The organism is Acinetobacter lactucae (genome assembly GCF_001605885.1).
In the GTDB taxonomy this organism is placed as follows: domain Bacteria; phylum Pseudomonadota; class Gammaproteobacteria; order Pseudomonadales; family Moraxellaceae; genus Acinetobacter; species Acinetobacter lactucae.
Genome location: NZ_LRPE01000037.1, coordinates 1 through 57,671, shown reverse-complemented (window position 1 = coordinate 57,671; position 57,671 = coordinate 1). Strand labels below are relative to the sequence as shown.

Here is a 57,671-nt window from a genome sequence, read left to right as displayed (position 1 = left end):
TGGTGTAGGGGCATTTGTATGGTGAATGACACCCCCGCCTAAGCAAACTTCATCTGAATAAAATACAACGCTTTGACCCGGCGTAACAGCACGCTGAGGTTCATCAAACTCAACGCGAACACCGTGTTCAGTGTTTTCATCAATAAAAATTGTACAGGCCTGATCAGGTTGGCGATAGCGTGTTTTCGCTGTACATCGCAATCCTTCAACGGGAATATTTTGCTCACCAGCTACCCAGTCAATTGACTCACTCCAAAGTTGAGTACTTTGCATGAGTGGGTGCTCATGTCCCTGACCAACAACGAGGCGATTATTGGCAAGATCTTTATGTAGTACGAACCATGCACCTTCAGCTGCACCTTTCAAACCACCTAGACCAATTCCGCCGCGTTGACCGAGCGTATAGTACATCAGACCGTGATGTTCACCAACTTCTTTACCTGTATCAAGTACAATTTTCCCCGGTTGAGCGGGCAAATATTGTTTAAGGAAGTCATTAAAACGACGTTCACCAATAAAACAGATTCCTGTTGAGTCTTTTTTCTTGGCTGTAGCAAGATCAAGTTCTTCAGCAATTCGGCGAACTTCAGGTTTTTCGATTTCGCCTACAGGGAATAAAGTTTTATTAATTTCTCTACCATGAACTGCATGTAAGAAATAAGTTTGGTCTTTATTGTTATCTACACCACGTAATAATGGTGCGTATGCTTCGCCTTTAGAATTATAGGCAGTTTCACCCCGACGTGCGTAATGACCAGTCGCGATAAAGTCTGCACCTAAAGTCATTGCATGATCTAAAAATGCACGGAATTTAATTTCTTTATTACATAAAATATCTGGGTTTGGTGTGCGACCAGCAGCATATTCAGCTAGGAAAAGCTCAAATACTCGATCCCAATATTCCATAGCAAAGTTTGCTGTATGCAGCTTAATTCCAATTTTATCAGCTACTGCTTGAGCATCGGCTAGGTCTTCCATTGCTGTACAGTATTCCGTGCCGTCGTCTTCCTCCCAGTTCTTCATGAAAAGACCTTCAACTTGATAACCCTGTTGAAGTAAAAGCGCTGCAGAAACAGAAGAGTCTACACCACCAGACATACCGACGATGACACGTTGTTGCATAGGACTAGGCATCCAAATGAGAAGTTAATGAGGGAGAGAAGGGGTGCTCATAAATAAGCGATAGAGGATAATGGTGGCCTTTCATAGCATCTTCAACTGCTTTTAGCACAAGAGGACTACGGGCACGGGCAGATTCTTTGAGTTCATCTGGTGTCATCCACACAGCAGCGACAATATCTGTATCAAGTTGAGCATTACTTTCAACTTGAGTGACATGTGCTAGAAAACAGAAGCGGTAGTATGTGCGATCGGGAAACATTGGCGGGGTATAAGTATAAATACCAAGCAAGGCATCAATTTCAACATGATGACCTGTTTCTTCAAGTGTTTCTCGAATGGCAGCTTCAGTTAATGACTCACCACACTCCACATGACCTGCAGGTTGGTTAAATACCGTGTGTACAAAACCTTCGCTATGCTCTTCTACAAAAAGATAGCGTCCGTCTTTTTCTACGACTGTAGCAACGGTGACATGAGGAGTCCATGCGGCCATAAAAAAGCACCATGATTTAAAAGACGTATAATACGAAATTTAGGGGTTTTTGGCTACGGTGATCTGCTAAACGATATGAGCAATACGACAAAACCATATCGTTTAAAAAGCAGAATTTTTATTACTCACAAACAAGGTAGATGATTAATCCTGATTTGCTTGTGCAGCTTTATGATTATTTTGCACTTTTACATAATGTCTTGCTGAATAAGGAAGAAATGCGAGTTCCTTTTCGGTGAGTGGTCGTACTTGTTGTACAGGACTTCCTACATAGAGATAACCACTTTTTAAGATTTTGCGTGGCGGAACTAAACTTCCCGCACCAATCATCACATCATCTTCAATCACCACATCATCTAAAATAACGGTATTGATTCCGACTAAAACACGGTTACCGATGGTGCAGCCATGTAAGGTCACATGGTGGCCAACTGTTACATCTTCACCAATAATCAGAGGTGAACCATTCGGTTTAGTGTCATTTTTATGGCTAACGTGCAACATACAATGGTCTTGTACGTTACTATTTTTGCCAACTTGAATACTATTTACGTCACCACGGATGACTGCAAAAGGCCAGACAGAAACATTTTCAGCTAAGCTAACGTCACCAACCACAACCGCCATATCATCGATATAACAGGTTGAATCTACTTGAGGGTGGTGTTCAAGATAAGGACGAACGTTCTTTGCCATGAGTAGTATCGAAATAAAATTTAGTCGAATTATAAAATAAAAAAGCACTCAGGCTAAATAGCATGAGTGCTTAATTCACCTATTCAAAAATTAGAATAAGTTGCTGAAGAATTGTTTGATATGGTCGATTAAACGAGCAAAGAAGCCTGCTTCTTCAACTGGCTTTAATGCAACTAATGGCTTTTCAGCAATTACTTTGCCATCTAGGCTAGCAACAAGTTTACCCACAACCTGACCTTTTTGAAGGGGTGCATTTAAGTTAGGTTGAACTACCAGTTGAGTTTTAATACCGTTGGCTTTGCCTTTAGGCATAGTCACACTAAAGTTTTCAGCTAAACCAACTTGAACTTCATCTTCTTTACCAAACCAAACTTTTGCTTTTGCAAGAACTTGATTTGCTGGTTGAACATTTGCAGTTTCAAAGTTAGCGAAACCCCAAGCCAGTAATGCACGAGTTTGGTCAGCACGTTCAGACATGCTTGGAGTACCAAAAATCACTGAAACTAAACGCATTGGACCGCGTTTACTTGAAGTGGTTAAGCAGTAACCCGCTTCATCTGTATGACCTGTTTTTAAACCATCTACACTTGGGTCTGTGTAAAGCAAGGCATTACGGTTACCTTGTTTAATACCATTAAAAGTAAATTCTTTTTCAGAATAAATTGGGTAGTATTTTGAACTGTCTTTAATAATATGTTGGGCTAAAACAGCCATATCTTTTGCAGTTGAATAGTGTCCTTCAGCAGGCATACCGGTTGAGTTAATAAACTGAGTGTTTACCATGCCGATACGTTTTGCTTCCTGATTCATCATATGAGCAAACGTGCCTTCATTTCCGGCAATATGTTCAGCCATTGCTTTTGATGCATCATTACCTGACTGGATAATAATACCGCGAAGCATTTCTAGAACAGTTGCTGTGCCATTTAAAGGAACGTACATACACGATTCAGAGCTACTTCCTTTACACCACGCAGACTCGTTCATACGAACCTGTTCATTTTCAGTCAGTTCACCTTTTAATAATTTTTGTTCAATGATGTAACTGGTCATCATTTTTGTCATAGACGCAGGTGCAAGCTTTTCGTTTTCATTTTTAGAAGCGAGAATTTGTCCTGTCTCATAATCCATTAATACATAAGACTTATTATTTAATTCTGGCGGAGCTGATAAGACAGTTGCTGCATAAGAAAAACTTGGTAAGAGGAGTAGTGCAGCAATAGCGCTTTTTCGAGTCATTCTAGGTAATTCCAATATCTTGTATGAAGCAGAAGAGCCTAGCATTTTAGGATAAAGCAAAGCCGACTTCTATGGGGGAAGTCGGCTTTTTCAAACAGTATTGTAACTCAAGAGTTTTTTGCTAATTTAGTTTTGCGATTGATATGCTTTCACGTCTTGGCAAACTAAAGTGTTTTGCTCATCACCCGCAGCTTTTGCATCTTTACGAGCTTCTTTTAAGTATTTTTTGAACCCTTTGTCTTTACTACGTTTTTCTAATGCAGAAACGGCATCAGACTCATTTGGTAGGTAGTCTTTAACTAAACGTTCATAACCTTGAGCAAAATCAGTGTCTTTTTTACCAATAAGATCTGGGCAAATTTCAGAAAGTACTTGGATTGCTGCTAATTCTTCGGGAGTTGTGCCTTGTTGTGGAGTCACTTCAACAACATTTTCATTTTCGGTTTTCTTTTCAGTTGTTTTCTTCTTATCAGCAGCAAAACCAACTGTTGCCATGCTCATAAGTAAAACCAAAGAGAGCGATTGAACTAAGCTTTTCTTCATAAACATTGATAACCCAAAATAAAATTTTCAAATATCCGCTTAGCTTAACCAATTTAGATTTTAAAAAAATGGAAAAAATGTATTGTTATGTTGGTTTTCTGCTTAATACCAAGCAGAAAACCAAAAATGGCTAAGTCTCTATATCACAAAAGAGTAAGATCTATTCCTTATAATTAACAATCTCTTCGCAGAGCTCATGTTGTTCATGATGGTCCATTTGTTTTGCCGCAAGACGTGCTTCATTTAATAGAGTTTTAAATTCAGCATCGTTTTGTAGAGTATTTAAGGTCATTGATTTATTTGAATAACCACTTAGATACATTGCAATAATTTTTTGAGCATTTGACTCAAGTTTTTTATTTGTTCCGACGAAAGCCGGGCAGATTTCCTGCAAAACTTGTGTTGCGGCAATGTCATCTTTAATTAAGCTATCAGCCTCTTGTGTTGAAATATCCTCATCTGCAAAAACCGCTTGCGTACACAATGTGATACTGATCCCCAATACCTGAAAAAAAGGAGCGAAAGTTTTCATTTTTTCACAATTTTATAATGCTATGGAGGCATAAATATATATAATTCAACAAATAATTCAATTGTGAAAACCTTTAGGTTTATTTGTAGAGAAAGATTTTAGTGAATATTCTGATAGCGAATGATGACGGTGTTTTTGCGCCAGGTATACAGGCTTTAGCTGAAGCATTAAGTCCACTTGGACGTGTGGTTGTGGTTGCACCAGAAAGTGAAAGAAGTGGTTTCTCAAGTGCGTTAACATTGGATCGACCATTACGCCCAATTCAAATTGCCGAAGATGTCTGGGCAGTGAATGGTACGCCAGCAGATTGTGTTTATTTGTCCATGAATGGATTGTTTGATTTTGAGTTCGATTTAGTCGTGAGCGGAATCAACAGTGGTGCAAACTTGGGTGATGATGTTTTATATTCTGGAACAGTAGGGGCTGCATTTGAAGGTCGTTTAATGAAACAACCGGCAATTGCCGTGTCTTTAGCGGGTCCTGATGTACGTGCCTATAACGATAAAGAAGATTATGCTCAGGCAGCTCAGTGGGTACATGATTTTATCGCAAGCGGGCTACCGGCATTGCCACCACGACACATCTTTAATATCAATATTCCTGATGTGCCGAAGTTAAAAGGAGCACAGATTACCTATCAAGGACGCCGTGCTCAATCTAAGCCTATTACGAGTCATGTCGATCCACGAGGTCGTCAAGTATACTGGATTGGTTTAGCAGGTGAGGCAGTTACAGATCCGCAACGTGTTTCGAGTCAGATTCAATCTGATTTCTTTGCGGTTGCCAACGGCTATGTAAGTGTTACTCCTATTCAAATGGATGCAACAAATTACGCCGTTTTAGAAGATTTACAGCTCAGTTTGAGTCAATAATCTGCTTCGAATGTTATAACTTTGTGAATAAAGAAAAAGAGGAACGTGTTTCCTCTTACTTTTTTGGTACTCTTAGCCGAAATGATTTGTAGCATTTAGTGAGGGAGATCAATGCATTTAATTGGGCAACAAAGCAGAGTGCATATCCAAAAAGACAAAATAATGAAAATTATGATGCTGTCTGTAGCAGTAGGCTTTACTGCGGTTATGGCTGGATGTGCTTCTAAACCACAAATTAATAATAGTTCTCGCTATGCAATGGCCCCTAACTATTACACAGTTCGTTCAGGTGACACTTTAAGTGGTATCGCAATGCGTTACGGCCTTGACTATATCAGTATTGCCGAAATGAATGATATTGCTCCACCATATCGCATTTATGTTAATCAGTCTTTGCGCTTGAAGAAGGGTTCTTCACCAAGAACAGTATCTACGCAAGTGATGACACAGCCTGAGCAAATCAAGCGTCAAACCATTGCTTTACCAACCACACAGCCTGTTACACCGGTAACTCCGCCTACAACTACTGCACCATCAACGAATACGACAGTGACTTCGGTTGCACCAAATTCTAGCTTACGCTGGATAAAACCGAATAATGGGCCAGTGATTCAAGGCTTTAATTTGGCAAATAATGTCAAAGGAATCCGTTATGGTGGAAATCAGGGTGACCCTATTTATGCCGCAGCAGATGGTCAAGTTGTCTACGCAGCTGATGGCTTAAAAGAATACGGCAATCTGGTTTTAATTAAGCATATTGACGGCTATATCAGTGCCTATGCCCACAATAGCAAGATGTTGGTGAAAAGCGGTGACAATGTAACTGCTGGACAAAAAATTGCCGAGATGGGCTCTACTGGGGCTTCTCAGGTCATGCTTGAGTTCCAGATCCGTTTGGATGGAAAACCAATTAATCCTATAAATCTTTTACCAAAATAGCTAATGCATAAAACTTAGGTTTCCTCGTATAATATAATTGGTTGCTTTCATTACAACAATAAGCATTTTTTTATAAATTTAGAATTAGATTTGAGGAAACCTATGTTAGATCAGCTTCGTGCGATGGGTGTTTTTGCTTGTGTGGTTGAAAAAAGTTCATTTAGTGGTGCGGCACGTGAATTAGGAATTACAACAAGTGCGGTGAGCCAGCAGATTCGCTCCCTTGAGCATGAAATGGATGTAATTCTATTACATCGCTCTACGCGTAAACTCAGTTTGACAGAAGCCGGACAGGCTTTTTTTTCAAGCTGTCAAGAAATGTTGGCGGCTGCTGAAAGAGGGAAAATCAGAATTAATGAGTTGAGGGATGACTTAATTGGGGATTTGCGTATCGCAACTACTCCTGATTTAGCAGTTCAGCACCTCATTCCTGCGTTATCTCACTGGATGTCAGCTCATCGCGGTTTATCTGTGCATTTTGAAGTTGGGCATCGTTATATCGACTTAATTGAAGAGCGAATTGATATTGCAGTGCGTATGAGTTCTACGCCGGTAGAAGAAAGCAGCTCTGTTATTCCGATGGCTTTTGTCGATCAGATTTTAGTAGCTTCTCCAAGTTATTTAAATCAATCTAGTCCAATTGTGCATCCTAATGATTTAAGAGATCACGAGTTATTATCAATTAATGTCATGAATGACGCGCACCATTTCCATTTTCAACATGTAAAAACGGGTGAAACGCTGAATGTTGAAATGCAAAGCCGTTTGCAGAGCAATAATTTACAAGTTGCGAAAGCGTTATGTCAGCAAGGACATGGGATTGCAAGAATTTTATATTTAGATGCTCAGAAAGAATTAAAAAATGGTTCTTTGATTGAACTCATGCCAGATTGGAAATTACCAACTTTTACTTTGTATGCAGAAGTTGCCAAGCATGACCAACAGCCAATGAAAATTCAGCGCTGTGTTGAAGCACTTAAACAATACTTTAGTCAGTTAGCAGGAGGACGAGCGATCCAAATCGTTCGCTAATTTTGCCCCTCTAAAAGTAAAAAGGGCCTGTATTTGACAGGCCCTTTTTTATTACTTCTGTTTTAAGGTTGCGACTTCTTCTACACTTTCTTGTGGTAGATCTTCCGCAGTAAGTTCTTCATGCTTCTTAATTTTTTTCTTATTTTTCTTTTTCTTCTTTGGTTCTTCTTCAATTTCTGCGCCATCTTCAATGGCTTGCCAATATTCAAGTTGCTCCATTACAGCAGCATAAATAGAGTGTTTACTGTACTTACCTTTTTTATCGAGTGTACCGACAGGGCGGGCCATTAAAATCTCAAGCGCCTGATCAATCGTATCAATCGCATGGATATGGAATTGACCACTTTGTACCGCATCAATCACATCTTGGCGTAACATCAAATGCTGCATGTTTTGACGTGGAATGATGACACCTTGTTTGCCAGTTAAGCCTTGTAATTTACAAGCATCATAGAAGCCTTCAATTTTTGCATTTACACCACCAATTGGTTGAACTTGGCCTAACTGGTTCATAGAACCCGTAATTGCCCATGACTGATCAATTGGTATTTGGCTAATTGCAGAAATTAATGCAGAAAGTTCAGCTACAGTTGCACTGTCGCCGTCTACTTGACCATAACTTTGTTCAAATGCAAGCGCAGCAGAGAAATGTAAAATCTGTTCACGACCAAAGTGAGCTTTCAAGAAGCTAGACATGAGCAACACGCCTTTGGCATGCAGTGAACCACCAAGTTCTACACTACGTTCAATATCAAGAATATCGCCGCCACCTTGATAGACTGATGCAGTCAAACGTGAAGGTAAACCAAACTCAACATCTGCATAGTGAATGACAGAGAGGGCATTGATTTGACCTAAACGATGACCTGAAGTTTCGATTAACTGAGTTCCACGTGACAGATCTTGCCAGTAAAGTTCTCTTAAATAGCCTAAGCGATATTGTCTGTGTTGTAGTGCCAAGTTAATGTGCTGGTCGCTTACAATCTTCTCATTGGCTTTAAAAGCATGGTGATGTGCTTCGCGAATGAGATCGCCCAAAGTAGAAGCATGTAACGACAGTGAGCTTTGGTCTTCTGCCTGACGACTTGAATCGGTAAGTAAAGCTGCTAAAGCACTACGGTCAAACGGAAGTAATTTATCCGCTTGTACATAATCAGCAATTAGCTGCATGTAGGCTTGTTCATTTTCGTCATTACGTTGCAGAGTATCGGTAAAATCTGCACGAATTTTAAATACACTGCCAAGCTCTGGTTCTACTTCTAAAATTTCATAATAAATTTCAGGTTCTGCCATAAGAACCACTTTAATATCAAGCGGAACCGCAGCAGGTTCTATCGAGATAGATCCTGTTAACGTCAGCATATGTTCAAGAGAAGAAAGCTTGAGCTGGCCTGATTTTAAGGCACGTTTTAAACCCTGCCATGCATAAGGCTGTTCAAGTAATTGCTCAGCTTCAAGCATCAAAAAGCCACCATTCGCTTGATGTAGAGCACCTGGACGAATGAGAGTGAAATCTGTGGTAATTGTGCCGTTGTGAGTAAGTTGTTCAACATGACCGAGTAAGTTGTAGTGCGTTGGGAAATCTTCAAAAATAACCGGTGCGCCACTGTTTGGTTTGTTTGAGACAATCACATTGGCTTGATAACGTGCAGGCACGCGATTGAACATTGCTGGAGCAAAGTCATCTTCTTCTTGCTCTAAAATGAGTTCAACATTATCAATTACATCTTGAGCATATTGTTTTAAATAATCTTCAAGGCCTTTAACTTGACCATATTTATTTAAAATCAAATCCATGCGTGGCCTAACCACTTGGGTCGCGATGTCTCGATTTAACACAGAGACTTTGTCACGTGCGTCATCTTCTAAATCACCTAAATGCAAACCAAGACGCTCAAGCTTCTTATCCATGTAGCGAACATTCGCCGCAATTTCAGCACGTTGCTTAGTGTTTAAAGCATCAATTTCTGTTTGAGTCAGTTCTTGTACCTGATCATCTTTTACTTGCACAGGTACAAAGCCATGCTTTTCATTGCGGGAGATGAGTTTTAAGTCGAGTTCTTCACCTTCTTTGGTTAACTCGACAAGCGCTTGTTGCTGTTCATCTCCAGTTTCCTCACGGATACGTTCAATACGGTTATGATAGGTCTCGGCACTAAAACGGCGTTCAAGCTGTTTTAAAATAATTTGCCAAGTTTGATGAAGGGTATGTTGAAACTTGGTTCCTTGTCCAGCAGGGAAGCGTAGGGCAATCGGTTGACGGGCTTGTTTGAAATTATAGACATATACCCAGTCATCAGGTGTTGGCATCGTTTTCGCATGTTGTTGGAGTAAACGCTTAATCATGGTGCGTTTACCCAAGCCTGCTGTTCCTACTGCAAAAATGTTATAGCCAGAGTAAGGTAAAGAAATACCTGCTTCTACCGATGCTTTGGCACGGTCTTGCCCTAAAAAGTTATTAAGCGGTTTTATACGTTTTGTAGAAGCTGGAATATTTTCAAAATCTGGAATATGCGTAAGTTGTTCGGGTTTTAAGGCTGTTTTATCCAAAGTCATTTTTATATCAGGTTGCTCAAAAGCTGAAGGAAATGCATTTATTGTGACGTTTGTGGTGTTTGTTTTAGCGAGTGATAAAGTTGAGATGGTCACTTGATCAAGTTTTTGTGTCACTGTTGATATCCAGCAAAAGAAAACGAAGGTTGAAGCTTAAAGGTATACAGGTTTAGCATAAAATATCAAGCAAACTTGCCGTTTTTATCGCCAAAACAAAATTGATTGCATAAAGAATCTTGAAAGCAATTGTAAGAAGGGTTTGAATAGGCACATTTATAATTTATGGAAAATAAAAAACGAATGAGTGCTGAATCAAAAGGGTGGAGAAGTTCTTTTATGGCCTTCTTGGATCGCCGAGCAATTATTATGTTGTTTTTAGGCTTTTCCTCAGGAATTCCCATATTTCTAATTTTTTCAACCTTATCATTTTGGTTGACTGAAGCTGGAATTAATAGAAGTACTATTACAATGTTCTCTTGGGCAGCTTTGGCTTATTCGTTCAAGTTTATTTGGGCCCCCTTGATAGATAAATTACCACTTCCTTATTTAACAAGGAAAATGGGATTAAGACGTAGTTGGCTACTAGTTGCACAAATTTTGGTTATCTGTGCAATTTGTTTAATGGCATTTACAAATCCCTTACCGAACACTTCTGATTTTGGCTCATTTTCAAATCTGACCATTATGGCAGCAGCTGCTATTTTCCTTGGCTTCTCTTCAGCTACACAAGATATCATTGTGGATGCTTATCGTATTGAATTAACTGAAGATCCTAATGTACAAACTGTCTTAGCTTCAACGTATAATGCTGGATATCGTACTGCTACAATTATTACACAATTAGGTGCGTTATTATTTGCAGCTTCACTGGGTACAGCTGTTGGTAATTATATATATGAAGCTTGGCGAACTACATATTTATTAATGGCAGGCCTCATGGGTATAGGAATAATTACAACATTATTTATTCATGAGCCTGACGTTAAACGTATTCAACATCACTATCAAGCTAAAGACTATTTTCAGTTATTTGCGGTTTTTGTTATTTCAACTATAGTTTTTGGAATTAGCTTTTACCAAATCGGTTTAATTTTTGATTCATTTTCTATCGAAGATGCTTTTTTAAACTTTCTACTTTTAGTCATTAAATTTTTAATTAGTATATCAATTGCGGTTATTGTAATTTTTGGGTTAATTAAATTTGGTCTAATCAATAAAAAAATTGTTGTAGAAACATGGTTGTCACCTTTACTAGATTTTTTTAAGCGATATGGATTAAAAGTTGCTTTAGCAATTTTATTACTAATAGGCTTTTATCGTATTTCAGATGTCGTTGCTGGGGTAATGGCTAATTTATTCTATTTAGATTTGAATTTTGATAAAGAGGAAATTGCTTGGTTTAATAAGTTTTTTGCAATCTTCTTTGTCATATTGGGTGGTTTTCTCGGAGGAATGTTAGCGCAACGCTATAATGTGATGAAAATGATGTTGTTAGGAGCAATTTTAGCAAGCACTACCAACTTGATTTTTGTTGGATTAGTTAAATCTGGCGCAACTATGCAAAATGTTCAGGTTAATATTGGGGATCAAACTTATACTGCAAGCCCTGATGAAGTGGGAAATTGGTCATTAAAATTTCCGAGTAATACATTGACAACAGCTCAGAATAAAGTCTCAATTAATTCTCAGCCTGTAGGATACGCTGAACCTTTAAATATAAACCTTCCATTAAAATTATTTAACTCAGAATCACAACCAGATATTTATGTCCAAGCAATTGGTGGAGATAATCTTCTATATAAAGATGAGCTGAAAAAAGATGTAATTCTTCATGGTAGTTTATTGAATCTACCTAAAAATGGTGAGCTAAAATCAGTTAGTATTTTATTGAATTCACAAAATAAAATAGAAGGTAAGATTAAAGGTAGTGATTGGAATGTTATTATTCCCGGAAATGATCTTGCTAAACTTAATTCAATACAAGTAGAAGCAAATTATGAAGCCAATAAGCAATTACATACTTTAACTTTAAACCATTCTTATCAAAAACAACTCGAAGAAAATCAACCTCGTTATCGTATGAGTTTATCCGACATTCCAGCGATTCCGATTGACAAAAATATTGATATCGAATTGAAAGGAAAAGTAGTTGTTCCTTACAGTAAAGTTTGGTTAGTAATGGGCATCATATTTGATAACTTAGCCTCTGGATTAGCTGGGGCAGTATTTATCGCATTTCTTTCTAGTTTAACTAGTGTGTCATTTACTGCCATGCAATATGCTATTTTTAGCTCGCTAATGCTGTTATTACCAAAAACGATTGGTGGTTACTCAGGTACAATAGTGAATCATATCGGTTATTCAGGCTTTTTTACGGCTACATTTTTGATGGGATTACCAATTTTATTACTCGTGATTTGGGTAGGTAAGTTGTTGGCTAATCAATCATCAAAATGAAAGTTTCCTAGGAGATAAATATATGCGAATGCTTCATACAATGTTGCGAGTAGGCAATTTAGAACAATCTTTAAAGTTCTATACCGAAGTATTAGGGATGAAGTTACTTCGTAAGCGTGATTATGAAGAAGGGCGCTTTACACTGGCATTTGTTGGCTATGGTGATGAAGAAACCAATACCGTGCTTGAGCTTACCCATAACTGGGATACATCAAGTTATGATTTAGGCAATGCCTATGGTCACATTGCCATTGGTGTTGATGATGCTTACAAAGCGTGTGAAGAAATAAAAGCACGTGGTGGCAAAGTTGTGCGTGAAGCGGGGCCAATGAAAGGTGGTATTACCGTGATCGCATTTGTTGAAGATCCAGACGGTTATAAAGTCGAATTGATTCAACAAGATGCTAATGCGACAAATAACTAAAAATTGACTGTGACGCTTTAAGATTTAGTTCTTAAAAGCCTAGCTTTATTTTTTTAGCCCAGTATGATGAAGGCTTGACCAAATGGTCAATTTATCAACTGGGTTTTTTATTTATCTAAAATAATCATAGGATATGGCTATGCTGAAGTTATTGGCGCTTGATCGATTTACAATTTTGTTGGTTGGAATGGTACTACTCGCAACATTCTTTCCAGTCAGTGGTCAAGCAGCGCAATATTTCAATACACTGACCACAGTCGCGATTGCAATTCTATTCTTTTTACATGGTGCAAAGCTATCAAGAGAGGCAGTGATTGAAGGTATTTTGCATTGGAAAATGCATGTACTTGTCTTCGCTTTTACTTTCTTTATTTTCCCCGTAATTGGTTTATTGGCTAAGCCAATTCTGTTACCTCTGTTAGGTCAACAGTTGTACTGGGGGTTTTTATTTATGTGCTTTTTACCCTCTACAGTTCAATCTTCTATTGCATTTACATCAGTAGCAAAAGGGAACGTGGCGGGAGCGGTGTGTAGTGCATCTTTTTCGAACTTGATTGGTATGTTTATTACACCAGTATTGGTGAGCTTTTTTATTTTAGGCCAAAGCCAACATGGATTTGACCCGACGACCTCAATTATACAAATTACATTATTACTGTTAGTGCCATTTATTTTAGGTCAATTATTACGCCCTTATATTTTCCCTTATATGGCAAAAGTTCCAAGTATTGTTAGAGCTTTCGATCAGGGCTCAATTTTGATGGTGGTATATGGCGCATTTAGTGGGGCAGTGGTCGCAGGGCTTTGGCATCAAGTAAGTTGGAAAACTTTACTGATTCTCACAATTGCGTGTTCAGTACTTTTAACGATCATTATGCTATTAGCACTTTATCTACCGCGTGCTTTAGGTTTTAACCGAGCAGATCAGGTCACGGTTTTCTTTTGTAGTTCAAAAAAGACCTTAGCAAGTGGTGTTCCGATGGCACAAATCTTATTTATTGGCCAGCCTTTAGGTATGATTGTGTTACCTATTATGATCTTTCACCAAATCCAATTAATGGTGTGTGGCGTGATTGCAAATTACTGGGCTAAATCGAAAGATTAATTCGCAAAAGAAAATTATTTGACGTATAATGTTGCCCACTTGTTGTGCTTAGCTCTAACCCTAGAGGTTTCGGTGGGCCAAAAGAATGGTCTGTTGTGGTGTTGATCTGCTCATTTTGAGCCTGTCCTCAACTTAGTTGAGAGTGATCAATTGCGATGACAGCTTAAGCCTTTCTTCCAATTAGGAGTAATCGACGATGCGCGCCGATATTCACCCAAAATATGAAAAATTAGTTGCAACTTGTTCTTGCGGTAACGTAATCGAAACTCGTTCTGCTTTAGGTAAAGAAACTATCTACCTTGACGTATGTTCAGCTTGCCACCCATTCTATACTGGTAAGCAAAAGAATGTAGACACTGGTGGTCGTATCGACAAATTCAAACAACGTTTTGCTGGTATGTCTCGCTCTATCAAGCGTTAATACTGCAACACGAAACAAAAAACGGGCTTTATGCCCGTTTTTTGTTTTTCAATACAAGACCATTATTGGTCTTGTACGTCTGTTAAACGATCAAGTTTTTTCTGGAAATAGCGACCTTGTAAGAAACGCGTTTCCACATTCCAAGCGTTAGCAAATAAGTTCATGTCATCTAGATCACTCAGTAAAATCCCCACAGGTTTTACAGTCAAATAGTTCAAAACCTTTTCTTGTAAGCGTGTTAGACCATCATCTGAGTTTAATAGCTCTGTTTTCTTCGATTGCAGTTTTAAATATTGAACGTCTAGTTGTTGCAATATTGATTCACTATACATAGAAGAAGAGAAATCCCGAATCGAAATTTCTGCGCCGTGTTGACGTAAGCGAGCGATGTGTTGCTGGACAATTACAAGATGAGGCTGAATCGCTTGTTCTGAAAATTGTAAAACCAGTGGGCTTTCAAGCTTACTACCAATAATGGTGAGTAGTTTTGAAATTAGCTCAGGGAAGGATTTATCTTTAAGCAAGATATCGATATTTAGGTTAATAATCAGTTTAGCTTTAGGGTACTGAGTAATAAAATTATGTAGTTGCTTACATGCCTCAACCAAAATCCAGCGATCTAATTGGATAGAAAGTTCACTGTCTTCTCTTAATTCAGCCAAATCATTTATGTCATACCATTGTTCATCGCTAATAAAACCGCTAGTTACCTCATAGTTATGGGTTTCTTGATCGTGTTTATCGTAGATCTGCTGATATTTTAAATGAATTTCACTTCGAGCTAGTTGCTGCTTTAATTGCTGCAATAACGAAGATTGCAAAGGAGCATCAACTTGCTCAAGGCTTAGATCAAGCGATATAGGCGAGTTGGTAGGCTCAGGAGAGATAATATCAATGGTTGGGGCCAACTCAATTTCTGCCTGCGCCTTAGGTAGCTCTTGCTGACTTGTTTGCTCAAGTAGCTTTGCAAAACTATCTTCATTTAAAGGTTCAGTAATTGGAGCATAGCTCAGCTTAAACTGGATTGAGTAGTTAAGCTCATTGATCTTTAATAAATGCTCTTTTTGCAAACTTTGCAGACCAGCCAGTTGAGAGTTAAGGACTGTGCTGTTTTCAGCTTGTAAAACGCCAACATAGGCACCAAGTTCAATATTAAAAATCGGCATTTGTGCGTGTTCTTTTAAGAAACTTTGCAGCTGATTGAAATATTGTGCAGGAGTTTGCCAATCTTGTTGAAATACTCGTTCTGGGCACTGAGTTAAGCGAAATAAAATTAACGCGTTGGCTTGAGCAGGGTGTGTCGTTAGCTGACGATTAATCTGTTGCCATGGTGTAATGACATTGTAATTTTTTTCTGAAAAAAGTGTATTTGCAGGTGTTGCTAAATCTAGTTGGTAATCAATGGTCAACTGTACAGCATCTTCTTCCTGACTCGGAATAAACTCCAGTTTTAGAGCATTGTTACCTGCAATTGCTGCATGTTGACTTTGAATTTCAAAACGTGCCTGATCGAATTGGCCTAATGAAATTTTCTTAAATCTTTGTTTAAAAACATTTAAATCATCAGGTTGTAAAACATCTAAGATGGGCAGACCAATAATCTCGTCTTCTTGCTTAAAACCAAAAAGGTTGAGATATTCTGTGTTTGCCTTGACATGCATGCCTTCTTGAAAAAGGGCAACTGCTTTATGGCTGTTATTGACCAATGTTTGTGTATGAGAGTGAATCGTTTCTAACTCATTGGTCAGGCGTTGTTCGGTTTGTAATAACTGGCTATATGACAACGTCCGAATAAGAGTGATATAAAAATAATCTAATGGTTCTAATGGAACTACATCATAAATGCCTTTTTGAATATACGCCTGATATTGCTGAGGTTGATAATCTTCAGGTTGTAATAATAAAACAGGTAAATTTGGCTGTTCAGATGCTTGAATAAGGGAGAGAGTTTGTTCAATTTTTAGGTCATAAGCACGACCAAAAATAATAGCATCCCATGGCGTATTTAACTGTTTTTCAAAACTTTTTAAATCATCAAGTAATAATGCCTGAACTTGATAATCATTCCCCAATAATAAATTTAAAATCTGGTTATAACGTAGCTGGTTGTCATCAATAATGAGTAAACGTGTTTCAGTACGTTTTAACTTTTTAGATAATAAAGAGTTTCTCACTTTAGTGCTTCCCATAAATCTTGAGTGCTAGAGTTATTACCCTTTTTCATCATGAACTGATCAAGCAGACCTTGTTGCTGCTCATTCAAAAGCTCGAAATGAAATTGAATAAAACTTTGCGTAATGAGTTGTGCTTTGAGTAGATACACTTTGATTTCTTCTGTCCCCAATCGTAAATGAATTGTTTGTTGCTCTCTAAAAATTTGAGAGCCCGGTAAAATAAGTGTGTTTTGTATTTCTTCTAGATTTTGTGTTTGTAGTAATAGTGCGGGATGATAATTGCGAGTATGGCGCTCAGCTTGAATATGCACTGAACAAGGGAACATGGCTTGCGACAAAATTTCTAAACCTAACTCTAGGGATTTTTCTGTCGATTGCTTAATCCAGCGAATCACCCCGCCTCGCCATTGTCCGTGCAAAGTCTCTTTAACTAAAATGTATTCACCGGTTCTTAAGTTTTTCGGTGCTTCGCCAGACCATTTAATACGGTATCCATTGACACTAATATCAAGAACCGTAGTTTGATAGATGGTTTTGCTCTCACGACTCAAGCGCTGATAAGAGCTGGTTGATTGCTCTTTTTTCTCTAAGTTGGATAAAACTTTAGATTCACTTTGTAAGTTATAGTTATGGTTAAGCTGTAGCGTTTCTTCAAAGTTTTTTGCTTTCGACAGATAGAAGTGAGCAGTGCTTAATCCAAAACAAATTTGAAGCTCTGCATTGTACTCATAACGTTCATGACGACGTTGAGCCGTGGTTCCTAAAATCGTTTGAACATGAAACTTTAAAGCTGGGCTTAAATAAAACTTTTCATTCTTAGAAATATATTGAGCATTTTTATGCATGGTTGCAGTGACATGCTCAAGCAAAGCTTGCGTACCAATAAAGATGCTCGGGTTAAAGTTAGAGCTACGCTTTGTATTATAAACAGGGGGGTGGTCTTTATTTGGATCGACCACATATTTCGTTAACGCGGTATCTTTCGGCAAAATATGAATCATTCTTGCCCAGTCAAAACTACATTGAAATAGTGCCTGAATCTCTGACTGGCGAATCTGGTTGGTATTTAAAATATCCAGCAAAATCAGTTGAGCATAGGCCTGAGTGATATTCGCTAGAGGATGTTGAATACCCTGAATATGGTTAATATTGATGAGATGGTATTTATGTTGAACTGCGGTTTCATAAAGCTGATGCGCAATTAACCATTGACCTTTAAGCGGCTCGCTATAGAGCATATGCTGTTGATATAGAAGACTCGTTAACTGCTTTAGAGCATGAAAAGTCGATAAGGTGCGTGCCGTTTGCAAATTCTTTTTTTGTTTATAAGCAAAGAGTGAAAACTTTTGATGCTGGAGTTGCTCATGACTGTTTTGCGCAATATTTAAATAAATACTGGCAAAATAGCAGCGGAGCAACATTGCTAATTCAATAATGTGCTCATTACGGTCTGTACTAATCACGCCTTGGTTAAAGAAGTTTTTCTCTAGGCTGGCGAGTACATTATTAATGGTCGGATGAAGCGTTTGTATGAGATCGAAACGTAGCGTCTCACTACATTTTAACTCGTTGAGCTCTAAAATGGCTGTGAATAATGCTTTTGACGTATCGCCAAGTTGCATAATAGAAAGGGTAGTGACCCATTCATTAAGATCTTTAATATTGGCTTCACAAAAGCTTAACCGTTCACGAGTGAGTTCGGTTTGATTGTGAAAAATGTCCGACAGCGCATTATTCATCATCACTTATTATATAACTCAAAAAGTTGTAGCCCCAAAAAGCGGTGTTTTATTCTTTTCGCCCGCAATTTCCCTGACGAGTTTAGGAACCAAATACCCCGGTAGGTTCGCTAACACGTCACGATAGATCTCATCTATCTTGGATGATTCTAAATCAAAATGTTGTGCACCTTTTACTTTATCTAAAACATGTAAGTAATAAGGCATAACGCGAGCTTCAAATAAACGATAACTTAAATCAACTAAGGTCTGTGCAGAATCATTCACACCTTTCAGCAATACTGCCTGATTCAGTACAGTAATGTGATGGTCAGATAACTGCAACAATTTTGAACAAGTAAAGTCATCGAGTTCAGAAGCGTGATTTGAGTGTACCACCAGAACTATACGCAGCCTACTGTTTTTTAATAAAGAAATTAGCTCTTCGTCGATTCGGTTAGGAATAACAATGGGGACTCGTGAATGAATTCTCAGAATCTGGATTTGTTTGAGAGATGATAGGCGTTCTAACCAAAGTGCCAATTTACGGTTAGAAAGCGTAAGCGGGTCACCACCACTTAAAATGATCTCATTAATGTTTGGGTTTGCTTCAATATAATTTTTAATATTTAGCCAGTCTTCATTTTTTGGCAAATTTTCTTGATAGGGGAAATGGCGACGGAAGCAATAACGGCAATGTACGGCGCAAGCACCAGTCAAAGTGAGTAAAAAGCGTGATTTATATTTATGCAATACACCCGGTAATTGATTTGCTGCTTCTTCGCCTAATGGGTCAGTCACAAACTCAGGATGTTCTTCGAGTTCTAAATGATGAGGTAATACTTGTAGCAAAAGCGGGTCAAGCGGGTTTTTAGCGTTCATTTTTCCGACGAACGCGCGAGGAACACGCAATTTAAACTTTTCAGAAGCCAGAATCGCACCCGATAATAGCTGTTCTGAGGATAACTCGAGTAGGCTTAGCAATTCAGAAGGATCAGTAATAAGGTCACTCAGTTGAGATTGCCAGTTTTGCTCTTGGTATAAATAGTTTATCATTTGACACGATTAAGATAATGCAACAACGCATTATATCGCATAGTTGACTTGTTAAGTTTGGAGTGTGCCTTTCATGGCCTATTATTCTACAAATGATTTCAAAGCAGGCCTTAAGGTTATGCTTGATGGTAACCCATGTTCAATCATGGAAAACGAATATGTAAAACCAGGTAAAGGTCAAGCGTTCAACCGTGTAAAATTACGTAACCTTAAAACCGGTAAAGTATTAGAAAAAACTTTCAAATCAGGTGATTCTTTAGAAGCAGCTGACATCGTTGAAGTTGAAATGGAATACTTATACAACGATGGTGAAATGTGGAACTTCATGGATCCTGTATCTTTTGAGCAAATCGCTGCAGACAAAATTGCAATGGGCGATGCTGCTAAATGGTTAAAAGACGATTCAAATGAAAAATGTACAATTATGTTGTTCAACGGCGTACCTTTAACAGTAAGCCCACCGAACTTCGTTGTATTGAAAATTGTTGAAACTGATCCGGGCGTACGTGGTGATACATCTGGCGGCGGCGGTAAACCAGCTAAGCTTGAAACAGGTGCGGTTGTTCGTGTTCCGTTATTTGTTCAGCAAGAAGAAAGCGTTCGTGTAGATACTCGTACTGGCGATTATTTAGAGCGTGCATAATAGTTAAAAAATACACTATTATCGAAGGGATGATGTAAATCATCCCTTTTTTTATGCGAAAGTATAAGAGGAAAAAAATTAAAGGAGGAGTACAGTCACAAGGATTTGTTAGAAAACAGTACATAACAATATAAAAATGCTGTAGTTATTTATTGAGAGGTTAAGAATGGACACAATGCAAGCGAAATCTACGCTTCCCTCCAAGCTGGTCTGGAGCCTAGTGGCAATAATAGGTGCAATTTCTTTTGGGATGCTGGCACTCAGCCGTGGTGAACATGTCAATGCGGTTTGGCTTGTACTCGCTGCAGCATGTGTATATAGCATCGCATATCGATTTTATAGTCTATTTATTGCAACTAAAGTATTTGAATTAAACCCAAGACGTTTAACCCCAGCGCATCGTTTAGCCGATGGTCTGGATTATGTTCCCACCAATAAATATGTGCTTTTTGGTCACCACTTTGCTGCAATTGCAGGAGCGGGGCCGTTAGTTGGACCAATTTTGGCTGCACAAATGGGCTTTTTACCCGGAACGATCTGGTTACTGGTCGGTGTGGTACTGGCAGGTGCGGTACAAGACTTTTTAGTTTTATTTATTTCAACACGTCGAGACGGTCGCTCACTTGGTGAAATGGCAAAACAGGAACTCGGTTCTTTTGCCGGGATTGTTGTTATGCTCGGTGCGCTGGGTGTAATGATTATTATCCTTGCGGTACTGGCATTAGTTGTGGTGAAAGCACTTGCCCATAGTCCATGGGGTGTTTTCAGTATTGCAGCGACGATTCCAATTGCATTGTTTATGGGCGTTTACATGCGTTTTATTCGCCCGGGACGTATTGCCGAAGTTTCAATTATTGGCTTCGTCTTAATGATGCTTGCCATTGTTTATGGTGGACATGTTGCAGCAGATCCTTACTGGGGTGAATTTTTCACTTTAACAGGTACACAGCTCACATGGTGCTTAATCATTTATGGATTTATTGCATCAGTTTTACCTGTCTGGTTATTGTTAGCACCACGTGATTATCTATCAACCTTCCTTAAAATTGGTGTCATTCTTGGCTTGGCTGTGGGTATTGTGATTGCATTACCTGAATTGAAAATGCCGGCAGTGACTCATTTTATTGATGGTACTGGTCCTGTATTCTCTGGTAGCTTATTTCCATTCCTATTTATTACTATTGCCTGTGGTGCTATTTCTGGTTTCCACGCACTTGTATCAAGTGGTACAACACCAAAACTCGTGAATAACGAAGCTGATATTCGCGTGATTGGCTATGGCGGCATGCTCATGGAATCTTTCGTCGGTATTATGGCGATGATCTGTGCAACTGTCTTAGACCCTGGCGTGTACTTTGCAATTAATGCTCCTGCGGCTGTAATTGGTACAACTGTAGAATCAGCGGCAGAAGCTGTGCGTAATTTAGGCTTTGTCGTTACCCCTGAAATGTTAACTGTGTTGGCTCAAGAAGTGGGTGAAAGCTCGATTCTTTCACGTACAGGTGGTGCGCCAACCTTTGCGATTGGTATGGCACATATCATTTCGGAAATTTTTAATAGCCGTGCCATGATGGCGTTCTGGTACCACTTTGCGATTTTATTCGAAGCATTATTCATTTTAACTGCTGTAGATGCGGGTACTCGTGCTTGTCGTTTCATGGTGCAAGACACTGTGGGTATTGTTATTCCTGCGGTTAAATCTTCAAGCTCATTCTTTGGTAATTTGCTAGGTACTGCTGTTGCGGTAGGTGGATGGGGCTTCTTCGTCTATCAAGGTGTGATTGATCCGTTAGGCGGTGTCAATTCACTCTGGCCTTTATTTGGTGTGGGTAACCAGATGTTGGCTTCAATGGCGCTCATTTTGGGTACAGTTATTCTGTTTAAAATGAAAAAAGAAAAATATGTATGGGTAACGATTTTCCCAACCATTTTCTTGTTCATTACCTGTATGACTGCTGGCTGGCAAAAGATTTTCCACGAAAATCCAAAGATTGGTTTCTTAGCGCAAGCGAATAGATTTTCAGATGCGATTGCTCGTGGTGAGATATTAAAACCAGCAAAAACACTTGAAGAAATGCAGACGATTGTGATGTCAAATCAAATCAACGCTGCGCTTTGTGGCTTCTTTATGATCGTTGCGATTGTGATGGTGATTGCTGCAATTGGTATTGTGCGCCGTGCATTAGCAAGCCCGACACCAACTGCTCATGAAGCACCAGCTGTATATGCGGACCCAGAAGTGGTAACCCCACGAGGAGAGTCATGATGAATTTTAAATTTGCAAAAAATGGAACTGTCATTATTGCGAAAATCATCAAAATGACGGTGCTCTCACAAAAAGAGCTATTACTTTCTCCAAAGAACTGGTCGCGCATTGCAACCTTGTGGCAGCGTTTGCAGCAAAGCTTTCGACTGATGGTTGGGGTTCCAGATTATCAAACTTATCTGGAGCACATGAAAGCTCACCATCCTGATTTAACCCCAATGGATGCGAAGACTTTCTACCGTCATTGTGTTGATTCGAGATATCCATCGGCAGGTGGCAATTTAAAGAAATGCCCTTGTTAAGTTGAGATTAATAGTCAGCTAAAGAAACGGTATGTGGTTAAACCATGTACCGTTTTTCTTTTTTGAAAATGAAAAAGAGTTTGCTTAAAGTCTGTTCATTTGTATTTTTTTCAATTGAAAATCACTTGTTTTGCTTTTGAAAAATGAATATTATGCTTTCCATTCTAGGTGTATAGCTCAGTTGGTTAGAGCGCTACGTTGACATCGTAGAGGTCTCCAGTTCGAGTCTGGATATACCTACCAAGATTTAAAGTCATATAAACTCGAATAGCTTTACATGACGTAAAAAGCCCTAAATTATAATAGTTTAGGGCTTTTTTTATTGGTTTAATAAATTCATATTTTATATCACTAATTTAAGACAGTAATATAAATATATATAATTTGAAAAATTAATTATTTTTAAATATTTAGTGATTTTTTAATTTTTAATTAAAGCTACACCAATAAAATATTGGAAATAATATTTGCATTATTTTGGTGCAATGAATGATAAATACATATTGAATCAAAAATAAATTAAAGTGACATATAAATGAAATAATTTTTTAAAATAATATATGTGTTTAAATATTATTTTATATTTAAATAAATAGAAATTATTATCTTTCTTAGAAGAATGAGGAAAATTTATGAATTATAGTGACTTACAAATAATAGCAAAAAAAGTTGCGCAAAATGAATGCCTTCTTAATTGGTCTAGTAATAGTAATGAATATAGTTATACACAATACAATATTCTTGTTAATAATCTTAGACATTGGCTAGGGCCTACAGCTTATCGACTGGATTTAGGCTGTAATATCTTAAAACTAAAAAAGGAAGAAGATAATAATTTAGATGATAATATTCTAAAAATTATTGAAGCTTTCGAATTGAATATTGCAGAGGAAAAGGGATTGGATGATGGGCAATCCCATGCTTATCTTTTTACTAAATCTATAAATTCTTATAGTCAAGTTGTGTATAAAAAAGAACTAAAATATGGGAAAGGTTTGCAGACAACAATGATCTTAAAAGATGAGTCTGAAAAACTTTTTAATAGTGATCTTTATATTATGTTAGGTGCTGCTCTTGCTCAGGAAATTCATGCTTTACCTCAGTTAGAACTACTTGTTAAAGGTGCAGAACAAAATAAAAGTTTATTTTCAGACGAAAAATGGATAGATGTTTCATATTTTTATGATATTCATTTAGATGGAACTGAAGCTCGGCATGCCGAGGATTTGAACAGAACAATATGGTCAATAATTGATACTGATTCTAAAAAAGAAAAATTCATGATTGGCTTTAATAAGTTTCTTGAACTTCTCGATGAATTTTGGAGTAGTTTATACTTAGAGGTTAAGAATGCAAAATATTAGTTATGTGTTTATTAGTATATTAGGTGGATTAATTGTCCCTCTACAACTGGCAATAGTAAATGCCTTTAGAAATACTAGTGGAGCAACCCAAATACAATCTACCTTTTATCTTTATATAGGTGGAGCTATTGCTTCTCTTATCATTGCATTATTAATAGATGGCGGTATTAAACCCCCATCTTATCAAAATGCCAGTTGGTGGATGTGGATGTCTGGTTTTTTAGGTTCGCTTTACATACTTTGTATGTTTATCGCAGCACCTAAAATAGGAGCAACGAGTACTCTTCTTTGGGTTTTTTTAGGGCAAATGCTTTTTGCAACAATTATTGATAGTACTGGTCTACTTGGAGTGCAAATACGAAAGTTAGATGGTTTAAAACTATTAGGGTTAGGTTTCATTTTAATTGGTGGACTTATTATGCTTTATAATGAATATCGAAAGATATCAAATTAAAAGCCGCTTTTGCGGTTTTTTTATTGCTTTATATAAACTGATATAGCCATCTCATGGCTTTATAGCTTTAGTTTTATAAAGATCATAGACTGAAAGATAGAGCTATATTCCTCAAAACCCCCACCTTTATAACCCCCACTTTAACAATCACTTATTCATTATTTATCCTTACTTTTTAATGATCTAATTTAAAGCAAATGTCATTTACTTGACTGCAAAAGGGTAGAGCACCATCCTTTGCCTACCTGCAATGAGCACTACTCGCTTATCAACACTTTGAATCCAGAACATCACCTATTTTATAAATAAAATAAATATATATATTAGAAAACTTGATTAATTTTATTTTTCGTATTATAGTGAACATAACTAGAAAAAGTCATGTTTGGTAAATCTTCTCTAAGTACCGCAGTATTAGTCATAATCCTTCGTTTTTTTCAGATTTTCAGCTCCATTCTTTATTATTTCGATGTTATTCATAACCAATAAAATGGTTTAAATTTTTAAAAAAACTAGGATGTATTATGTCTAATTCAAATATCATGAAAGGTACTGTTAAGTGGTTTAACGAAGCTAAAGGTTTCGGTTTTATCCAACCAGAATCAGGACCAGACGTTTTTGCTCATTTTAGCGAAATCGCTAACTCAGGTTTCAGAACTCTTGCTGAAGGTCAACGTGTTGAATTCAGTGTGGCACAAGGCCAAAAAGGCCCAAATGCTGTAAATATTGTTGCTCTATAAATAATTATAAGCACTCATAAATAAAAGCACTCACGAGTGCTTTTTAAATTGATTTTAAAGTTGTTTTAAGATTATAAGTAAATTTTAAGTTAGGATATAAATTGTTAAAAATAAATGATTTAATTGCAAAATCTAAAAATGGTACAGAAATTTTAGTGTCTTTAATTCCTCTAAATAGAATACAAAATACACGTGAAGGTTTTAAAACTGTTGAAGTTGGTAAAAGAGTTCTTCTTTCCTCTGGAATTGAAGTTGATTTAAATTTAGATGGGCGTACCTTTTATGCGTCTATAAATCAACTATTTAAATTAGATTATAGAGTTAGTTAAAACTCAGTTTGCTATTGGATATTTAGGTGGGTCCATTATTTCTGCCATAATTTTATTAGGATATCGTCATGCTTAAACAAAATATCAGTGTCAAAGACCAGTTTGGAATTAAATACGTCATTCAGGCAACAGTAGATAATTATTTCGCTAATACTCAATGTTTTTCTAATTTAAAATACATTACAGTTGAAGGCGAAGATATACGACCGGGTTTTGAGATGTTTTTTCAAAGTACCCTAAGTGGTAAAATTTTTAAAATTGATAAAATAAATTAATCTATCAACGCCGTACATTTCACGCGGCAGGATAGCGTTCTTTTTAAAAATAGAAACCTTCATGGCTCTAGGGCACATTGCAAATACTCAATTAAACAAATAATAAAGCGCAGGTGGTGGAAGCCGCACTAGCGCATTTCTAGTTTCCTAAACCCTTATATCTCAAAATTCCGCAACTTTATAAACCCCAATTTAACAATAACTTATTTATTATTTAACCTTACTTTTTAATGATCTAATTTAAAACAAATGTCATTTTGTGTGCTTGACTGCAATAAATGTGAAGCTTATCCTTTGCCTGCTGGCCACATTGCCAGCCGGCTTTGACAGGCCGCGCTCAAGTACATTGAAAAAATTCGTTTTTTTGATGTAAACCCGTTCGTCTCCCTTTTGTTGCGGTAGGACGGAAGGGGGACGCCTTTGTGCGTGCTGGGTCTTGAGCCAGTCTGTCAACCCTCTTTCGTTCTGCCACCATAATTCTTAATTAATGCTCTGGCAGAACTCCCTATAAAAAGGAGTTGGCTTTGCACATTCTTAATTTCTTGGCAGCGACTGCCAAAAGCTATAACGACACAACTTAAAAATTTAAAGCAGCTTGATGATCTTTAGGGTTTTCAGGCTTTAAGTCATTACGGCTCAAAAAAACTTGCATCAACAATAAAACTTGAGATGTGCCAAGCACAGTCTTACGGCTTTGCTATGCCTTTTTTCTCCCAAAAAAGTATCTCGTTTAGAAACAATAAGAATTTATAACGGTAAAAATATGCCCCATTCAGATCTTCCGTTTCGTGCTTTAAGTGTGCTTCACACATCCCGATATCTTTTTAATAACTACGGTTTTCATAAAGTCGGAGTGGACCGCATTCTTGAATCTTCAAAAACTTCAAAAGCAACTTTTTATAATTATTTCCATTCAAAAGAGCGGCTTATTGAAATGAGTCTAACCTTTCAAAAAGATGGGCTTAAACATGAGGTGCTTTCAATTATCTATGTTCAAAAAGATTTAACGCTGTTTGAAAAGCTTCGCAAACTTTACTTTTTACATGCAGATTTAGACGGACTCTATCATTTGCCATTTAAAGCTATTTTTGAAATTGCGAAAACCCATCCAAAGGCGTATCAGGTGGTCGTTGAATATCGAAACTGGTTAATTAATGAAATCTATCATTTGCTTTTGACCACCAACGAAAATGCTTCAAAACAAGATGCGCACATGTTTTTGTTTACGATTGATGGGGCAATGGTACAGCTTTTAGATCCAAACAAACCAGATGAACGGGAGAGATTGCTTGAGTATTTTTTAATCCAGTTTAGTTAGTGCAACGGGGTATTGAGTTAAATCGTTTGGAAAATTTATTTGTCGTGGTGGTGATTTATATTAAAGCCCTGATAATTCAGGGCGTTAATATGTGTTTAACTAAATTTGTAAAACTTAAAAAGAGAGTGTTTCACCATCTAAAGGAATTAAGACTTTATCTTGAATACCTTTTTGTTTTACATATTTTGAAAGCTGGGCACGTGATACAGACATATGGTTAATAGCATCCATATGAACGGCAACAATTTTAGCTTTAGGTGCTTTTTGAGTGGCGTGATAAGTATCTTCTTTGCCCATGATAATTGATTCTTTGTATCCCTCCATCAATGCATTCCCTGTATTTAATACAATCACTTCGGGCTTGAATTTTTCTATAGCTTGATCAACTTCTGGACGCCAAACGGTATCACCAGCAACATAAATATTTTCATGACCTGCTGCTTCAAAAACCATGCCCATAGCTTCGCCTAAAGCAGCTCCTAGCTTAGTATTGCGGTACATCTCATCAGTACCATGTTGACCACCGATTTTTGTTAGTTTGATACCTTCAAATGTAGTTTGCGTTAAGATGCGTACATCTTTAAAACCTTGAGACTGAATGGTCTTTTGATCTTGTTCGTTTTGTACGAAAACAGGCATATTCTTTGGTATAGCCGCTTGTGCCGCATCATCCCAATGGTCTAAATGAGTGTGCGTTACAATAATGGCATCGACCCCTTCCAAAATTGTTTCAGGTTTAATCGGCAAATCTACCAATGGATTTCGTAAGTAGCTACGGTAAGTATGTGGGAACCCTTCATAAAAACCTTTTTTTGCAAACATCGGATCAACTAAAAAAGTTGTATCTGCATACGTAATTTTTACTGTTGCATTACGAATTTCTTGTAGGTGAGTTATCTTTGACGTATCTCTTTGGACATTTTCATTCGCATATAAATTGAATGAAGCCGTTGCTAAAGTCATAGCGATAAGAGAACTATTTAAGATTTTTTTCATATCTAATTCCAAATGATTTACTGATATTGGAATTATGAGCAAAGAGATAAACATAAAAAATTGTCCTTAAGGACAACTATCGAAACTATTAGGACAAAATGCTATATTTATATTTTTCATAGTGGAAGAATTTGTATGGCAATACCAGTGATTGGATTATTTGTTTATCCCAATATAAATCCATTTCACTTCTCTATTCCACATATTATTTTCAATATAAAAATTGAAGATAAGAGCTTATTTAAGTTAAAAATATTTTCAATTGATGGACAACCTGTAAAAACAGAACAGTCAATGATCATTATTCCTGATGGAGGAATAGAACTAATCCCAGAATTTGATCTTGTTGTTATTCCTGGTTGGGATGACTTTAATCATAGACCAGAAGATTCTCTGATTAAAAGCCTTCAGTATGCATATAAAAGAGGAAGTAAACTTGTTGGTCTATGCTACGGCACTTATGCATTAGCATATGCAGGTTTATTAAAAGATAAAAAAGCGACTACACACTGGTTGGCGGAACAAGATTTTAACGAAAGATTTCCAGATATTAGGCTGGATTCAGATGCCCTTTATGTGGAAGACCAGAGAATTATTACATCTGCTGGTACAGGAGCCGCTCTTGACTGTTGTCTATACTTAGTTCGTGAAATATATAATGCACAAATTGCGAATAAGGTATCTAGGGTAATGGTCATTCCTCCACACCGAGAAGGGGGACAGGCTCAATTCATTGAACAACCTGTGGCGAGTTCAAGTCAGGATGCACAAATTAATGTCTTACTCGATTTTTTAAGAAAAAATTTAGCTCAGCAGCATAGTATTGAAGCGTTAGCTGAAAAAGCACATATGACACGCAGAACATTTACACGGCATTTTAAAAAAGCGACTGGTATGAGCTTGGTAGAATGGCTTAATGCGGAAAGAATTAGGTATAGCTGTGTGTTATTGGAAACAACAAAATTGTCTATTGAACAAATAACAGAACTTTCTGGTTTCAATAATACGGTTATGTTTAGAAAGAATTTCCGTGAAAAATATGGCACAAGTCCTAATGCGTGGAGAAAAGCTTTCGGCAATATTGATGAAAAATAATTATTCTCTTATTCTGTCACAGGGATACAACAGTTTTCATGATTGATGAGAGCAGAAGATTCAGACTCAGAAATAAATCTCATCACCATCTCCAAAAGTTTATTTAAATTAAAACGCGACTAAGTCTAGAGACATATGCATATTGAAAGTCTATCTATGACGTTTTAGCTGACATCATAGATAGATATCGATTTTTATTAAGCTGATAAAAACTCTACATATTTAGAAATATCAACGTTTCCACCACTAATAATGATGCCTATACGTTTGCCTTTTAATTCATGTTTTAAATTACGTGCAGCAGCAAATCCGAGACAGCCTGTCGGTTCAACTACCATCTTCATTCTTTCAGCAAAGAACTTCATAGAAGTGACCAGTTCTTCGTCTTTTACAGTCAAAATGTCATCTACATTCTTTTGAATAATAGGAAATGTTAATTTGCCTAAATACTGTGTTTGAGCACCATCTGCAATTGTTTGAGGTGTATCAATATGAACAATTTCTCCTTTTCTAAAAGATATTTGTCCATCATTTCCTAGAGCAGGTTCAACACCATATATTTTACAGTTAGGAGAGAGATGGCGAGCAGAAAGGGCAGACCCAGCTAATAAACCGCCACCACCTAAACATACAAACAGGTAATCTAATTCACCAACTTCTTCAAATAACTCTTTTGCTACCGTTCCTTGACCCGCAATTACATGCGGATGGTCATAAGATGGAATTAAGGTTAGACCATTTTTTTCAGCTATTTCTTTTCCAATTTTTTCCCGATCTTCCGTATAGCGGTCAAATTCAACAATATCACCGCCGTATTCTCGCGTTGCTGCCATCTTTGCAGCAGGAGCATCTTGGGGCATAACGATTATGGCTGGAATACCAAGAGTTTTTGCTGAAAGTGCAATCGCTTGTGCATGATTTCCCGAAGAGAAAGCAACCACACCAGCTTTTTTTTGAGTGTCATTAAATTGCAAAAGCGCATTCATTGCACCACGAAATTTAAAAGCACCAACACGTTGAAAATTCTCACATTTAAAGAATACTTCTGCTTCAAATTCATTGTTAACAGTACGTGAAGTTAAAACAGGAGTCTTATTTACAAAACCTTTTATACGTTCAGCAGCGGCTGCTACATCTTCATAAGTGGGAAGGGTTAAATTTTTCATAATCAAACCTAATTCTATTCAATGTTTTTAGATGCAAGATTTCCTATTTCGCAAGGAACACTCAATATATTGACCTTGTTTAGATAAAATATATATTTTTAGATAAAATGTCTAATTTTATTTCTAATGTGATAACAATGAGATATAAGATTTTGATTTACATTAAGTTTAAAATTAGATAAAAAGTCTAAATTGTTGTTTACATCCTTTACTCTAGGTTTGAAATAGTGATTAAGTCATTAGGAGGAAATAAATTGGGCAATCGTGATAAACATTTACTCACTCAAATAGATACTATCGCGAAGGGGTTAAGTGAAACGCTATTTCCTTTTTGTGAAGTTGTTGTCCATGACTTAACAAATCCTGAGCACGCCATACTCTCAATACACAATAATTTATCAGGCCGGAAAATTGGAGATCCAGCGACTGAATTAGGGCTGGCTAGAATTATGTCTCCAGAGTTTCCAAATCTTATTTCAAACTATGCAAACCAGTTTGCTGATGGTCGCCCTGCAAAAAGTACTTCTATTGGTATTAAAGATGAAGAAGGCCAGTATGTGGCCGCTTTATGTATGAATATTGATTTAACTCTATTTAGAGGAATGCAAAGCGCTTTAGATCAGTTTACTAAAATTGAAACTGATAACATTATTGAAAATTTAGAACCGAATGGTACAGAAGCAATTCGAAGGTATATCGATCTATTTGCTTCAAAACATGCCACTACACCGCGCATGTTAAAACTCAATGAGCGAAAACAATTAATCCATGAGTTAAAGAATAATGGTTTGTTAGATATTAAAAAGGCTGTGGAGACGGTTGCACAACATTTAGGTATATCCAGAGCAAGTGCTTATTTGTATGTAAAGGAAACTTAAGGTTTATTCTTATCTATCAAAAACAACTTGTTTATTAAACATGACTCATATAATAAATGGGAACACAACAAGCATCTCTATAGCTTGATCTAGGAGGTCGTTATTTGAAGTTATTTATTATTATATTCATAGTCATTTTTTCTAGTATTGGGCTCATTTGTTTAATCGCACTACTCAGAAATTTAAAAAATTACTCACCATCTGGTGAGCATGATCATTCATCTGCTTCAACACATCATTTTCACGATAATAGTTCGAGTCATCATCATAACTCTAGTTCTGACTGTTCAACGTCATCTTCAGATTCAGGAGGATGTGATGGCGGCGGTGGCGGGGGAGATTAAAAAAAGCCCTTTAAGGTAAAGGGCTTTTGATGATTTAAGGTAAATCGAACCAGATAAATTGACTGTCTTCAGTTGCGTGAATTGTCGCTTTATCTTCAAAAACTAAAGCATCGCCTGCTTTAACTTCTTGATCACCAATGCGAACTACACCTGAAATTAAGTGCACATAGTTCACTTTTTTAACTGTATCAACAGTTAACTCATGTCCTTTTTCCAATACGGCAGATTTTACTTCTGCATTTTGGCGAATATGCATGGGTGCATTTGCGTCAGACCCTGCAATTAAATGCCATTTGTTTGGATCTTTACGCGGGTCAAGATTAATTTGCTGGTAATTTGGCTCAGCATCTCTTTCATCAGGAATAATCCAGATTTGTAGTAAATGTACAGGCGTATCAGTGTTGTTGATTTCACTGTGGGCAACACCTGTGCCGGCACTCATGAGTTGCCATTCACCCGCTTTAATCTGGCCTTCATTTCCCATGGTGTCACGGTGTGAAATTGCACCATCTAGCACACAAGTTAAGATTTCCATGTTGTCATGGGAGTGCGTACCAAAACCATTATGTGCATCAATCTGGTCGTCATTAATTACACGTAGAGCGCTTACACCCATATATTTAGGGTCGTACCAGCTACCAAATGAAAAGCTGTGATAAGACTCTAACCAACCTGCTTTTACATGACCTCGATCTTCACTACGATGTAGATAAGCATTCATGATCTAATCTCCCAAATTTTTATTTATCTCTTGAGAAATATCTTAATGTTCTATGTGGGGCTAAAAAATAGGTTAACTGCAACATGTCGTTGCATAATTGATATGGTCGTATAGTTTCATATTTATAGATGTATGTTGACTCATAAAAAAACCTGCACAAAGCAGGTTTTATTCAAATGATTGTTGATCTTAATTTGCTAGATCAAGGTCATCATATTCATTCAAAGTCTTACCTTGCTGAATATGTTTTTGATAATGTTGAGCACGGAGTATGTCTAGTTCTGAACTTGATACGCCATCTCTCCAATAGCCAGCAATACGCACGTCATTTTTATTAAACTGTTTATCTTCTAGAAAAAACTGGCGTAAAGCTCTGGCTTCTTTGCGTTCGCAGGCTGCCCAAATCGTAATATTGTCATAAGTTTTTAGCGCAAATGCTGCTTTTAAAAGAAGACCTTTTTGTGGCGTGTGATGTTCTTTATGGAACGAATGAATTTTGACATGGTCATGATGGGGTAATTGGCTAGCAATATCTTTTTCAAAACTTTCAATAAAAATATCAGCACTTACGCCATTTTCCCATTCATTCAGTATTGAATATAACGCGGGTACAGCCGTATCGTCGGCAAACATGACCACATGTTTTTTATGTATGAAATTGGGAATGAAATGAGGGCGGGGGCCAATAAGCCCGATTTTTGTACCCACTTGAGTCGAACTAAGCCATTCCATTGCTGGGCTTAAATCTTCATGTTTAACAAAATCAATTTCGATTTGAGCGTTTATAGGATTGAACGAACGGACTGTATAGACGCGTGAGATGGGTTGTCCCTCTGGCGGATTGCTCACAATTAATCGAATTGCCAAATTGGGAGCTTGCCAAAGCTCTGGCTGTAATATGTTGATTTTTCCTTGAATTCTTACAATGGACGGATATGGCGTATGGATCGAGACGATGGTCATCTCAAGTTGTTCCATATCTTGTAAATGGTCTTTTTCTTTTAATAAGTCGCCATATTCTTGTTTCGATTTTTCTGCAATTTTTGTCATACATATAACCTAAGCTTCATGATTACTATAGAGCGTAATAATTGATATAGATGTAGTCTCTCTATTCATTACGATAACCAAGTTAGCTCTAAATGTAAATAATAATCATTATTAATTATGGTTTTTAGATCACAATTATAGACTTCTATGAGATTAAAATTACTGTCAAAAAATATCTTATTATCTTGATATTTATCATTTTTTATAAATGACTTTTAAAAGGAGAAAATTGATATTTCTCTTAATAGTATTTGTAAATGATTATCATTTATATTATTGTGCTGGGATATCTATTATTCGAACAAACAGCGATAAAGACGACATTTTTATAACTTTGTTTTGAATAGTAGGTTGGGTGGTATTGCATAAAGAATAGGGTGAGGACCAAGATAAATGCTAAAAGATTTGAGTCAAAATTTAGGGCAAATGAATGATAAAAATAACAACGTAGAAAATTTCTTAAAGCAAATTTATGAAAATATTTTTGATCAAAATTCCAATCGAACAGCACTTGTTTTTGAAGACCGTAGCATTAGTTATGCTGAGGTAGGGGCTCAGGTTGCCAAAGTCATGTATGCGCTAAAAAAGCAAGACTTAGCGACAGGGTCAGTGGTTGCAATTTGCCTGAGAAAAAGTCCTGAGCATATTTATACAGCTTTGGCATGTGCGCTTACGGGCATCATTTGGCTACCTGTAGATATGGATTCACCACTGTCGAGACTGAACTATTTATTGACGAATAGTCGGGCAGATGTTGTGGTGAGTGACTCATCCATTGCAGGTGTTCAAAACCTAAATATTAACGAAATTTTATCGGCTATAACTGAGTATGAACCGAGCTTTAATGCCGAAATGAGCCGACTTCCGGCATATTATTTATATACTTCGGGAAGTACAGGAACTCCGAAATGTGTGGTCTTAAATAATCAGGCCACAGAAAACACGCTACAACAAACGATCTCGGAATGGGGAATTACTGCGGACGATGTGATTATGGCGGTAACCCCGTTTCATCATGATATGTCGGTATTTGATGTATTTGCTTCAATGGCAGTGGGCGCAACTTTGGTGGTTCCATCCTTTGAGCAAAGTAAAAATGCTGTTGTCTGGGCCAATTTAGTAGATCGTTACAAGGTTACGCTTTGGAGCAGTGTGCCTGCCATTGTCGATATGTTGTTCAGCGTAGTTCAAAAAGAACAATTACAGTCTTTGCGTTTAATTGCCCAAGGTGGCGACTATATCAAACCTTCACTTATAGCAAAGTTAAGAGAACAATTGCCTAATGCTCGTTTATTTTCATTAGGTGGACCTACCGAGACCACAATTTGGAGTATATGGCATGAAATAAATGAGCAGGATCAGGAAATTATTCCGTATGGAAAAGCTTTAGAAAATAACCGTTATTTTATTTTGGATGAAAATATGAAGCCTTGCCAAATGGGCGAGGTCGGTACGATGTATATGACCGGCCTGAATTTATCAAATGGTTATTTACTTGATGGGGAAATTTATTATAAAGATTTCGTTGATATTCAAGTGAGCGAAAATGAAACTCAAACTGCTTTTCGCATGAGTGATCAAGGATATTTTAGGGAAGATGGAAATATTATTTTTGCTGGACGTGAGGAAGGTTATTTAAAGATAAAAGGCGTGAGAATCTCTGCGGCCGAGGTTGAAAATGCTTTAACGAAGAACCCGTATATCCATAACTGTGTGGTGGTCAGTTGTGTACATCCAACGACTGAAACTCAAGAGTTAGTCGCCGTTTACACCTTAGAAAATAAATACAAAACTACTCGCTTAAATAGCCCTGAATTAAAGAACTTTTTAAAAGTGCATTTGCCAAGTTCACATATTCCTTCGAAATATTTGGTCATCGAAACCATACCTTTGACCCGAAATGGAAAAATTGATCGTAAAGCTGTGCAAGAAATCGCTCAGGGGAAAATTTATGTATCTTCTACGTTGTCTGCGAACTCCTCTAAAACACTGTCATCAATCGCTGAGGTAGGAGATTCGGTTTTATCGGTTTTCCGTGAATGCATAGCTGACAGCCAAGCTGAAAAAATGGATATTTTTTATAGAAGTGAAATATTAGCGATAGGCATTCGTCCGAAACAACTCATGAGTATTGCTCAGAAACTCTCTGAAAAGCTCAATACAGAAATTGATTTTTATACACTCATTAGCTGCAAAACAATTCAGGATGTGGTGAATAAAGTAGAGCAGCAAATAAAATAGAAAAATTGAAAGGTGCTTAAAAGCAGAATGGAGTTGTTTGCTTTTAAGCACATGGTTGGTTTTAGGGCAACTAGATTTGAGCTAAGGTTGCCTTAATTTTTTCACAGATACTCTCCACTGTTGCTGTCGGGAAGCGGTGGGCTTGATAGGTAATGATCATGCTTAACTGATGTTGTCCATCAATCACATTTTCCATAATTTCAAAATGTAATCCGAACATCGATTCATCACGTTCCGGCAAAATCTGACGATAAGGAAGGTCTTGTCCCTGAGGTGTTTTGAGCACGCCGTTTAAAGCGTTATTTGAATGGATATGAACAAACACATCAAATAACAATCCTTCATCAGCGCTCATTCCTAATGCATTTTGAATATGGTTGATTGGAATATCTGCATAGGCCATCGAGGTATTAATCATTGTGCTGATATTATGGAGCAATGATTGGAATGAATCTGAAGGGCTAAACTGTGTGCGATGCGCAACCATGGTCGTAAAGTAACCCACCGTATCAAAAAACTCAGGATCAGTTCGTCCAGAAGCAGAAGTACCAATCACAATATCTTTTAAATCGCCTTGTTGCTGTAATGCATGGGCGATAGCAGTATAGAGAACCGCGAAAATAGAAGAGCTATGTTGTCTCGAAAATGCGAGAAGCTTTTCATACATTTCCGGTGCAAATTTAAGTTCGAGCCATTGGACTTGTGGTTTTTCCTTTTCAGTATTTAATTCATGTTCCGAAACAGGAAGGTTTAGTCCTTTGGTTGCTCCTCTTAGCAGGTTAGTCCAATAATTTAGATGGTCTTGATTGATACCTTGCTTTTGCTGGAGTAAAGAAAAATCAAGAATAGATTGGGCAGGTGCCTTCCAGTTTGGAGCTTGAGCATTTGATCGAGCAAGATAAGCATGCGCAAGGTCAGCCATAATCGTATTTAATGACCATTCATCAATCACCATGTGGTGAACTAAAAACGATAAAGTTTGGCGACCTTTAGCATTTCGAATTAAACGAATTCTTAAGGGAAGCTCACGGGTTAAATCAAATTTATATGAAGCTTCACTGACAAGCGTTGCATCGTGACTTTCGGCACTGTTCCAAAACCATTTGAATTGTTTAAGTTCAGACGTAGGAACCACCTGTTGATAGGTTTGACCATTGGCGCTATTAAAAATTGTGCGTAAACCTGCATGGCGCTCCACAATATCTGTAAATGCCTGAAAGAAAACATCTTCATTAATTTCTTCAAGGAATTCTACGGCAAATGGTAAGTTATAAATTGGGCTAAAATCGAACGCGGAATAAGCTTGCCACAGGAAATCTTGAGCTAAAGTAAGCGGGGCTTGATCGACACTTTGTAAGGTGGTTTTTTCGGTTTTTGCAGATTTAACGAAAGCATATTGGGCTAAGTCAGCCGCAGATGGAGATTTAAAGAAATCATTAAATTGAATCTCAATTCCGTGTTTATTGAGTAGGTTTCCAATAATTCGCGTTGCTAATAGTGAATGGCCACCAAAATCAAAAAAGTCATCATGTTGACTCATTTCTGGTTCAGCGAGCGTATTTCGAAACTCTTCTAAAATAATTTCTGACACATAGTTTTGGTTAGATTGTTCTGACGCTTTTGCGAAACTTGTATCTAGATGATTTGAGATATCAATTTCCGTCAGTACCAATGGCATATTATGTGGTGAGTTTTGTTGATAACGATTTTGTATAGCCTGAATGAAATCTGACTTTTGATAACTTTCATCAAGAATCGGGTGTAGCGCTAAAATAAGAAAATAGTCTTGCTCTGTTTCTATGAGACTTGTAAAAAAAGGGGGATGAAATTCTGCATTCCATGCTTGCGCTTTTAAGGTATTTACCTGTTCAAATACGTGTTCTGTATTGCTCTTTTTTATTTCTAGGCAAGCTGAATGATCATCAAATGGATACTTGTATAAATCACCTTCGTCACTAAATGTATAGCGAACATTTAAGTCAGGTGTAGTTTTAATGATGTCTTGAATTGCTTTAATGAGTAGTTGAATGTCTAAACCTTGATTAAGTTTCCACAGATTAAAACGTCGGTTAACTTGTTCAGGCTGTTGTAATTGCAACATCCAGATATGTTCTTCGTAATCAGTAACTGAAAGGAGAGAGGGCGATTTGGAAAATTGTTCCAACATAAATGAATCCTGGTTTATCAAATGGCTATTTTCATCAATTTTTATTTCGCAAATTTTTTACATTAGATTAAATTTCATAGAATTCATAATGTTTTAGATTCGCTTGTTTGCAAAAATTGACCTTTTTCTAATGAGTTGATGTCCACATGAACTGTACTGATGTAACAGTAGGGTTACATTTTACCTTTAAACATACTATAATTGATTCTCATTTACATCAAGATTATTATTTGCAAGTAGATAGTACCAATTGAGAATGACGAATTTTTAAAATAGAAAATAAATAATAAGTGATTGATTAATATTTATTTAATTCGAAATTGGTTGGGCAAAAATAATTTAAAGATGAAAAAAACGCTCCTCGGAATAGGGCTGTGATTTTGCCTATTTAAAAGGAACTGATTCTGTTGTCTCGATAAAATTGAGGAATTTTCATGAGAATATTCAATCATGAAAGGTTAATAAGCCCATCAAATGTTGAACAAATTTTCCCTCGCTTTGGGTTGATGGGACTAAATTTTCAATTTGCATCGGCTTTATTACGCTCAAGTGGGGCACGCCACTGATGCGATTTGGCTTATTCTGTATTTTTATCATTTTATGTATTTGTTCATTATTGCTCGGAGCTGAGCAAATACAGTGGCCTACCTTATTTTCTTTTTCTCATGAGAGTTGGCTCACTCTTACAGCCAGCCGTATCCCTCGTTTAATTACCATTGTGCTCACCGGTATTGGGCTGGCAGTATGTGGTGTCATCTTGCAGCACATTGTGCGTAACAAGTTTGTTGAACCGGAAACTTCGGGCGGTTTAGATGCTGCCAAACTGGGAATTTTAGTGTCATTAACTTTAGTTCCAGTAACCAGCACGCTGAGTAAGATGATATTTGCGATCATTTTTTGTTTTATTGCCAGCTTAATTTATATCGCTATTATTCGTCGGATCCGTTTTAGAAATACGGTTTTAGTACCAGTTATTGGTTTGATGTACGGCAGTGTACTGAGTGCCTTAGCTGAGTTTTATGCCTATCGCTTTAATATTTTACAAAGTATGCAAGGGTGGCTTTTAGGGGATTTTTCAAAAATTGTCCAAGGCCACTATGAAGTTATTTACATTATTTTCCCGATTGTTGTCCTGACTTATCTTTTTGCACACCGCTTTACCGTGATTGGTATGGGTGAAGAGATGGCCTCTAGCTTGGGACTTAGTTATGCAGCTATAGCCGCGATTGGTTTAATACTGGTTGCCATTACAGTTTCAACCACAGTAATTACTGTTGGCGCTATTCCTTTTGTCGGACTCGTGGTCCCCAATTTAGTCGCACTGAAATACGGAGAAAACTTAGCTAAAACCTTGCCTATTGTGGCTTTGGGTGGGGCGTCTCTATTACTGATTTGCGACATTCTTGGTCGTTCAATTATTTATCCATTTGAAGTGCCAATTGGACTTACCGCAGGTGGTGTGGGGGGAATTATTTTCCTCATCCTCATTTTGAGGGAGTTCAAATAATGCGTATTACAAAGCTATGGATGATTTATCTGATTGTCATTGGTCTAGCTGTAGGTTTTTTATTTTTAAACTCAGGGTTAGATTTTGATTACGTCATTCCTAACCGACTTCTGCGTCTTGCCACGATTGTTATAGCCGGTATTTGCGTTGCTTTTTCCTCGATTGTTTTTCAGACATTGGTTGGTAATCGCATTTTGACTCCCTCCATTATGGGCTATGAAGCGATTTATCTCTTATGGCAAGTTTTATTGTTGTTCTTTTGGGGAACGCATGGATTAAGCCAGTTAGGGGTAAATGGTAATTTCTTTATCTCTATCGTTTTAATGTTGCTTTATTCGTGGGTAATCCATAAGTGGTTATTACCATATGGCAGAAATGATGTCTTTCTCCTGTTGCTTTTAGGGTTAGTCCTTACGATGGTCGTCGGGACGGTTACTCAATTTATTCAACTCAAAATTAATCCGGGTGAATTTTCTGTTTTCCAAGGCCTTAGCTATGCTTCGTTTAATCGCTCTCAACCAGAAACTTTATTGTATGCCAGCTTAGCCGTAGTCATTGTTCTATTCCTCGGTAGAAAAGCGCTCCCTGTTCTGGATGTTCTGGTTTTAGGACGTGAGCAAGCAATTTCATTAGGCATTCATCATCACCGTTATGTCAGTTTCTATTTAGCCCTAATCGCTATTTTGGTTGCGGTATCTACCAGTCTCATTGGCCCGACAGTATTTATGGGCGTATTCATTGCAAATATTACTTATGCACTAGCAAGAAGTTATAAGCATAAATTAACGCTGCCCATGGGTTGTGCCATCACGATTGCCATATTTATTGCTGCTCAAATTTTAGTTGAGCACGTTTTTAATTACAAAACGACCGTCAGCATTTTGGTCAATCTGGTATGTGGCATTTATTTCCTTGCGCTGACGGTTCGTACCCGAGGTGTTGCATGATTCATGTCAAGAATATCAATAAGTCATATGGAAATAAGCCAATACTGACTGACGTAAATGTTGAATTTCCTACAGGTCAGGTGACGTCACTCATTGGTCCAAATGGAGCCGGAAAATCGACTTTGCTCATGATGATGGCACGTTTAATTGAGCCGGATAAAGGCGAGATTTTTCTTAATCATCAAAATATTGCGGATATTAAAACCGCTGTTTACGCCAAGCATGTCGCGACTTTACGTCAAGCACCTGGCTTTAATTTGCGCTTAACCGTTGAAGAGCTGGTTTCATTTGGACGCTTTCCCTATAGCCGTGGTGTTTTAACCGAGCAAGATCGTCAGGTGATTGATGAGGCTATTGAGTTTCTTTCTTTAGAGCCACTGCGCAAATCTTACATAGATGAAATTAGTGGTGGTCAAAGGCAGATGGCCTTTTTGGCGATGACGATCGCACAGCAAACAGACGTACTTTTGTTAGATGAACCCTTAAATAACCTTGATATGAAACATGCCGTTCAAATTATGCGTGCACTCAGGCGCTTATGTGATGAACAAGGGCGCACTGTGATTTTAGTCATTCATGACATCAATTTTGCCACGAATTATTCGGACCATATTGTCGCGCTCAAGAACGGCAAGCTTCATTTCAGTGGGTTAACGGAACAAGTGATTACAGAGGCGCAATTAAATGATCTGTACGAGCTTGATTTTGAAATTACATACAGTGAGCGTGGCTGTATGTGTAATTACTTCAACTCATCTGGAGCTTGAAAACATATGAACTGGAAGAAAAAGTATGGGGGAGTCGCCCTCATCATAGCGGCAGCTGTCACTCTACAAGCATGTGATCAAAAAGTTGCAGATACCACTCAGGCTTCTCAGAAGCTAGCAGAACCGATTACGGTAAAACATGCGCTTGGAACTACGGTGATAGATCATCTACCGCAACGCGTTGCCGTACTTGATATGAATGAAGCTGACTTTTTAGATCAACTCAATGTCCCGATTATGGGAATGCCAAAAGATTATGTTCCACACTTTTTGGAAAAATATAAAAAAGATGCACAAATTCAGGATTTGGGTGCAATTGTACAGCCCAATATGGAGCGGATATATGCATTAAAACCAGACCTGATTTTGATGACGCCATTACACGTTAATCAGTATCAGGAACTGTCAAAAATTGCCCCGACCATTCATTACGATATTAACTTCAACAATAGCGAGAGTAATCATATTGGTCTGGTTAAAGATCATATGATGACCTTAGGAAAAATATTTAATAAAGAAGATTTAGCCCGCCAGAAAGTTTTTGAACTCGATGAACAGGTGAAGCAAGTACAAGCCGTAACGGCCAATCGCCCAGAAAGAGCGTTAGTCGTTCTTCATAACAATGGGGCATTTAGTAATTTTGGTATTCAGTCACGCTATGGCTTTATTTTTAATGCTTTTGGAGTAAAGCCTGCAAGTGGTGTGGTGGATACAAGTCTACATGGGCAACCTATTTCGAGTGAATTCATCAAAAAAGCCGATCCCGATATTCTCTATATCGTGGACCGAACTGCTGTGATGGAACATCGCTCAAACATTAATGCCGCCAGTGTTGAAAATCCATTATTACGTCAAACCAAAGCATGGAAAAACGGTCGTGTCATTTTTGTCGATGCAGATGCGTGGTACACCACGGCTGCAAGCCCAACCTCACTCAAAATAGTGATGGAAGATGTGAAAAAAGGCTATCAATAAATTTTTAGGCACATCACTTAGTCAAATTTTACAGCATAAATTTTCACTATTTTGCTATGAATTTTAAGCAGATAGTCAATAAAAAATGAATCACAACATTAAAGGTCTTTCAATGAACAACGTTAGCGATAACCGTAATTTTAAAAGTGGGAATGATCAAAGAATTAATCACCGTTCTTTTGTATTAAATGGTATTGCATCTGCACAAATGGCCCTTCGATTAGGCTATGCATTAGGCACTGTATTTGTTTTATGTGCATCAAATACCTATGCTGCTGTTATTGATAACTCAGCAAAAACTCTAGAACAACAAACTACTCAAACAAATGTAGCAGCTTTACCAGCAATTACCGTAAAAGCTGAACAAAATGATACTTATGCAGGTGGGCAGGTTTCATCAAAAAGCTCAGTTGGCTTTTTAGGTAATAAAACCGTTATGGAAACCCCGTTTAATACCATTGCGTACACGGATACATATATCGCCGATAAACAGGCAAAAGATATAACAAGTGTGATTGCGAAAACAGATCCATCCGTGTTCACCAATGCGGCAAGTGGTGGCTGGAGTGAAAACTATTATATTCGTGGCTTTGAGTCGAGCCCGAGTGATATGTCTATGAATGGATTGTTTGGTATAACCCCTTATTATCGAACTTCACCTGAAATGTTTGAAAAAATAAATGTACTTAAAGGTCCTTCTGCATTACTCAATGGAATGCCACCAACAGGTTCCATTGGTGGGACAGTTGACCTCACTACCAAACGTGCAACGGATGAACCATTAACACGTTTGACTACGACATATATGTCTGACTCTCAGTTTGGTGGGCATTTAGATCTTGGACGACGATTTGGTGCGGACAAAGAATTCGGTGTGCGAGCAAATGCGGTATATCGGGATGGCTCTGGACCAGTAGAAAAACAGGATTTGAAAACTGAGTTATTTTCATTAGGAATGGATTGGCATGGTGATCGTGCACGTGTTTCGACAGATCTTTACACATCCAAAGATCGAGTGGATGGCGTAACACGAGGCATCAACCTCGGAAAAAATATCGCGATTCCGAAACCACCTAAACCTGAGACTTTACTCAATCCAGATTGGTCTTTTGTGGACATTAAAGATAAGGGCGCCATGATAAGCGGTGAATATGATCTGACCAATAACGTGATGGGGTACGCAACCTATGGACAAAGTAAAACAGAATATAAATATAATGGTGCGATGTCAGCAACAGTTTTAGATAACAATGGAACCCTCCAAACAAATATTGGTCAACTGGCATTTAATGTTGAAAAAAAGTCGGCAGATGTAGGGCTGAAAGGAAAATTTAATACCGGAGCAGTAGGACATCAATGGGTAGTCAATGCGACATATTACAAACATAATCAAGATGATTATGGGGTAAGAAATGTGGCAGGAGCTGAATGGTCGACTAATCTTTATGATCCAATTTGGGGGAAAGCTGTCCCTTTTAATGCGCCTCTAATATCTAATTCTGAATTGCAATTAAATAGTTACGGTTTGGCAGATACCCTATCTTTTATTGAAGATCGCTTACAGTTAACTTTAGGTGTGCGTTATCAAGAGGTAGAAAGTAGTAATTTATTTGTGCCGACATTGACTTTGACTAAGTATAAAAAGAATGCAACGACACCAGGCGCCGCAATTCTATTTAAAGCGACAGATAAAGTTTCGATTTATGCAAACTATATCGAGGGCTTAACCAAAGGTGATGCAGCCCCCCTTACTGCGGCAAACTATCCAACAATATTTGCACCTTACAAAACAAAGCAAACAGAATTTGGGGTGAAGTTTGATCAAGGTACATTTGCGCATACCTTGTCATTGTTTGAAATCAAAAAACCAAGTGCTTACACTGATTTAGTAACTAATATATATACGTCTGGGGGAGAGCAACGTAATCGAGGGATTGAATGGAGTTTCTTTGGCTCACCAATTGAAAATGTACGTTTGATGGGCGGTGCATCTTATATTGAACCTGAAGTGACTAAAACAGCCATCCAAAGCAATGAAGGAAATATGGCCGTAGGTGTCCCTAAAACACAAGGGAAATTAGGTGTTGAATGGGATAGTGAAGTTGCACAAGGCGTTTTAACTTTATCTAGCAATGCAACCGCAGTTTCGAAACAGTATATCGATCAAGAAAATACATTGCATATTCCTGGTCGTACGCTGATCGATGTCGGTGCACGATATAAAACTTCAATCTCAAATCATCCTATTACTTTTAGAGCAGATATCAATAACTTGACGAATAAAGCCTATTGGGGAATGCCTAAACTATCGAATTTGGCTTTAGGCGCGCCAAGAACGTATATGCTATCTGTATCATATGACTTTTAATTTGTTGTAATCTTCAACCGAATAAAAAAACCCGCAATCGCGGGTTTTTTATGATATTCATATTTTATTCTGGCAAACCATAATGCTGGAAAGAAGACTGTTTAGGAATTCGATAAGCATTACGCCCCAGTAATTGATTAATAATCACTGAGTTTCGGGTTGCTCCGATGCCTAGGTCAGGAGAACCTACACCTTGCTGAAAAATCTCAGCATTTTGAATAAAAATTCGACCTTGTCCCTGATCACAACGTAAAGCCGTAAAGTCTTCTTGAACAATACAATCATTTTTATCATCAACAGTTAAAATAGAACCTTTCATATTTTGGAACCATTCTGGCCAATCATGAACATAGCCTGTAGCCGCGACAAGGGCATCAGTTTCTAATTCGCAACGTTGATCGAGTTGGGTGTGCAAACAGGTTAAACGAAGAGAACCCGATGCAAGTTCTTCAACCGATTCAACTTCGCAGCTTGTGTATAGACTTAAACCAGATTTCTCACCCGCCACTGAACGCTCATAAAGTACATCATATATATCACCAATGGTTGAGAAACTAATTCCTTTATAGATCAGGCCCTGACTAGCAGCAATATCACGACGTTTATCTCTAGGCAGGCTTTGGAAATATTGCATATATGCAGGGGTAAAACATTCTTGTCCAAGCTTAGAATATTCCATTGGGTGAAAGCCAGCTGAACGTGTGATCCAGCGAATAGATGCACCTGCTTTTACTTGTTCTGGTGTAAGTGAATTAAATAAAGCAAGTACACATTCTGCTGCACTCTGGCCCGAGCCAATAACCGTGACCTGTTTACATTGTTTGAGTTGTTCCTGAATTTTTGCAAACTCCGCAGAATGTTTTACCAAAGGGTGCTTGCATGTTTCTAGCCATGTAGGAATTCGAGGTTTAGTCCCAATACCAATCGCCAGATTTTGGCTTATATATTTTTGTTTTTCGCCCGAGGCTGATTCACTTTCTATAATAAATTTATCGAGTTTGGCGTCATATTCCACATGACTTACGTTTTCTCCAAATTGACAATCTGGTAATTGTTTTGAAGCCCAACGGCAATAATGGTCATATTCACGGCGTGGAATTAAAAAACTGTCGTAATAATAAAACTGATGTAAACGATCATGTTGATGTAAATAATTAATATAGCCTAATGGATGGCAAGGATTGGCCATAGTAACCAAGTCGGCAAAGAAAGGAACTTGTAATGTCGTGCCTTGCAATAGCAACCCTTCATGCCATCGAAATTCTGGTTTGCGTTCTAAAAATACGCTTTTGATTTCGGGATGATGAGACAAAAGAGCAGCTAAACCTAAGTTGAATGGCCCAATACCAATTCCGGTAATATCTATTTTTTTCATGTTTATACTTTATCTGTTTCCAAAATGATGAAAGTTAAAAATACGAATTAATGTGGTGTTAGTAGTTTCTCTACATCAGCAATATTGCGACATTGAATAAGTTGAACAGGTGAAAGCTGAATCGCGTATGTTTCATTAATACGTTTTGAAACGACCTTTAAATGATGTGGACGCAGGCCGAGATGAGTAAAATGAGTTGAGTTGTCCACTTCCTTATTTGGCATGTGACCTATTACTTCTAGATAAATGTCGAGTAGTTGATTTTGCTGTTTGGTATTATTTTCAAGTGGTGTAGATGAATGGTCGGACTCAGTATTCTTAAAATATGGCCTTTTATTTTGAAGCTCATTGAAAAAATTGCTGAGATCAAAACTGAATATTTCTGAGCCAATAATTTGCTTGATTGCTAATTGCAGTGCATTCAAGAAATCTTCAATCATATGGGAAGGAAATGCTTCTTGGGCATAATCAATATCGAAAATTAAAGCGCCGTCATTTCTTGTGCTAAAGCGAATATCAATTGCAACTTGAGGTGTTTGAGTAAGGCCATCTTGTTGCTGAATAGGATGAGATTCAGATAATACAGGCCATGACAAACCATTTGTAATTACAATTGGTAGTACTGGAGCAACACCAACTTTTTCAAATAATAGTCGAGCGAGATCAACGCCTGAAAATGAAAGATGCTGTAAACCCTCTAAAACTTCCGTCTGCAAACGGTTTGCTTGTTCAGCAAATTGATCTGAAGTTTTCCACTCAACAGCAATAAACGTAGAGCTATTGGAAAATGGTCCGCCATAGAGGGGAAGTGTAGGAACAGCAACGCATAGAGATTTGTCCGTGCTCCAATGAGATAACACTTCCAAAATAATCGCCATGATGATTGAATTTTTAAACAGTGAATGTTTTGCGCCAATTTTAGACAACTGTTTAAATTGAGCTTTTTCTATAACCAGACTGTTACGTCGGTAACGTGAAGTCGGTAAATGCTGTAAGGGTGTTTTCCACGGAAGCGCTGGAATAGACGATAATTTAGAAAATTTTCTTTCCCAGTAAGCCATATCTGCCTGATGAACAGACAAGCTATTTTCAGCTTCATTTTCTTGTATTTGCGTTTGGATATCATGTTGTTGTCCATCAAATAGCTCTAACATAAGTGAAGCTATAGATCGGCCATCTAAAATTAATGCATCAAAGCGGACAAAAATCGTTAATAGATTATTTTTTAATAAAAATACGGTGATATTCCAAGGCGACTGATTTAAATCAAATAGCTCATGCGTATAACTATTTTTATAGGACTGGATGTGGTGAGAAGCACGTTCAGGTTCCCATGTCGTTAGGTCTATTTCTTTTAAATTGACACTCACTTGATCGCTTACATATTGTTTTAACCTATTTTTATGAATATAGGTTCGTAAGCTGTCATGCCGCCGTACCATTTCTGTCAATCGTTGTCTTAATAAAACAATATCCATTGTGCCGTGATACTGCCTAAACTCTTGCATGGCAACACCACCTAAAGGAAGGGTCTGAGTTCGACCTAATAGGTAGGCTTGCTGTAATGCATTTAATGGTTTTTGAGACGTACGATCTGACGAGGTATTTTGTGCTGGGCTTATAATTTGTGTATTAATTTGCTCAGGATGTGCGGCAAGTTTTTTAAGTAAATGAATGAAAGATTCAAATAAATTCGTGATCCATTCTTTGGGTAGAGCATCTAAACGGATGTCCCAATTAACTAAAATACCGTCATTTACATGAGCAACTTGTGCATCAAGTGCAACTTGTGGCCCTTGTGAAATAACCCAATTCATTGAGCCAAAAACACGGCGGACACGTTCAGAAAGTAAATTATCATTTTCTAAATCGAGTGCCGCTGTAAATACCACGGGAGCAATCTGTGCACTACCATGATAACGGGACAGGTCACGTAGAACATTAACACCCGAATAATGTGAATGCTCTAATAACTCAAGCATTTGATTTGCTATTTGTTTGCAGAATGCGGATAAGGTCGTTGTCTCTTTCATATCGACATTTAGAATGACTAAATTAGCAAAATCACCAATAGTGCCTTCGACATTTTTTAAAACCGGTTCGCGCCAAAAAGTAGGAATATTCAATCGGAAGCTGTGATCTTTGGTTGCATGACCAAGCGTATAGGCAAATAAACCTAGTATTAGGTTAGTCACAGTAATGTGTTGTTCTCTAGCAAGTTGTTGTAATGCTTTTCGTTCTTCCGGCGATAACCATGTACTTAAACGATCACTTTTTGCTGTTTTGAACTCTTGATGAATGAAAGGTAGAGAAGGAGCAGGGCTAATATGAGGCAGATGTTGTTTCCACCATAAGCGGTCTCGTTGGTTTAATTTTTTTAGGTCAGGGTCCGTCCGTATTTTTTGATACCAGTCAAAAAAATTAGGCGGACGGGAGAATGATATTTCTGGGTCTTCATAAAACAAAGAAAGATCTTCCATTAAATTCAAGAAGCTGGACGGATCTATAGCAATCATGTCCGTATCTACATGAAAACGGAAAATATTATTTTTAAGAACACTTACAGAAAATCTTGCAGTCTGGCCCTGACTTAAATCAAGTTTTTGATGGGTCCATTGCTCCCGTTTTTGCATGAGCATTTGCTCAATTTGATGATTGCTAAGCTTTGAAAAATCATCGACTTCTAATATCTGTTGAGCCTTCTCAGACATGATATTTGCGATGCCATCGGCGCTCAAACTTAATCTCAAAATAGGGTGTTCTTTATAAAGTCGTTGAAGTGCTAAATGTAATTTTTGTAGATCAATAAATTGACCGTCAAATTCTGCATAGAGGTGGGCAGCAACCCCACCTAAAGTTGCGTTGCCAGAGCGGCCAAACCAGCAGGCCGCTTGCATCGAAGTTAATTCACACATTGAACGATAACTCGGTTGACAAATTAATCTTGTTTCAGCATCATACAAACAAATGAAAATGATTACCAGTTGCATTTGTTAATCATTTTCAATTTTGCTTTAAATATATAGCTTGTCCGTCTTAAGAGTTTTCTTTTGTCGGTATTCAAATTAAATATTTATGCCGAGCTGTAAGAAAATTTGCGAATAATCAATAGCTTGATAACCATTAAATTAAATTGAATATTTAGAATGTCATGAAAAAACAGTTGATTGAGTTTGTTCACTGGTCTCCAGAGAGAGCGCAACACTATCGAAATAAAGGTTATTGGATTGACCAACCTTTGACGCGCATTTTAACGGTAGGGGTTCAATCGCATCCGCATTCGCCGGCAATTATTTGTGGTGAGCGTCAGTTAAGTTATATCGAGCTGGACCGACTATCAACGAATTTAGCTTCTCGACTAGCTGAAAAAGGCTTGGGCAAGGGTGATACTGCGTTAGTACAACTTCCTAATGTTGCGGAGTTTTATATTGTCTTTTTTGCCTTGCTTAAGGCAGGCGTGGTTGTGCTCAATGCGCTATATAGCCATCGCCAATATGAACTAAATGCCTTTATTAAACAGATTAAACCTAAGCTTTTAATTGGTTCGCGTCAGCATGAAGTCTTTAGCAATAATCAATTTATTGACTCACTTCATGAAGTAGATTTAAGTCCTGAAATTATTTTGATGCTCAATCATCAAGCTACCGATTTCGGACTATTAGACTGGATTGAAACACCAGCAGAGACCTTTGTCGATTTTTCATCTACACCTGCTGATGAAGTTGCTTTCTTTCAGTTGTCAGGTGGAAGTACGGGAACACCAAAACTTATTCCACGCACGCATAATGACTATGACTATAGTGTGCGAGCCAGTGCCGAGATTTGCGGTTTAAATTCGAATACTCGGTTATTGTGTGCTCTGCCAGCTCCGCATAACTTTATGTTGAGTTCACCTGGTGCATTAGGTGTTTTACATGCAGGTGGATGTGTTGTGATGGCACCAAATCCTGAACCGCTCAATTGTTTTTCTATTATTCAAAGACATCAAGTCAATATGGCATCTTTAGTGCCGAGTGCTGTCATTATGTGGCTAGAAAAAGCAGCTCAATATAAAGATCAAATCCAGTCTTTAAAGTTGCTTCAAGTGGGGGGAGCAAGTTTTCCTGAATCTTTAGCCCGTCAAGTTCCTGAAGTCCTCAATTGTAAATTACAACAAGTATTTGGAATGGCTGAAGGTTTGGTCAATTACACCAGACTTGATGACTCCGATGAGCAAATCTTTACGACACAAGGGCGTCCTATCAGTTCTGATGATGAAATTAAAATTGTGGATGAGCAGTATAGGGAAGTCCCAGAAGGTGAAATAGGGATGCTTGCGACTCGGGGACCTTATACCTTTTGTGGTTATTACCAAAGCCCTGAACATAATTCACAGGTCTTTGATGAGGACAAATATTACTATTCGGGCGATCTCGTGCAGCGTACTTCGGATGGCAATTTACGTGTAGTAGGAAGAATTAAAGACCAGATTAATCGTGGTGGTGAAAAGATTGCTTCGGAAGAAATAGAAAAACTTATTCTTCTACATCCGGAAGTTATGCACGCAGCTTTGGTCGCAATTGTTGATGAACAATTCGGTGAAAAAAGTTGTGCCTATATTGTCTCTCGCAATCCTGAACTTAAAGCTGTTGTGCTCAGACGCCATCTCATGGAGTTGGGCATTGCACAATACAAACTTCCAGACCAGATCAAATTAATCGAAAGTTTGCCACTGACTGCTGTCGGTAAGGTCGACAAAAAACAACTTCGCAGCATTTTAAATACATCTACAACATCTTAATAAATATTGAGCAGCATATGGCTATTGCAAAAATTTCTACTTATCTCATTCCCAAACGAGAGAGTTATCCAAATAACAAAACAGACTGGCAGTTAGATTCTTCTCGAGCAGTTTTATTAATTCATGATATGCAACGTTACTTTTTAAATTTTTATGATGCTGAAAGTGAATTAATTAAAACGGTTGTTAATCATTTAGTTCAACTAAGAAGTTGGGCACATCAGAACAATGTTCCTGTTGTCTATACAGCACAGCCTTATGAGCAGCCAGCGGCAGATCGCGCATTACTGAATGCGATGTGGGGACCGGGTTTGCCAGCCTCAACAATCGATCAGCAAAAAATTATTGATCAACTTTCTCCTGCTGAACATGACATCGTCTTAACGAAATGGCGTTATAGCGCGTTTAAACGTTCGGATTTGCTTGAAAGAATGCAAAACTGGAATCGTGATCAGCTCATTATTGGCGGTGTTTATGCTCATATCGGTTGTATGGTTACGGCAATTGAAGCCTTTATGAGTGACATACAACCCTTTTTGGTTGGCGATGCAGTTGCCGATTTTTCAGAAGAAGAACACCGCTTAGCTTTGAAATATGTGTCTTCACGTTGTGGTCAAGTCGTGGATACCGAATCTGTAGTGGGGCAGGTGGCAACAGCCATTACACGACCTTGGCTAGAGCAAAAAGTCCAGCAGCTTATTGAAGAAGATGAATTAGATCCAGAAGAAAATCTGATTCTTTATGGATTGGACTCATTACGAATTATGCAGTTTTCTTCGGAACTCAAAGCGCAGGGAATCAATATTAGTTTTGAAGAATTAGGACGCACACCCACTTTATCAAATTGGTGGTCATTGGTTGATGCACGGCAAAGGATTGCAGGGTAGAGGGTTGCCATCATAAGGCATACGACAAATCCTGGTCGCTAAATTTATACATAAAATTTATATCTTTGATAGCGACTCCTTAGACGACTTGTAATCGTCATATTAACGGAGCAAAAAATGATTTTATCGCCTGCTGATCAAGAGAAAATAGAGACATTCTGGAATTACTGTTTAAAACATCAATACTTCAATATTGGGTATCCTGAATCTGCAGATTTTGATTATTCCGCTTTATTCCGTTTTTTCAAATTCTCTATTAATAATTGTGGTGATTGGAAAGACTATAGTAATTACGCATTAAATTCTTTTGATTTTGAAAAAGATGTGATGGCGTATTTTGCTGAAATTTTTCAAATTCCCTTTGAAAAAAGCTGGGGATATGTGACCAATGGTGGCACAGAAGGTAATATGTTTGGTTGTTATCTGGCGCGTGAGCTATTTCCAGATTCCACATTATATTACTCAAAAGATACGCATTATTCGGTTGGGAAAATCGCCAAATTATTGCAGATGAAATCTTGTGTGATCGAATCATTGGGTAATGGTGAAATCGACTATGAGGACTTAATCCATAAAATAAAAACCAATAAAGAAAGTCACCCCATTATTTTTGCAAATATTGGTACGACCATGACGGGCGCAATTGATGATATTGAAATGATTCAAGAGCGCTTAGCGCAAATCGGAATCATGCGCCGAGATTATTATATTCATGCCGACGCTGCCTTAAGTGGCATGATTTTACCTTTTGTCGATCATCCTCAAGCGTTTTCCTTTGCTCATGGTATCGACTCGATTTGTGTGTCTGGTCATAAAATGATTGGTTCACCGATTCCGTGTGGCATTGTTGTGGCCAAACGCCAAAATGTAGAGCTTATATCTGTAGATGTGGACTATATCTCTACACGTGATCAAACCATAAGTGGTTCACGCAATGGTCATACCGTCTTGTTGATGTGGGCGGCAATACGTAGCCAAACCAATTTACAAAGACGACAGAGAATTCAACATTGCCTAAAAATGGCCCAGTACGCGGTTGATCGTTTTCAGGCAGTGGGTATTCCTGCTTGGCGGAATCTGAATTCAATCACTGTAGTATTTCCGTGTCCTTCTGAGCACGTCTGGAAAAAGCATTATCTGGCTACCTCTGGAAATATGGCTCATTTAATTACTACGGCACATCACCGAGATACACGTCAGATTGATAGCTTAATTGACGACGTTATTTTTGATTTACAAGGTGCCTCTAAACGTACAGTTGGTTTTTAGTCATATCAACCAAGATGATTTAGACAAATCCATATTAATTTTTACAGTCTAGAAAATGATCTAAAAATATTTTGATAGGGTGGTTAGGAAGTTTTTGATGCAATTAAAGTTTTTAAAAAAATACTTTTTATATGATTTTCTTATTCATGCTTTTTTAAAGCCGAAAATGGCAATTCTTGCTGGTCAATTGAAGCGAGATTTTATTTTAAGTACCGCTTTTTCTATGAATATAAAGAGAGATAAGCATGTCTGATTTAAAGTTATCTCATCTGATGACAAACTCTTCCTTGGCACCAGCACTCAAGCCAGCATTTCCTAAATTATTTGCAGGTACGTTTGCTGCCGTATTTTCAGGTTTAGCCATCTTAACTGCCCTGTGGGGCATGATTCAGTTGATTGGTTATTTATCTTCTTATTGGGTAATCTTTTCAGCGGTTTTTTGGATAGTCGGTGCGGCATTGGCAGCACTGGCTTCATGGTTAGTGCATGATGCAGAGGCTGGATTTTCGGCACGATTACGTCGTCAAATTGCTCATCATTTAATTCGGTTACCTAACACAACCCTATCAAAACAGGGTGACCAAAGCTTAAAACGACTGGTTTCAGACGATATCGCAACTTTACATCATATGGTGGCGCATTTACCGTCGGAAATTGCGATTTTTGCTGTAATCCCTTTATTTTCTATTGTTTTATTAGTTGTGTTGGTTGGCCCGATGGCACTTTGGGTATTATTACCTGGGGCAATTGCTTCACTCTATTATTTAATTATTGTTCCCCATGTATCAAAACGGGATGGCGCTGCGCGTATGCAGGTCATGATGGATATTATTGGTTCTGCTGATGATTATGCGCGCGGCATTCGTGATAACCGAATATATGGGCAACAATCAGGCGCTTTAACAGCCTATACTCAAGCAGCACAAAATTTCACTCAAAATATGGTGTCTTGGGTGAGTAAAGTCGCCACACTCGCTGCTTTTGCCACTGCACTACTACAAGCTGTTGCAACCTTTGCCATAGCCTATTTTGTAGCTTATCAATACGACAGCATGACCTTGGCTGCAACACTTTTCTTTAGTTTGGCCATCGTGACACCTTCACTACGTTTAGGGCATGGTCTTGATTATGTCGCTGCTGGGCGAGCTGCAGCTACTCGTTTATCTGCATTCTTAGAAGAGCCAGTACTCTCATCCGGCAATCTACAACAGATTGAGGAAGATGCAACACTTGAAATAGTTAATGCAAGCTTTGTAATTGAAAATCAAAAGGTATTGGATCGATTAAGTTATTCATTTCCAAAAAATTCAATTACTGCAATTACAGGGCCGAGTGGAGTTGGAAAAACTACCTTACTGCGAGCACTTGCTGGGTTCGCTGTATTGCAAGAAGGTGTCGTTCAATTAGCAAAAACAGATATTTTGCAATTACATGAAAAGCTAAGACATGAAAAGGTTTTGTTTATTCCCCAAGGTGGAGATGTATTACCGACCACAGTAAGAGAAAACTTGTCCTTATCTGCCATTAATGCAAACGATGAACAACTTGAGCAGGCATTACTCAAGGCCCAACTAAAAGTAGATTTAAATGCAGATGCAACTTTACTTTCAGGCGGTGAAAAACAGCGCATAGGTATAGCGCGTGCTTTTTTATCCTCAGCTCCTATTATTTTATTAGACGAGCCAACGAGCGCACTCGACCAGACCAATGCGACAAAAATAATATTGGAATTAAGCCACTTAGCTAAAAACCAGAATAAAACCATCGTCATGGTCACTCATGATCTCGCCTTAGCTGCTCATGCTGACAACAGGTTAGTGCTTAAAGGCCCAACTGACTCAGGGAAATCTTTATGAATACTCCTGCTAAATTAAATAAAGATCAGATTTTTTCGATGCTTCCTCGTGCGGCCAAACAAAAATTAATTATTGTTGGTATCGGATGGATCATTGTTGCAGCAATTGAAGCAATCGCATATACCGTATTGGCATTTGCAATTGTCAATCAATGGTCTCCAAGTTGGGTTCTCATCAGTGCAATTGCAGCAATATTAGTGACAATAATAGTTACTCGTGCTGGCTTCCTTACTGGTGTGCGTTTAGCAGGCGACCTATTTGCTGAGTTAGGTAAATCTTTAGCTCGTGCCAAGCTTTCTTGGTTTACCAATGAACAGCGTGCTCAGATTAAGACAATTGCTGGACAGGGAATTCCTGGGTTTATGAGTATCCCTGCTCATCAATTGCAAACCTTTTTACATGCGCCTTTTATGCCTTTATTTCTAACAATAGGAATAGGCCTACTTGCTGGAGCAGGCGTAGCATTTGTCGCTTTAGGCTTACTTTTACTCTCTTTATTTGCTCAATTCCTAGCACAACGTGCACTCATGCATATTGATAAAAAGCGTAATACTGCCGATTTAGCGGCTTCACAAGCAACGTTGGAATTGGTTGATCATGTTGAGTTATTACGCACAGCCGCGGGACCAGAGCGTGCGGTTCAAAGGCTGGAACATCGTTGGGAAGAGCAAGAAGAGACATTAGTACGAATCAACCGTGCTGCTGCATTTGCAAGCTTTATTGCAACCTTGGCAAGTGTTTTACCGATTGCAGGGATGGCAACTTATCTGGTGATCGCTGGTGTCAATCATGCTGCTTTGGTGTTGGCATTACTCGTCTTAATTGGGCGTGCAGCAGCGCCGTTAGGTGAACTCGCTACTGCAGGGTTACATATTAATGATTTGTTTGCTGCACTGCGCAACTTTAATCAGATCACACATCCACCTGAGTTGCCTGAGCCATTACATCCCCAAATTCCTACTGGCCATCATATTTCGGTACAAGGCGTTAGCTATGCGCCAGCACTTGAAAATATGACTCTCGACATCGCATTGGGAAGCAGAGTATGGGTTACCGGACCAAGCGGTAGTGGTAAGAGTACTTTACTTGAATTGCTTACACGGTTTGATGATCCACAAAGAGGAAAAATTACCCTTGGTGGCATAGCTCTTGATCAAATGAAATATGAAGATTTGGTTTCAAATATCGCTTATGTCACACAAGAACCTATTTTGTTCACAGGAACACTAGCTGAAAATATCCGTTTAGGAAAACCTGATGCAACTGCTGATGAAATAGAAAAAGCTGCAAGAGATGCCGCATTAGGGGCAATGATTGACCGTAGTTCAGAAGGAATTAATCAATCGGTTGGTAAACAAGGCACCGCATTGTCGGGTGGTGAACGTCAGCGGGTCGCAATTGCCCGAGCATTACTCAAAAATGCGCCGATTTTAATACTTGATGAAGCAACCTCTGCCTTGGATGAAGAGACTGAGCAGGAAATTGTTACAACGATACGTGCTCTTTCTTGTACGGTTATTTTTGTCACGCATCGTGATTCAGCCATTTGGCAACCCACTCAAACTATCAATTTAGCTTCAATTTCTGTTTAAAAAATAGAGCAGAAACCTGATTTAAGCATTTTTTATAAAAGAAAAATGCTTAATATTTGGAGAATTCTTAAGTGAATAAACATCAATATAATATGTTCTGTTTACCGCCTGCGGGGAGTAGCGCGAGTATTTATTATCCATGGAAAAAGCAGATCTCTGACAATATTCGCATTATTCCTATTGAATATTCGGGTCATGGTATAAAAATAAATGAACCATTGATTGATGATCCTAATCTATTGGCTATGCAAATTGCCAATGAAATACAAGCTTACTCAGACACGCCGTTTATTTTATTTGGACATAGTGTAGGAGGTGGCTTGATTTGGAAAGTACTCAATTATTTGAATGAAAAACCCATAATTGATCAGTTGAGATTAATTGTTATAAGTAGCCGACCTGAGCATCACTATATTCAACATATGCGGTACAAGCATGAGCTAACTGATGAAAAAATTATTGATGAATTAAAGCGATACAATAATTTTCCTGACGAAATTTTAAACAATCAGGATGCACTCACATTCTTTCTCAAAATCATTCGTAATGACTTCTATCTTAGTGATCAATTACTTAGCGAGAAGATTCATAAGACTAAGGTTCCGATTGTTGCATTTTACGGCAAACAGGACCCTGATATTCCTAACAAAAGAATGATGGATGCATGGCAACAACACACAGAAAATTGGTTAGGAAGTATTGAGTTTGAAGGGGACCATTTCTACTTTCTTAACCCCGAGACCCGACTAAAGATGCTTGAGAACATTGCTGCCATCGTTGAAACATTGACCGTGAATATTGAATAAAGTCCACGCTATGAATACGGAGAAGCAGTTAAGTAGAGGGGCTAATTCATATCTGGATGAAATAAATATTCAATATGAAAAGCTAACAGCTTTCGGGCTAGAGATACATAAAGTCCAGCTCAGCCAAATCAAAGAAATATTTCAACTTGATCATATATATCAGGAGCTGAATATATTTCTTCCACCGAATATAAAAAGCTCACGCTTCATTCGTCAATTAGAGTTCTTGACTGGGCGCTTAGCAGCCAAATATGCATTACAAAGCCTCAACTTACAAGATTCTATTATCTATCAAGGTAAACATGGGGAACCCCTATGGCCAGAAGGAGTGAAGGGTGGGATTAGTCATGTTGGATCAAAAAAATCATGTCATGCCATCGCATATGCTAGGAATAACACGGTTAAAGAAAAAACATTTGGGATCGATATAGAATCTCAAAAACATTATGTTTTTTTTAAAAAGAAAGATGAATTTTATGATGTTTTTCTAAATAAAAACGAACAAGCAGAAATTGAAAAACTGCAGAAAAAACAAGCATATTTTTATTTGGTAATATTTTCCGCTAAAGAAAGTATCATTAAAGCAATTTATTTGAAATATAAGCAAATTATTGATTTTAAAAGTATAAAATTTAAACAGCTAGATGTTTATTTATTTTCACCTTAGACAAGAAAGTTTAATCGAGATAAATCTAGAAGTTAAAGTTCAATTTTTTTATACAAATAACGAGATAATTACAATTTCTTGCATTGAAAAATAAATTTTTATTGATAATAATAATCATTTGCATTAAGGTGTGTTTCAGTATTTTTATAC

At 37.8% G+C, this 57,671-nt stretch carries 48 protein-coding genes, 1 tRNA gene and 1 pseudogene (1 of these 50 running past the window's edge); 33 read left to right on the top strand and 17 right to left on the bottom strand.

The window, feature by feature from the left end; all coding sequences use genetic code 11:
• The 6 genes from mnmA to AWW73_RS14260 form a co-directional block, all read right to left on the bottom strand.
• A protein-coding gene (mnmA, locus tag AWW73_RS14285) for a tRNA 2-thiouridine(34) synthase MnmA (RefSeq protein ID WP_005073282.1) crosses the window boundary here: on the bottom strand, window positions 1-1,122 show its 5' portion. Its footprint begins 12 nt before the window's first position; the window shows 1,122 of its 1,134 coding nt (coding positions 1-1,122); its start codon is at window positions 1,120-1,122; the stop codon falls past the left edge of the window.
• A 4-nt stretch (window positions 1,123-1,126) separates the two neighbouring features.
• Complete coding sequence (locus AWW73_RS14280) at window positions 1,127-1,615, bottom strand: NUDIX hydrolase (RefSeq protein ID WP_016146049.1); 489 nt, start codon at window positions 1,613-1,615, stop codon at window positions 1,127-1,129.
• Window positions 1,616-1,759: 144 nt separating this feature from the next.
• Window positions 1,760-2,311 carry a gamma carbonic anhydrase family protein gene (locus AWW73_RS14275; RefSeq protein WP_062849984.1) on the bottom strand — a complete coding sequence of 184 codons (552 nt, stop codon included), beginning with the start codon at window positions 2,309-2,311 and terminating at the stop codon, window positions 1,760-1,762.
• A gap of 90 nt (window positions 2,312-2,401) precedes the next feature.
• Window positions 2,402-3,550, bottom strand: a complete 1,149-nt coding sequence (dacC, locus tag AWW73_RS14270; protein WP_016146047.1) for a D-alanyl-D-alanine carboxypeptidase PBP5/6 — start codon at window positions 3,548-3,550, stop codon at window positions 2,402-2,404.
• 126 nt (window positions 3,551-3,676) lie between these two features.
• Window positions 3,677-4,099: an MCR_0457 family protein gene (locus AWW73_RS14265; RefSeq protein ID WP_016146046.1), complete on the bottom strand. Its 423-nt coding sequence runs from the start codon at window positions 4,097-4,099 to the stop codon at window positions 3,677-3,679.
• Between the two features lie 154 nt (window positions 4,100-4,253).
• Window positions 4,254-4,625: an MCR_0457 family protein gene (locus AWW73_RS14260; protein WP_016140367.1), complete on the bottom strand. Its 372-nt coding sequence runs from the start codon at window positions 4,623-4,625 to the stop codon at window positions 4,254-4,256.
• Between the two features lie 101 nt (window positions 4,626-4,726).
• Here AWW73_RS14260 and surE point away from each other — a divergent pair, with 101 nt between their 5' ends.
• The 3 genes from surE (at window position 4,727) to AWW73_RS14245 (ending at window position 7,468) form a co-directional block, all read left to right on the top strand.
• The gene (gene surE / locus AWW73_RS14255) at window positions 4,727-5,497 is read left to right on the top strand and encodes a 5'/3'-nucleotidase SurE (RefSeq protein ID WP_062849983.1); all 771 of its coding nucleotides are present in this window, start codon (window positions 4,727-4,729) and stop codon (window positions 5,495-5,497) included.
• Window positions 5,498-5,608: 111 nt separating this feature from the next.
• Window positions 5,609-6,436: a peptidoglycan DD-metalloendopeptidase family protein gene (locus AWW73_RS14250; protein WP_062849982.1), complete on the top strand. Its 828-nt coding sequence runs from the start codon at window positions 5,609-5,611 to the stop codon at window positions 6,434-6,436.
• A 102-nt stretch (window positions 6,437-6,538) separates the two neighbouring features.
• Complete coding sequence (locus tag AWW73_RS14245) at window positions 6,539-7,468, top strand: LysR family transcriptional regulator (RefSeq protein WP_002118686.1); 930 nt, start codon at window positions 6,539-6,541, stop codon at window positions 7,466-7,468.
• Window positions 7,469-7,519: 51 nt separating this feature from the next.
• Here the strand turns inward: AWW73_RS14245 and AWW73_RS14240 are convergent, their stop codons facing one another.
• Window positions 7,520-10,138 (bottom strand): Lon protease family protein, encoded by a 2,619-nt coding sequence (locus AWW73_RS14240; protein WP_062849981.1) that lies wholly within the window; start codon window positions 10,136-10,138, stop codon window positions 7,520-7,522.
• 165 nt (window positions 10,139-10,303) lie between these two features.
• Here AWW73_RS14240 and AWW73_RS14235 point away from each other — a divergent pair, with 165 nt between their 5' ends.
• The 4 genes from AWW73_RS14235 to rpmE all read left to right on the top strand — a co-directional run bounded on the left by AWW73_RS14235 (window position 10,304) and on the right by rpmE (window position 14,428).
• Window positions 10,304-12,478: an AmpG family muropeptide MFS transporter gene (locus AWW73_RS14235; RefSeq protein WP_081409640.1), complete on the top strand. Its 2,175-nt coding sequence runs from the start codon at window positions 10,304-10,306 to the stop codon at window positions 12,476-12,478.
• Between the two features lie 22 nt (window positions 12,479-12,500).
• The gene (gene gloA / locus AWW73_RS14230; protein ID WP_062849980.1) at window positions 12,501-12,902 is read left to right on the top strand and encodes a lactoylglutathione lyase; all 402 of its coding nucleotides are present in this window, start codon (window positions 12,501-12,503) and stop codon (window positions 12,900-12,902) included.
• A 133-nt stretch (window positions 12,903-13,035) separates the two neighbouring features.
• Window positions 13,036-14,007 (top strand): bile acid:sodium symporter family protein, encoded by a 972-nt coding sequence (locus AWW73_RS14225; protein WP_081173098.1) that lies wholly within the window; start codon window positions 13,036-13,038, stop codon window positions 14,005-14,007.
• A gap of 196 nt (window positions 14,008-14,203) precedes the next feature.
• Window positions 14,204-14,428, top strand: coding sequence for a 50S ribosomal protein L31 (gene rpmE, locus AWW73_RS14220; protein ID WP_001200845.1), 225 nt, complete (start codon window positions 14,204-14,206; stop codon window positions 14,426-14,428).
• Between the two features lie 62 nt (window positions 14,429-14,490).
• Here the strand turns inward: rpmE and AWW73_RS14215 are convergent, their stop codons facing one another.
• Genes AWW73_RS14215 through epmB form a run of 3 tightly spaced genes read right to left on the bottom strand, consistent with a single transcriptional unit; the run spans window position 14,491 to window position 19,376 of the window.
• Window positions 14,491-16,602, bottom strand: a complete 2,112-nt coding sequence (locus tag AWW73_RS14215) for an EAL domain-containing protein (RefSeq protein ID WP_081409646.1) — start codon at window positions 16,600-16,602, stop codon at window positions 14,491-14,493.
• The gene (locus AWW73_RS14210; protein ID WP_016146037.1) at window positions 16,599-18,344 is read right to left on the bottom strand and encodes a hypothetical protein; all 1,746 of its coding nucleotides are present in this window, start codon (window positions 18,342-18,344) and stop codon (window positions 16,599-16,601) included. Before AWW73_RS14210 ends, AWW73_RS14215 begins: the two co-directional genes overlap by 4 nt.
• 15 nt (window positions 18,345-18,359) lie before the next feature.
• A complete protein-coding gene (epmB, locus tag AWW73_RS14205; RefSeq protein WP_057106448.1) occupies window positions 18,360-19,376 on the bottom strand; it encodes an EF-P beta-lysylation protein EpmB in 1,017 nt (338 codons plus the stop codon).
• A 73-nt stretch (window positions 19,377-19,449) separates the two neighbouring features.
• Here epmB and efp point away from each other — a divergent pair, with 73 nt between their 5' ends.
• From efp to AWW73_RS14155, 10 genes are all read left to right on the top strand, one after another.
• Entirely contained in the window at window positions 19,450-20,019 is a 570-nt protein-coding gene (efp, locus tag AWW73_RS14200; RefSeq protein WP_002118666.1) for an elongation factor P, read from the top strand.
• A gap of 166 nt (window positions 20,020-20,185) precedes the next feature.
• Entirely contained in the window at window positions 20,186-22,285 is a 2,100-nt protein-coding gene (locus AWW73_RS14195) for a carbon starvation CstA family protein (RefSeq protein WP_031948990.1), read from the top strand.
• Entirely contained in the window at window positions 22,282-22,587 is a 306-nt protein-coding gene (locus tag AWW73_RS14190; RefSeq protein WP_002118393.1) for a YbdD/YjiX family protein, read from the top strand. Before AWW73_RS14195 ends, AWW73_RS14190 begins: the two co-directional genes overlap by 4 nt.
• Window positions 22,588-22,753: 166 nt before the next feature.
• Window positions 22,754-22,830, top strand: a tRNA-Val gene (locus AWW73_RS14185).
• Window positions 22,831-23,219: 389 nt separating this feature from the next.
• A complete protein-coding gene (locus AWW73_RS14180) occupies window positions 23,220-23,951 on the top strand; it encodes a DUF3865 domain-containing protein (protein WP_062849978.1) in 732 nt (243 codons plus the stop codon).
• Entirely contained in the window at window positions 23,938-24,405 is a 468-nt protein-coding gene (locus AWW73_RS14175; protein ID WP_062849977.1) for a DMT family transporter, read from the top strand. The genes AWW73_RS14180 and AWW73_RS14175 overlap by 14 nt, the downstream gene beginning before the upstream one ends.
• A 524-nt stretch (window positions 24,406-24,929) precedes the next feature.
• A complete protein-coding gene (locus AWW73_RS14170) occupies window positions 24,930-25,145 on the top strand; it encodes a cold-shock protein (RefSeq protein WP_003650532.1) in 216 nt (71 codons plus the stop codon).
• Window positions 25,146-25,246: 101 nt separating this feature from the next.
• A complete protein-coding gene (locus AWW73_RS14165; protein ID WP_003650533.1) occupies window positions 25,247-25,474 on the top strand; it encodes a hypothetical protein in 228 nt (75 codons plus the stop codon).
• 68 nt (window positions 25,475-25,542) lie between these two features.
• Entirely contained in the window at window positions 25,543-25,749 is a 207-nt protein-coding gene (locus AWW73_RS14160) for a hypothetical protein (RefSeq protein ID WP_004643550.1), read from the top strand.
• 763 nt (window positions 25,750-26,512) lie between these two features.
• Window positions 26,513-27,067 (top strand): TetR/AcrR family transcriptional regulator, encoded by a 555-nt coding sequence (locus tag AWW73_RS14155; RefSeq protein WP_062849976.1) that lies wholly within the window; start codon window positions 26,513-26,515, stop codon window positions 27,065-27,067.
• 114 nt (window positions 27,068-27,181) lie between these two features.
• Here the strand turns inward: AWW73_RS14155 and AWW73_RS14150 are convergent, their stop codons facing one another.
• The gene (locus AWW73_RS14150; protein WP_062849975.1) at window positions 27,182-28,063 is read right to left on the bottom strand and encodes an MBL fold metallo-hydrolase; all 882 of its coding nucleotides are present in this window, start codon (window positions 28,061-28,063) and stop codon (window positions 27,182-27,184) included.
• A 135-nt stretch (window positions 28,064-28,198) separates the two neighbouring features.
• On the opposite strand from AWW73_RS14150, the gene AWW73_RS14145 reads away from it, so the two are divergent.
• On the top strand, window positions 28,199-29,158 hold the full coding sequence (locus AWW73_RS14145; RefSeq protein WP_062849974.1) for a GlxA family transcriptional regulator: 960 nt from the start codon (window positions 28,199-28,201) through the stop codon (window positions 29,156-29,158).
• Between the two features lie 197 nt (window positions 29,159-29,355).
• Here AWW73_RS14145 and AWW73_RS14140 read toward each other — a convergent pair whose 3' ends face one another.
• The gene (locus AWW73_RS14140) at window positions 29,356-30,324 is read right to left on the bottom strand and encodes a threo-3-hydroxy-L-aspartate ammonia-lyase (RefSeq protein WP_062849973.1); all 969 of its coding nucleotides are present in this window, start codon (window positions 30,322-30,324) and stop codon (window positions 29,356-29,358) included.
• 254 nt (window positions 30,325-30,578) lie between these two features.
• Between AWW73_RS14140 and AWW73_RS14135 the strand changes: the two genes are divergently transcribed.
• The gene (locus AWW73_RS14135) at window positions 30,579-31,202 is read left to right on the top strand and encodes a helix-turn-helix transcriptional regulator (protein WP_062849972.1); all 624 of its coding nucleotides are present in this window, start codon (window positions 30,579-30,581) and stop codon (window positions 31,200-31,202) included.
• A gap of 210 nt (window positions 31,203-31,412) precedes the next feature.
• Window positions 31,413-31,565: a histidine kinase gene (locus AWW73_RS19235; RefSeq protein WP_240491657.1), complete on the top strand. Its 153-nt coding sequence runs from the start codon at window positions 31,413-31,415 to the stop codon at window positions 31,563-31,565.
• Window positions 31,566-31,580: 15 nt separating this feature from the next.
• Here the strand turns inward: AWW73_RS19235 and AWW73_RS14130 are convergent, their stop codons facing one another.
• Both AWW73_RS14130 and AWW73_RS14125 read right to left on the bottom strand, forming a co-directional pair.
• Complete coding sequence (locus tag AWW73_RS14130; protein WP_062849971.1) at window positions 31,581-32,267, bottom strand: pirin family protein; 687 nt, start codon at window positions 32,265-32,267, stop codon at window positions 31,581-31,583.
• 189 nt (window positions 32,268-32,456) lie between these two features.
• Window positions 32,457-33,317, bottom strand: coding sequence for a siderophore-interacting protein (locus AWW73_RS14125; protein ID WP_062849970.1), 861 nt, complete (start codon window positions 33,315-33,317; stop codon window positions 32,457-32,459).
• A gap of 393 nt (window positions 33,318-33,710) precedes the next feature.
• Between AWW73_RS14125 and AWW73_RS14120 the strand changes: the two genes are divergently transcribed.
• Entirely contained in the window at window positions 33,711-35,558 is a 1,848-nt protein-coding gene (locus AWW73_RS14120; protein WP_062849969.1) for an AMP-binding protein, read from the top strand.
• Between the two features lie 70 nt (window positions 35,559-35,628).
• Here AWW73_RS14120 and basB read toward each other — a convergent pair whose 3' ends face one another.
• A complete protein-coding gene (gene basB, locus AWW73_RS14115) occupies window positions 35,629-37,659 on the bottom strand; it encodes an acinetobactin non-ribosomal peptide synthetase subunit BasB (protein WP_081409645.1) in 2,031 nt (676 codons plus the stop codon).
• 631 nt (window positions 37,660-38,290) lie between these two features.
• Here basB and bauD point away from each other — a divergent pair.
• From bauD to bauA, 5 genes are all read left to right on the top strand, one after another.
• Window positions 38,291-39,232, top strand: a complete 942-nt coding sequence (gene bauD / locus AWW73_RS14110) for a ferric acinetobactin ABC transporter permease subunit BauD (protein WP_062849967.1) — start codon at window positions 38,291-38,293, stop codon at window positions 39,230-39,232.
• Window positions 39,232-40,179 carry a ferric acinetobactin ABC transporter permease subunit BauC gene (gene bauC, locus AWW73_RS14105; protein ID WP_062849966.1) on the top strand — a complete coding sequence of 316 codons (948 nt, stop codon included), beginning with the start codon at window positions 39,232-39,234 and terminating at the stop codon, window positions 40,177-40,179. Before bauD ends, bauC begins: the two co-directional genes overlap by 1 nt.
• Window positions 40,176-40,946 carry a ferric acinetobactin ABC transporter ATP-binding protein BauE gene (bauE, locus tag AWW73_RS14100; RefSeq protein ID WP_062849965.1) on the top strand — a complete coding sequence of 257 codons (771 nt, stop codon included), beginning with the start codon at window positions 40,176-40,178 and terminating at the stop codon, window positions 40,944-40,946. The genes bauC and bauE overlap by 4 nt, the downstream gene beginning before the upstream one ends.
• A 6-nt stretch (window positions 40,947-40,952) precedes the next feature.
• Window positions 40,953-41,921: a siderophore-binding periplasmic lipoprotein BauB gene (gene bauB, locus AWW73_RS14095; RefSeq protein ID WP_062849964.1), complete on the top strand. Its 969-nt coding sequence runs from the start codon at window positions 40,953-40,955 to the stop codon at window positions 41,919-41,921.
• Between the two features lie 85 nt (window positions 41,922-42,006).
• On the top strand, window positions 42,007-44,289 hold the full coding sequence (bauA, locus tag AWW73_RS14090) for a TonB-dependent siderophore receptor BauA (protein ID WP_155860464.1): 2,283 nt from the start codon (window positions 42,007-42,009) through the stop codon (window positions 44,287-44,289).
• 64 nt (window positions 44,290-44,353) lie between these two features.
• Here the strand turns inward: bauA and basC are convergent, their stop codons facing one another.
• Window positions 44,354-45,664 (bottom strand): putative histamine N-monooxygenase, encoded by a 1,311-nt coding sequence (gene basC, locus AWW73_RS14085; protein ID WP_062849963.1) that lies wholly within the window; start codon window positions 45,662-45,664, stop codon window positions 44,354-44,356.
• A gap of 47 nt (window positions 45,665-45,711) precedes the next feature.
• Window positions 45,712-48,654, bottom strand: coding sequence for an acinetobactin non-ribosomal peptide synthetase subunit BasD (gene basD / locus AWW73_RS14080; RefSeq protein ID WP_062849962.1), 2,943 nt, complete (start codon window positions 48,652-48,654; stop codon window positions 45,712-45,714).
• Between the two features lie 161 nt (window positions 48,655-48,815).
• Here basD and basE point away from each other — a divergent pair, with 161 nt between their 5' ends.
• The 7 genes and pseudogenes from basE (at window position 48,816) to AWW73_RS14045 (ending at window position 57,615) form a co-directional block, all read left to right on the top strand.
• Window positions 48,816-50,444 (top strand): (2,3-dihydroxybenzoyl)adenylate synthase BasE, encoded by a 1,629-nt coding sequence (gene basE, locus AWW73_RS14075; protein WP_062849961.1) that lies wholly within the window; start codon window positions 48,816-48,818, stop codon window positions 50,442-50,444.
• 17 nt (window positions 50,445-50,461) lie between these two features.
• Window positions 50,462-51,331, top strand: coding sequence for an acinetobactin biosynthesis bifunctional isochorismatase/aryl carrier protein BasF (gene basF / locus AWW73_RS14070; protein WP_062849960.1), 870 nt, complete (start codon window positions 50,462-50,464; stop codon window positions 51,329-51,331).
• 117 nt (window positions 51,332-51,448) lie between these two features.
• Window positions 51,449-52,600, top strand: coding sequence for an acinetobactin biosynthesis histidine decarboxylase BasG (gene basG, locus AWW73_RS14065; protein ID WP_062849959.1), 1,152 nt, complete (start codon window positions 51,449-51,451; stop codon window positions 52,598-52,600).
• 245 nt (window positions 52,601-52,845) lie between these two features.
• Complete coding sequence (gene barA, locus AWW73_RS14060) at window positions 52,846-54,456, top strand: acinetobactin export ABC transporter permease/ATP-binding subunit BarA (RefSeq protein WP_062849958.1); 1,611 nt, start codon at window positions 52,846-52,848, stop codon at window positions 54,454-54,456.
• Window positions 54,453-56,048 (top strand): acinetobactin export ABC transporter permease/ATP-binding subunit BarB, encoded by a 1,596-nt coding sequence (gene barB, locus AWW73_RS14055; protein ID WP_062849957.1) that lies wholly within the window; start codon window positions 54,453-54,455, stop codon window positions 56,046-56,048. Before barA ends, barB begins: the two co-directional genes overlap by 4 nt.
• Window positions 56,049-56,119: 71 nt before the next feature.
• Window positions 56,120-56,854, top strand: coding sequence for an acinetobactin biosynthesis thioesterase BasH (basH, locus tag AWW73_RS14050; protein ID WP_062849956.1), 735 nt, complete (start codon window positions 56,120-56,122; stop codon window positions 56,852-56,854).
• A 10-nt stretch (window positions 56,855-56,864) separates the two neighbouring features.
• A pseudogene (locus AWW73_RS14045) lies at window positions 56,865-57,615 on the top strand (4'-phosphopantetheinyl transferase family protein).
• Window positions 57,616-57,671: the final 56 nt, after the last annotated feature.

Excerpts from the sequence above, each read along its gene's own strand:
- AWW73_RS14160 (WP_004643550.1), top strand. The coding sequence starts at position 25,543 with ATGCTTAAACAAAATATCAGTGTCAAAGACCAGTTTGGAATTAAATAC.
- AWW73_RS14265 (WP_016146046.1), bottom strand. The coding sequence starts at position 4,099 with ATGTTTATGAAGAAAAGCTTAGTTCAATCGCTCTCTTTGGTTTTACTT.
- AWW73_RS14170 (WP_003650532.1), top strand. The coding sequence starts at position 24,930 with ATGTCTAATTCAAATATCATGAAAGGTACTGTTAAGTGGTTTAACGAA.
- AWW73_RS14235 (WP_081409640.1), top strand. The coding sequence starts at position 10,304 with ATGGAAAATAAAAAACGAATGAGTGCTGAATCAAAAGGGTGGAGAAGT.
- AWW73_RS14145 (WP_062849974.1), top strand. The coding sequence starts at position 28,199 with ATGGCAATACCAGTGATTGGATTATTTGTTTATCCCAATATAAATCCA.
- bauB (WP_062849964.1), top strand. The coding sequence starts at position 40,953 with ATGAACTGGAAGAAAAAGTATGGGGGAGTCGCCCTCATCATAGCGGCA.
- bauA (WP_155860464.1), top strand. The coding sequence starts at position 42,007 with ATGAATCACAACATTAAAGGTCTTTCAATGAACAACGTTAGCGATAAC.
- AWW73_RS14245 (WP_002118686.1), top strand. The coding sequence starts at position 6,539 with ATGTTAGATCAGCTTCGTGCGATGGGTGTTTTTGCTTGTGTGGTTGAA.
- AWW73_RS14180 (WP_062849978.1), top strand. The coding sequence starts at position 23,220 with ATGAATTATAGTGACTTACAAATAATAGCAAAAAAAGTTGCGCAAAAT.
- AWW73_RS14125 (WP_062849970.1), bottom strand. The coding sequence starts at position 33,317 with ATGACAAAAATTGCAGAAAAATCGAAACAAGAATATGGCGACTTATTA.
- basB (WP_081409645.1), bottom strand. The coding sequence starts at position 37,659 with ATGTTGCAATTACAACAGCCTGAACAAGTTAACCGACGTTTTAATCTG.
- AWW73_RS14190 (WP_002118393.1), top strand. The coding sequence starts at position 22,282 with ATGATGAATTTTAAATTTGCAAAAAATGGAACTGTCATTATTGCGAAA.
- bauE (WP_062849965.1), top strand. The coding sequence starts at position 40,176 with ATGATTCATGTCAAGAATATCAATAAGTCATATGGAAATAAGCCAATA.
- dacC (WP_016146047.1), bottom strand. The coding sequence starts at position 3,550 with ATGACTCGAAAAAGCGCTATTGCTGCACTACTCCTCTTACCAAGTTTT.
- AWW73_RS14195 (WP_031948990.1), top strand. The coding sequence starts at position 20,186 with ATGGACACAATGCAAGCGAAATCTACGCTTCCCTCCAAGCTGGTCTGG.
- gloA (WP_062849980.1), top strand. The coding sequence starts at position 12,501 with ATGCGAATGCTTCATACAATGTTGCGAGTAGGCAATTTAGAACAATCT.
- AWW73_RS14150 (WP_062849975.1), bottom strand. The coding sequence starts at position 28,063 with ATGAAAAAAATCTTAAATAGTTCTCTTATCGCTATGACTTTAGCAACG.
- basG (WP_062849959.1), top strand. The coding sequence starts at position 51,449 with ATGATTTTATCGCCTGCTGATCAAGAGAAAATAGAGACATTCTGGAAT.
- AWW73_RS14120 (WP_062849969.1), top strand. The coding sequence starts at position 33,711 with ATGCTAAAAGATTTGAGTCAAAATTTAGGGCAAATGAATGATAAAAAT.
- basD (WP_062849962.1), bottom strand. The coding sequence starts at position 48,654 with ATGCAACTGGTAATCATTTTCATTTGTTTGTATGATGCTGAAACAAGA.
- basF (WP_062849960.1), top strand. The coding sequence starts at position 50,462 with ATGGCTATTGCAAAAATTTCTACTTATCTCATTCCCAAACGAGAGAGT.
- barB (WP_062849957.1), top strand. The coding sequence starts at position 54,453 with ATGAATACTCCTGCTAAATTAAATAAAGATCAGATTTTTTCGATGCTT.
- AWW73_RS14130 (WP_062849971.1), bottom strand. The coding sequence starts at position 32,267 with ATGAATGCTTATCTACATCGTAGTGAAGATCGAGGTCATGTAAAAGCA.
- basE (WP_062849961.1), top strand. The coding sequence starts at position 48,816 with ATGAAAAAACAGTTGATTGAGTTTGTTCACTGGTCTCCAGAGAGAGCG.
- AWW73_RS14250 (WP_062849982.1), top strand. The coding sequence starts at position 5,609 with ATGCATTTAATTGGGCAACAAAGCAGAGTGCATATCCAAAAAGACAAA.
- AWW73_RS14140 (WP_062849973.1), bottom strand. The coding sequence starts at position 30,324 with ATGAAAAATTTAACCCTTCCCACTTATGAAGATGTAGCAGCCGCTGCT.
- AWW73_RS14155 (WP_062849976.1), top strand. The coding sequence starts at position 26,513 with ATGCCCCATTCAGATCTTCCGTTTCGTGCTTTAAGTGTGCTTCACACA.
- barA (WP_062849958.1), top strand. The coding sequence starts at position 52,846 with ATGTCTGATTTAAAGTTATCTCATCTGATGACAAACTCTTCCTTGGCA.
- efp (WP_002118666.1), top strand. The coding sequence starts at position 19,450 with ATGGCCTATTATTCTACAAATGATTTCAAAGCAGGCCTTAAGGTTATG.
- basC (WP_062849963.1), bottom strand. The coding sequence starts at position 45,664 with ATGAAAAAAATAGATATTACCGGAATTGGTATTGGGCCATTCAACTTA.
- bauD (WP_062849967.1), top strand. The coding sequence starts at position 38,291 with ATGCGATTTGGCTTATTCTGTATTTTTATCATTTTATGTATTTGTTCA.
- bauC (WP_062849966.1), top strand. The coding sequence starts at position 39,232 with ATGCGTATTACAAAGCTATGGATGATTTATCTGATTGTCATTGGTCTA.
- AWW73_RS14280 (WP_016146049.1), bottom strand. The coding sequence starts at position 1,615 with ATGGCCGCATGGACTCCTCATGTCACCGTTGCTACAGTCGTAGAAAAA.
- AWW73_RS14275 (WP_062849984.1), bottom strand. The coding sequence starts at position 2,311 with ATGGCAAAGAACGTTCGTCCTTATCTTGAACACCACCCTCAAGTAGAT.
- AWW73_RS19235 (WP_240491657.1), top strand. The coding sequence starts at position 31,413 with ATGATCATTCATCTGCTTCAACACATCATTTTCACGATAATAGTTCGA.
- AWW73_RS14260 (WP_016140367.1), bottom strand. The coding sequence starts at position 4,625 with ATGAAAACTTTCGCTCCTTTTTTTCAGGTATTGGGGATCAGTATCACA.
- rpmE (WP_001200845.1), top strand. The coding sequence starts at position 14,204 with ATGCGCGCCGATATTCACCCAAAATATGAAAAATTAGTTGCAACTTGT.
- AWW73_RS14210 (WP_016146037.1), bottom strand. The coding sequence starts at position 18,344 with ATGATGAATAATGCGCTGTCGGACATTTTTCACAATCAAACCGAACTC.
- AWW73_RS14175 (WP_062849977.1), top strand. The coding sequence starts at position 23,938 with ATGCAAAATATTAGTTATGTGTTTATTAGTATATTAGGTGGATTAATT.
- epmB (WP_057106448.1), bottom strand. The coding sequence starts at position 19,376 with ATGATAAACTATTTATACCAAGAGCAAAACTGGCAATCTCAACTGAGT.
- AWW73_RS14225 (WP_081173098.1), top strand. The coding sequence starts at position 13,036 with ATGGCTATGCTGAAGTTATTGGCGCTTGATCGATTTACAATTTTGTTG.